Source organism: Aquipuribacter nitratireducens, assembly GCF_037860835.1.
Taxonomy (GTDB): domain Bacteria; phylum Actinomycetota; class Actinomycetes; order Actinomycetales; family JBBAYJ01; genus Aquipuribacter; species Aquipuribacter nitratireducens.
The window spans coordinates 1-57,671 of record NZ_JBBEOG010000001.1; the positions used below are offsets into that span (position 1 = coordinate 1).

51 protein-coding genes, 1 tRNA gene and 1 pseudogene (1 of these 53 running past the window's edge) are annotated in these 57,671 nt (G+C 75.7%); 40 read left to right on the forward strand and 13 right to left on the reverse strand.

What is annotated here, in order from left to right:
- The first annotated feature begins 997 nt into the window (after positions 1-997).
- The 10 genes from WAB14_RS00005 (at position 998) to WAB14_RS00050 (ending at position 12,003) form a co-directional block, all read left to right on the forward strand.
- Positions 998-1,576, forward strand: a complete 579-nt coding sequence (locus WAB14_RS00005; protein WP_340266143.1) for a hypothetical protein — start codon at positions 998-1,000, stop codon at positions 1,574-1,576.
- Positions 1,573-5,247: a transcription-repair coupling factor gene (gene mfd / locus WAB14_RS00010; RefSeq protein ID WP_340266145.1), complete on the forward strand. Its 3,675-nt coding sequence runs from the start codon at positions 1,573-1,575 to the stop codon at positions 5,245-5,247. The genes WAB14_RS00005 and mfd overlap by 4 nt, the downstream gene beginning before the upstream one ends.
- Positions 5,248-5,255: 8 nt before the next feature.
- Positions 5,256-5,816, forward strand: a complete 561-nt coding sequence (locus WAB14_RS00015) for a hypothetical protein (protein ID WP_340266147.1) — start codon at positions 5,256-5,258, stop codon at positions 5,814-5,816.
- Positions 5,817-5,890: 74 nt separating this feature from the next.
- Positions 5,891-6,622 (forward strand): MazG family protein, encoded by a 732-nt coding sequence (locus tag WAB14_RS00020; RefSeq protein ID WP_340266149.1) that lies wholly within the window; start codon positions 5,891-5,893, stop codon positions 6,620-6,622.
- A gap of 54 nt (positions 6,623-6,676) precedes the next feature.
- Entirely contained in the window at positions 6,677-8,890 is a 2,214-nt protein-coding gene (locus WAB14_RS00025) for a protein kinase domain-containing protein (RefSeq protein WP_340266151.1), read from the forward strand.
- 113 nt (positions 8,891-9,003) lie between these two features.
- The gene (gene eno / locus WAB14_RS00030; RefSeq protein WP_340266153.1) at positions 9,004-10,287 is read left to right on the forward strand and encodes a phosphopyruvate hydratase; all 1,284 of its coding nucleotides are present in this window, start codon (positions 9,004-9,006) and stop codon (positions 10,285-10,287) included.
- Between the two features lie 15 nt (positions 10,288-10,302).
- Positions 10,303-10,833: an FtsB family cell division protein gene (locus tag WAB14_RS00035; RefSeq protein ID WP_340266155.1), complete on the forward strand. Its 531-nt coding sequence runs from the start codon at positions 10,303-10,305 to the stop codon at positions 10,831-10,833.
- Positions 10,826-11,326, forward strand: coding sequence for a DUF501 domain-containing protein (locus WAB14_RS00040; RefSeq protein ID WP_340266157.1), 501 nt, complete (start codon positions 10,826-10,828; stop codon positions 11,324-11,326). Before WAB14_RS00035 ends, WAB14_RS00040 begins: the two co-directional genes overlap by 8 nt.
- Before the next feature lie 33 nt (positions 11,327-11,359).
- Positions 11,360-11,614: a type II toxin-antitoxin system VapB family antitoxin gene (locus tag WAB14_RS00045; RefSeq protein ID WP_340266159.1), complete on the forward strand. Its 255-nt coding sequence runs from the start codon at positions 11,360-11,362 to the stop codon at positions 11,612-11,614.
- Positions 11,614-12,003: a type II toxin-antitoxin system VapC family toxin gene (locus tag WAB14_RS00050; RefSeq protein WP_340266161.1), complete on the forward strand. Its 390-nt coding sequence runs from the start codon at positions 11,614-11,616 to the stop codon at positions 12,001-12,003. The genes WAB14_RS00045 and WAB14_RS00050 overlap by 1 nt, the downstream gene beginning before the upstream one ends.
- A 685-nt stretch (positions 12,004-12,688) precedes the next feature.
- On the opposite strand, the gene WAB14_RS00055 is transcribed toward WAB14_RS00050, so the two are convergent.
- Positions 12,689-14,194: a phytoene desaturase family protein gene (locus WAB14_RS00055; RefSeq protein WP_340266163.1), complete on the reverse strand. Its 1,506-nt coding sequence runs from the start codon at positions 14,192-14,194 to the stop codon at positions 12,689-12,691.
- A 38-nt stretch (positions 14,195-14,232) separates the two neighbouring features.
- Here WAB14_RS00055 and WAB14_RS00060 point away from each other — a divergent pair, with 38 nt between their 5' ends.
- From WAB14_RS00060 to WAB14_RS00100, 9 genes and pseudogenes are all read left to right on the forward strand, one after another.
- A complete protein-coding gene (locus tag WAB14_RS00060) occupies positions 14,233-15,174 on the forward strand; it encodes a Ppx/GppA phosphatase family protein (protein WP_340266165.1) in 942 nt (313 codons plus the stop codon).
- 57 nt (positions 15,175-15,231) lie between these two features.
- Positions 15,232-15,876 (forward strand): TetR/AcrR family transcriptional regulator, encoded by a 645-nt coding sequence (locus tag WAB14_RS00065; protein WP_340266167.1) that lies wholly within the window; start codon positions 15,232-15,234, stop codon positions 15,874-15,876.
- A complete protein-coding gene (locus tag WAB14_RS00070) occupies positions 15,873-16,868 on the forward strand; it encodes an ABC transporter ATP-binding protein (protein ID WP_340266169.1) in 996 nt (331 codons plus the stop codon). The genes WAB14_RS00065 and WAB14_RS00070 overlap by 4 nt, the downstream gene beginning before the upstream one ends.
- A complete protein-coding gene (locus WAB14_RS00075; RefSeq protein ID WP_340266171.1) occupies positions 16,865-17,740 on the forward strand; it encodes an ABC transporter permease subunit in 876 nt (291 codons plus the stop codon). The genes WAB14_RS00070 and WAB14_RS00075 overlap by 4 nt, the downstream gene beginning before the upstream one ends.
- A 35-nt stretch (positions 17,741-17,775) precedes the next feature.
- A complete protein-coding gene (locus tag WAB14_RS00080; RefSeq protein WP_340266173.1) occupies positions 17,776-18,534 on the forward strand; it encodes a uracil-DNA glycosylase in 759 nt (252 codons plus the stop codon).
- Between the two features lie 115 nt (positions 18,535-18,649).
- Positions 18,650-21,145: pseudogene (locus tag WAB14_RS18185) on the forward strand (putative bifunctional diguanylate cyclase/phosphodiesterase); the annotation flags it as partial.
- A 117-nt stretch (positions 21,146-21,262) separates the two neighbouring features.
- A tRNA-Leu gene (locus WAB14_RS00090) sits at positions 21,263-21,336 on the forward strand.
- A gap of 152 nt (positions 21,337-21,488) precedes the next feature.
- The gene (locus WAB14_RS00095; RefSeq protein ID WP_340266177.1) at positions 21,489-22,304 is read left to right on the forward strand and encodes a Bax inhibitor-1/YccA family protein; all 816 of its coding nucleotides are present in this window, start codon (positions 21,489-21,491) and stop codon (positions 22,302-22,304) included.
- Positions 22,305-22,340: 36 nt separating this feature from the next.
- Complete coding sequence (locus WAB14_RS00100) at positions 22,341-22,652, forward strand: hypothetical protein (protein WP_340266179.1); 312 nt, start codon at positions 22,341-22,343, stop codon at positions 22,650-22,652.
- On the opposite strand, the gene WAB14_RS00105 is transcribed toward WAB14_RS00100, so the two are convergent.
- The 3 genes from WAB14_RS00105 to WAB14_RS00115 all read right to left on the reverse strand — a co-directional run bounded on the left by WAB14_RS00105 (position 22,649) and on the right by WAB14_RS00115 (position 24,002).
- Positions 22,649-23,263 carry a GNAT family N-acetyltransferase gene (locus WAB14_RS00105; protein ID WP_340266181.1) on the reverse strand — a complete coding sequence of 205 codons (615 nt, stop codon included), beginning with the start codon at positions 23,261-23,263 and terminating at the stop codon, positions 22,649-22,651. The two genes, WAB14_RS00100 and WAB14_RS00105, sit on opposite strands and share 4 nt — an antisense overlap.
- Before the next feature lie 198 nt (positions 23,264-23,461).
- Positions 23,462-23,650, reverse strand: a complete 189-nt coding sequence (locus WAB14_RS00110; RefSeq protein ID WP_340266183.1) for a hypothetical protein — start codon at positions 23,648-23,650, stop codon at positions 23,462-23,464.
- A gap of 22 nt (positions 23,651-23,672) precedes the next feature.
- Complete coding sequence (locus WAB14_RS00115) at positions 23,673-24,002, reverse strand: hypothetical protein (RefSeq protein ID WP_340266185.1); 330 nt, start codon at positions 24,000-24,002, stop codon at positions 23,673-23,675.
- Between the two features lie 118 nt (positions 24,003-24,120).
- Here WAB14_RS00115 and WAB14_RS00120 point away from each other — a divergent pair, with 118 nt between their 5' ends.
- The gene (locus WAB14_RS00120) at positions 24,121-25,086 is read left to right on the forward strand and encodes a helix-turn-helix domain-containing protein (RefSeq protein ID WP_340266187.1); all 966 of its coding nucleotides are present in this window, start codon (positions 24,121-24,123) and stop codon (positions 25,084-25,086) included.
- A gap of 145 nt (positions 25,087-25,231) precedes the next feature.
- Here WAB14_RS00120 and WAB14_RS00125 read toward each other — a convergent pair whose 3' ends face one another.
- Genes WAB14_RS00125 through WAB14_RS00135 form a run of 3 tightly spaced genes read right to left on the reverse strand, consistent with a single transcriptional unit; the run spans position 25,232 to position 28,192 of the window.
- Positions 25,232-26,455, reverse strand: coding sequence for an acetyl-CoA C-acetyltransferase (locus WAB14_RS00125; protein ID WP_340266190.1), 1,224 nt, complete (start codon positions 26,453-26,455; stop codon positions 25,232-25,234).
- Between the two features lie 22 nt (positions 26,456-26,477).
- Positions 26,478-27,443 carry an SGNH/GDSL hydrolase family protein gene (locus WAB14_RS00130; protein WP_340266192.1) on the reverse strand — a complete coding sequence of 322 codons (966 nt, stop codon included), beginning with the start codon at positions 27,441-27,443 and terminating at the stop codon, positions 26,478-26,480.
- Positions 27,440-28,192, reverse strand: a complete 753-nt coding sequence (locus tag WAB14_RS00135) for an MBL fold metallo-hydrolase (protein ID WP_340266194.1) — start codon at positions 28,190-28,192, stop codon at positions 27,440-27,442. The genes WAB14_RS00130 and WAB14_RS00135 overlap by 4 nt, the downstream gene beginning before the upstream one ends.
- 120 nt (positions 28,193-28,312) lie before the next feature.
- Between WAB14_RS00135 and WAB14_RS00140 the strand changes: the two genes are divergently transcribed.
- From WAB14_RS00140 to WAB14_RS00165, 6 genes are all read left to right on the forward strand, one after another.
- Positions 28,313-29,716, forward strand: coding sequence for a cystathionine beta-synthase (locus WAB14_RS00140; RefSeq protein ID WP_340266196.1), 1,404 nt, complete (start codon positions 28,313-28,315; stop codon positions 29,714-29,716).
- Positions 29,713-30,984: a CehA/McbA family metallohydrolase gene (locus tag WAB14_RS00145; protein WP_340266198.1), complete on the forward strand. Its 1,272-nt coding sequence runs from the start codon at positions 29,713-29,715 to the stop codon at positions 30,982-30,984. The genes WAB14_RS00140 and WAB14_RS00145 overlap by 4 nt, the downstream gene beginning before the upstream one ends.
- A 71-nt stretch (positions 30,985-31,055) precedes the next feature.
- Complete coding sequence (gene heR, locus WAB14_RS00150; protein WP_340266201.1) at positions 31,056-31,874, forward strand: heliorhodopsin HeR; 819 nt, start codon at positions 31,056-31,058, stop codon at positions 31,872-31,874.
- 42 nt (positions 31,875-31,916) lie between these two features.
- The gene (locus WAB14_RS00155; protein WP_340266204.1) at positions 31,917-32,999 is read left to right on the forward strand and encodes an EamA family transporter; all 1,083 of its coding nucleotides are present in this window, start codon (positions 31,917-31,919) and stop codon (positions 32,997-32,999) included.
- The gene (locus tag WAB14_RS00160) at positions 32,980-33,228 is read left to right on the forward strand and encodes a hypothetical protein (protein WP_340266206.1); all 249 of its coding nucleotides are present in this window, start codon (positions 32,980-32,982) and stop codon (positions 33,226-33,228) included. The genes WAB14_RS00155 and WAB14_RS00160 overlap by 20 nt, the downstream gene beginning before the upstream one ends.
- Positions 33,229-33,585 carry a type II toxin-antitoxin system PemK/MazF family toxin gene (locus tag WAB14_RS00165; RefSeq protein WP_340266208.1) on the forward strand — a complete coding sequence of 119 codons (357 nt, stop codon included), beginning with the start codon at positions 33,229-33,231 and terminating at the stop codon, positions 33,583-33,585.
- A 32-nt stretch (positions 33,586-33,617) separates the two neighbouring features.
- Here WAB14_RS00165 and msrA read toward each other — a convergent pair whose 3' ends face one another.
- Complete coding sequence (gene msrA / locus WAB14_RS00170) at positions 33,618-34,310, reverse strand: peptide-methionine (S)-S-oxide reductase MsrA (protein ID WP_340266210.1); 693 nt, start codon at positions 34,308-34,310, stop codon at positions 33,618-33,620.
- 113 nt (positions 34,311-34,423) lie between these two features.
- Between msrA and WAB14_RS00175 the strand changes: the two genes are divergently transcribed.
- The 11 genes from WAB14_RS00175 (at position 34,424) to WAB14_RS00225 (ending at position 46,152) form a co-directional block, all read left to right on the forward strand.
- Positions 34,424-35,146: a DUF4129 domain-containing protein gene (locus WAB14_RS00175; protein ID WP_340266212.1), complete on the forward strand. Its 723-nt coding sequence runs from the start codon at positions 34,424-34,426 to the stop codon at positions 35,144-35,146.
- Positions 35,143-35,577 carry a hypothetical protein gene (locus tag WAB14_RS00180; protein WP_340266214.1) on the forward strand — a complete coding sequence of 145 codons (435 nt, stop codon included), beginning with the start codon at positions 35,143-35,145 and terminating at the stop codon, positions 35,575-35,577. The genes WAB14_RS00175 and WAB14_RS00180 overlap by 4 nt, the downstream gene beginning before the upstream one ends.
- Positions 35,574-36,578 (forward strand): AAA family ATPase, encoded by a 1,005-nt coding sequence (locus WAB14_RS00185; RefSeq protein ID WP_377002213.1) that lies wholly within the window; start codon positions 35,574-35,576, stop codon positions 36,576-36,578. The genes WAB14_RS00180 and WAB14_RS00185 overlap by 4 nt, the downstream gene beginning before the upstream one ends.
- Before the next feature lie 7 nt (positions 36,579-36,585).
- Complete coding sequence (locus tag WAB14_RS00190) at positions 36,586-37,917, forward strand: DUF58 domain-containing protein (protein ID WP_340266216.1); 1,332 nt, start codon at positions 36,586-36,588, stop codon at positions 37,915-37,917.
- Positions 37,914-38,396, forward strand: coding sequence for a hypothetical protein (locus WAB14_RS00195; protein ID WP_340266218.1), 483 nt, complete (start codon positions 37,914-37,916; stop codon positions 38,394-38,396). Before WAB14_RS00190 ends, WAB14_RS00195 begins: the two co-directional genes overlap by 4 nt.
- 71 nt (positions 38,397-38,467) lie before the next feature.
- Positions 38,468-39,691, forward strand: coding sequence for a cystathionine gamma-synthase (locus tag WAB14_RS00200; protein WP_340266220.1), 1,224 nt, complete (start codon positions 38,468-38,470; stop codon positions 39,689-39,691).
- A 16-nt stretch (positions 39,692-39,707) separates the two neighbouring features.
- Positions 39,708-41,108, forward strand: a complete 1,401-nt coding sequence (locus WAB14_RS00205; protein ID WP_340266222.1) for a glutamate mutase L — start codon at positions 39,708-39,710, stop codon at positions 41,106-41,108.
- Positions 41,109-41,159: 51 nt separating this feature from the next.
- Positions 41,160-43,019, forward strand: coding sequence for a polysaccharide biosynthesis protein (locus WAB14_RS00210; RefSeq protein WP_340266224.1), 1,860 nt, complete (start codon positions 41,160-41,162; stop codon positions 43,017-43,019).
- A complete protein-coding gene (locus tag WAB14_RS00215; protein WP_340266226.1) occupies positions 43,016-44,083 on the forward strand; it encodes an MraY family glycosyltransferase in 1,068 nt (355 codons plus the stop codon). The genes WAB14_RS00210 and WAB14_RS00215 overlap by 4 nt, the downstream gene beginning before the upstream one ends.
- An 18-nt stretch (positions 44,084-44,101) precedes the next feature.
- Positions 44,102-45,301, forward strand: coding sequence for a glycosyltransferase (locus WAB14_RS00220; protein WP_340266228.1), 1,200 nt, complete (start codon positions 44,102-44,104; stop codon positions 45,299-45,301).
- The gene (locus WAB14_RS00225) at positions 45,298-46,152 is read left to right on the forward strand and encodes an NAD-dependent epimerase/dehydratase family protein (RefSeq protein ID WP_340266230.1); all 855 of its coding nucleotides are present in this window, start codon (positions 45,298-45,300) and stop codon (positions 46,150-46,152) included. Before WAB14_RS00220 ends, WAB14_RS00225 begins: the two co-directional genes overlap by 4 nt.
- 19 nt (positions 46,153-46,171) lie before the next feature.
- Here the strand turns inward: WAB14_RS00225 and WAB14_RS00230 are convergent, their stop codons facing one another.
- A complete protein-coding gene (locus tag WAB14_RS00230; protein ID WP_340266232.1) occupies positions 46,172-46,900 on the reverse strand; it encodes a DUF6270 domain-containing protein in 729 nt (242 codons plus the stop codon).
- A gap of 10 nt (positions 46,901-46,910) precedes the next feature.
- The gene (locus WAB14_RS00235) at positions 46,911-51,014 is read right to left on the reverse strand and encodes a glycosyltransferase (protein WP_340266234.1); all 4,104 of its coding nucleotides are present in this window, start codon (positions 51,012-51,014) and stop codon (positions 46,911-46,913) included.
- Between the two features lie 324 nt (positions 51,015-51,338).
- On the opposite strand from WAB14_RS00235, the gene wecC reads away from it, so the two are divergent.
- On the forward strand, positions 51,339-52,610 hold the full coding sequence (wecC, locus tag WAB14_RS00240; RefSeq protein ID WP_340266236.1) for a UDP-N-acetyl-D-mannosamine dehydrogenase: 1,272 nt from the start codon (positions 51,339-51,341) through the stop codon (positions 52,608-52,610).
- Entirely contained in the window at positions 52,607-53,776 is a 1,170-nt protein-coding gene (gene wecB / locus WAB14_RS00245; RefSeq protein ID WP_340266238.1) for a non-hydrolyzing UDP-N-acetylglucosamine 2-epimerase, read from the forward strand. Before wecC ends, wecB begins: the two co-directional genes overlap by 4 nt.
- 18 nt (positions 53,777-53,794) lie before the next feature.
- On the opposite strand, the gene WAB14_RS00250 is transcribed toward wecB, so the two are convergent.
- Genes WAB14_RS00250 through WAB14_RS00260 form a run of 3 tightly spaced genes read right to left on the reverse strand, consistent with a single transcriptional unit; the run spans position 53,795 to position 57,072 of the window.
- Entirely contained in the window at positions 53,795-54,646 is an 852-nt protein-coding gene (locus WAB14_RS00250) for an ABC transporter ATP-binding protein (protein ID WP_340266240.1), read from the reverse strand.
- A complete protein-coding gene (locus WAB14_RS00255) occupies positions 54,639-55,523 on the reverse strand; it encodes an ABC transporter permease (protein WP_340266242.1) in 885 nt (294 codons plus the stop codon). The genes WAB14_RS00250 and WAB14_RS00255 overlap by 8 nt, the downstream gene beginning before the upstream one ends.
- Positions 55,507-57,072: a glycosyltransferase gene (locus WAB14_RS00260; protein ID WP_340266244.1), complete on the reverse strand. Its 1,566-nt coding sequence runs from the start codon at positions 57,070-57,072 to the stop codon at positions 55,507-55,509. The genes WAB14_RS00255 and WAB14_RS00260 overlap by 17 nt, the downstream gene beginning before the upstream one ends.
- Positions 57,073-57,213: 141 nt before the next feature.
- Between WAB14_RS00260 and WAB14_RS00265 the strand changes: the two genes are divergently transcribed.
- Positions 57,214-57,671, forward strand: the 5' portion of a protein-coding gene (locus tag WAB14_RS00265) for an FkbM family methyltransferase (protein ID WP_340266246.1). 2,143 nt of this gene lie beyond the right edge of the window; only the first 458 of its 2,601 coding nucleotides appear in the window; it begins with the start codon at positions 57,214-57,216; its stop codon lies beyond the right edge, outside the window.

Here is a 57,671-nt window from a genome sequence, read left to right on the forward strand (position 1 = left end):
TTCCCCGGCCTCAAGCGGCGCCTCGGCGCGTCACCTCCGCACCACACTCAATGGCGAAGAGCCGGTTTGCGCACCGGGAACTTCACTGCTTCCGGACCCTGACCGCGGGTCGCTCGCCCTGACCCGCAGTCACCGCTCACGAGCGGTGAGGATCGTGACTCACCTCGCGCGTGAACCTCGCGAGGTTGCTTGGGCAATTTGTCCCGCGACGTGAGTACCCGGCAGTACCGTCAGCACAACTGAGGGCCACAGCACCCTCTCGACAGGGGACGGGGTCCACGATGTCAGGACAAGACGACGGCATCGAGCGGCGTGGCGTGCTGAAGGGTGCCGTGGCAGTCGGCGGCGCCGCACTGTGGACCGTGCCCACGGCCCAGGTGATCGCCGTTAGCAGTGCCAGCGCCCAGGCGACCAGCGCTGTCCCGACCGACATCACGTCTCCGCCCGTCGGGGGCACACCTGAGCCGTCCGTGACGACGACGCAACCGCCCACGTCACACCCCCCCACCTCCACCGGGTCCACCACTGCTCCGTCTGCGTCGGGCACGACCAAGATTCCGGACGGGGGAGTGTCCGGGAGCATGACGTCCGCCGCCCCTCTCCCGACGTCGTCGACTGGGTCGCCGGCGAGCACGGTCGGCGGGTCGAGGTCTGACACCGGCGCTCTCGCTCGGACCGGTGTGTCGGTCGTCGGCGCGTCGGTGCTCGGAGCAGGCCTCGTCGCTGCTGGCAGCGCCGCAGTCAAGGCCAGCGGAACCGGGCGGCACGCTCGTGAGCCCGGTGCTCCCCAGGTCGACGACCCCGAGGTGTGAGGTCCGGCGGCGACGGCCGGCGATGGTCGTCCGAACGCGAGACTCGCGGTCTCCGATGATGACGCAGTGCAGGACATATCGCCCCAGCCCGCTCCTAACCACGTGCCGGGGTAAGGCTCTCGTCCGGTCCCAGTGGTCGTGCGTGGCTCCTGCCCGCGGCGGCGGCCGCCGCCGCCCTCGCCGTCGTGTTCGGGGTCCTCGCCCTCGATCTCGTCGCCGGCTACCCCTCCGGCGACCTCGTCCGCGACCCGGCGACGGTGACCGGCGCCCGGTGGTGGACCGGTGACGCGGCGATGCTCAACGCGACGGCGTGGGGGATCGCCGCCGCCCTCGGCACCTTCGTCGCCCACCTGCGGCCCGACCACCGTCGCGGCCTCCTGCTGTTCGCTGTGCTCTCGGCGGCGCTCATGGTCGACGACACACTCCAGACCAAGGAGCTCGTCGCCCGGGTCGAGATCCCCGAGGAGGTCGTGCTCGCCGGCTACGCGGTCGTGGCCCTCGTGACCGCGTGGCTGCTGCGCCCGGCCCGGACCGGCGCCGGAGGCTGGTGCCTGCTCGCGGCCGGCGGCCTCATCGGGCTCTCCGTCGTCGCTGACGTGCTGCGCGGGGAGAGCGCCCCGTCGCTCGTCCTCCTCGAGCTCGCCCCGCTGTTCGTCGGCACGGCCGTGTGGGCGTGCGTCCCGGTGCTCGTGCACGCGGCGCCGTCCGAGGGAGGACCTATCCTCGACGGGAACGTGTCGCCCCCCTCTCCGCAGGAGCCATGACCCTCACCGGCCTGCTGCCGGTCCTCACCGAGGACCCGGCCGTCACCGATCTGCTCGCCCTCGCCTCGCCCGACCGCGACGACGACGCGGGCGCCGTCGACCTCACGTGCGCCGAGGGCCTGCGCGCCCCGCTGCTCGCGGCCCTCACGCAGCACCGGCCGCTGCTCGTCGTCACCTCCACCGCTCGCGAGGCCGACGACGCCGTCCGCGCGCTGCGCAGCTTCCTCGAGCCGCGGATCCAGGACCAGGTCGTCGGCTTCCCCGCGTGGGAGACGCTGCCCCACGAGCGGCTCAGCCCCCGCAGCGACACCGTCGCCGAGCGCCTGCAGGTGCTGCGGCGCCTCGCCCACCCGGACGAGAACACGCCCGTCCGGGTCGTCGTCGCACCCGTCCGCTCGCTCATGCAGCCGTTCGCGGCCAACCTCGGCGACCTGCCCGAGACCCGCCTGCGGGTCGGGGACCGGGTCGACCTCGACGACCTCGTCCGCGGCCTCGTCGGCGCGGCCTACCACCGCGTCGACATGGTGGAGCGGCGCGGGGAGATGGCCGTCCGCGGCGGCATCGTCGACGTGTTCCCGCCCACCGCGCCGCACCCGGTCCGCGTCGAGCTGTGGGGCGACGAGGTCGAGGAGCTCCGCGAGTTCGCCGTCGCCGACCAGCGCAGCCTCGGGCCGGTCGAGGAGCTCGTCGCCCCGCCGTGCCGGGAGCTGCTCCTCACCGACGACGTCCGCGCCCGCGCCGCCGAGCTCGCCCAGCGCCTGCCCGGCGCGCAGGAGATGCTCGAGAAGCTCGCCGAGGGCGCCGCCGTCGAGGGCATGGAGGCGTTCGTCCCCGTCCTCGTCGAGCGCATGACGACGCTGCTCGACGCCGTCCCCCGCGGCACCCTCGTCGTCACCGTCGAGCCCGCCCGCGTCGAGGGCCGCGCCGCCGACCTCATCGCGACGGGGGAGGAGTTCCTCGACGCCGCCTGGTCGAACGCGAGCGCCGGCGGCGCCACCCCGCTCGACCTCCGCGACTCCGGCCTCGCCACCGGTGCGTTCCGCACCGTCGAGGAGCTCCACGAGCACGCGACGACCCTCGGCCTGCCGTGGTGGAGCGCGACGACGCTCGCTGCCGACGCCGAGGTCCGTGACGTCCGCGACAACCGCCTCGTCACCGTGCCCGGCCGCGACGTCCACGGCTACCGCGGCGACCTCGACGCCGCCGCCACCGACCTCGCCGCCCACGTGCGCGACGGCTGGCGCCTCGTCGCCGTCACCGAGGGCCACGGCCCCGCCGAGCACCTCGTGCAGGTCCTCGGCCGTGCGGACGTGCCCGCCCGCCTCGTCGACACGCTCACCGCGCCGCCCGAGCCCGGTGTCGTCCACGTGACGTGCGCGGAGGTCCTCCACGGCTTCGTCGGCGAGGAGCTCAAGGTCGCCCTCCTCACCGAGAGCGACCTCGCCGGGCAGCGCACGAGCACCCGCGACATGCGGAAGATGCCGTCGCGGCGCCGCAACGCCGTCGACCCCCTCACGCTGCAGCCCGGCGACTTCGTCGTCCACGAGCAGCACGGCATCGGCCGCTTCGTCGAGATGACGCAGCGCACCATCCAGGGCGCCACCCGCGAGTACCTCGTCCTGGAGTACGCGCCGAGCCGGCGCGGGCAGCCCGGCGACCGCGTCTTCGTCCCCACCGACGCCCTCGACCAGGTGAGCCGCTACGTCGGCGGCGAGACCCCGTCGCTGAACAAGATGGGCGGCGCGGACTGGCAGAAGGCGAAGGGCCGCGCCCGCAAGGCCGTCAAGCAGATCGCCGGGGAGCTCATCCAGCTGTACAGCGCCCGCATGGCGAGCGTCGGGCACGCCTTCGGCCCCGACACCGTGTGGCAGCGCGAGCTCGAGGACGCCTTCCCCTACACCGAGACCCCGGACCAGCTCGCGAGCATCGACGAGGTCAAGGCCGACATGGAGAAGAAGGTCCCGATGGACCGGCTCGTGTGCGGCGACGTCGGCTACGGCAAGACGGAGATCGCGCTCCGCGCGGCGTTCAAGGCCGTGATGGACGGCAAGCAGGTCGCCGTGCTCGTCCCCACGACGCTGCTCGTCCAGCAGCACCTGTCGACGTTCTCCGAGCGCTACGCCGGCTACCCGGTCGTCGTGCGTGCCCTGTCCCGCTTCAGCAGCGAGGCGGAGGCGAAGGCCGTCGTCGAGGGCGTCGCCGACGGCTCCGTCGACGTCGTCATCGGCACCCACCGCCTGCTGTCCGGGTCCGTCCGGTTCAAGGACCTCGGGCTCGTCGTCATCGACGAGGAGCAGCGCTTCGGCGTCGAGCACAAGGAGCAGCTGAAGACACTCCGCACGAACGTCGACGTCCTCGCGATGTCCGCGACCCCGATCCCGCGCACGCTGGAGATGGCGGTCACGGGCATCCGGGAGATGTCGACGCTCGCGACCCCGCCGGAGGAGCGGCACCCGATCCTCACGTACGTGGGCGCGCACGACGACCGGCAGGTCGGTGCCGCCATCCGCCGCGAGCTGCTCCGCGAGGGCCAGGTCTTCTACGTCCACAACCGCGTGCAGGACATCGACCGGGTCGCCGCGCACCTCGGCTCCCTCGTGCCCGACGCCCGCATCCGCGTCGCCCACGGGCAGATGGCGGAGAGCGAGCTCGAGCAGACCGTCGTCGACTTCTGGGAGCGCAAGTTCGACGTCCTCGTCTGCACGACGATCGTCGAGACCGGTCTCGACATCGCCAACGCCAACACCCTCATCGTCGACCGCGCCGAGCGCTTCGGCCTCAGCCAGCTCCACCAGCTGCGCGGACGCGTGGGGCGCGGTCGGGAGCGCGCGTACGCGTACTTCATGTGGAGCCCCGGCACCACCCTCACCGACACCGCCCACGACCGGCTGTCGACGATCGCGGCCAACACCGAGCTCGGTGCCGGCATGCAGGTGGCGATGAAGGACCTCGAGATCCGCGGTGCCGGCAACCTGCTCGGCGCGGAGCAGTCCGGGCACATCGAGGGCGTCGGGTTCGACCTCTACCTCCGCATGGTCGCCGAGGCCGTCACCGAGTACCGGCAGTCCCTGGACGGGGAGCAGGTCGAGGAGGCCGTCGACACGACCCTCGACCTCCCCGTCGACGCCTACCTGCCGCACGACTACGTGCCCGCGGAACGGCTCCGCCTCGACGCCTACCGGCGGCTCGCGACCGCGACGAGCGACGCGGAGGTCGACGAGGTCGCCGCCGACCTGCGCGACCGCTTCGGCGCCGACCCCGAGGGCCGGCTGCCGCAGCCGGTCGAGGCGCTGCTCGCCGTCGCGCGGCTGCGGGTGTTCCTGCGCGGCTACCGCCTCGGCGACGTCAGCGTCCAGGGCAAGTTCCTCCGCCTCGCGCCGGTCGACCTGCCGGAGTCGGCGCGCCTGCGCCTGGAGCGGCTGTACCCGCGCACCATCGTCAAGCAGCAGATCAGTACCATCCTCGTGCCCCTGCCGGGGTCGACGCCGGGGCGGCCCGCCGCAGGCGCCACCTCCGACGACGGCACGCACCTGCTCGGCTGGGTCCGCGACCTCGTGACCGCGGTCCTGCCGGAGCCGGTGCTCGACACGATCGACGTCACGAGCGACACCACGAGCGACCAGAGCAGCCAGAGCAGCCGGCCGGTGGCCACCGCCGCCGCGAAGGGATGACCCGCCCCATGACCCGTCGCCCCGCCTCCCGCGCCGCCCGTGCTGCCCTCGGCAGCGCCACCGTCGCCGGTCTCGTGCTCGCCCTGTCGGCGTGCTCGGCCGCCGGCCCGCCCGGGGCGGCCGCCGTCGTCGACGGCGAGGTCGTGCCCGAGGGCGACGTCCGCGCCGTCCAGCAGGAGCTGCCCCCGGAGATCACCGGCGGGGCGCCCGTGCCGGTGCAGGACATCCTCGCGTTCTTCCTCGTCGAGGACACGGTCCGCGACGTCGCCGCCGAGTACACCGGCGTCATCTCGACCGCCGACGTGCGCCCGCAGCTCGAGCAGGTCGTGGCGCAGTCCGGCGGGGAGCTCGGCGAGCTGTCCGAGCCCACCCTCGAGCTGTTCGCGACGAGCGCGATGCTCAACCAGATCCAGGCGACGGACGTCGCCCGCGAGGAGCTCGAGGCCCGCATCGAGGAGCTCGACGTCGAGGTGAACCCCCGCTACGGCAGCGTCGGCGACGGGCTGCAGGTGCTGCCGCCGGAGTACCCGTGGCTGCGCCCCGCCGGCGAGCTGCCCGTCGAGGGCTGAGCGCCCGGACCGGCACCGCACCACCGACCGCACCACCGACCGCACCACCGATCGCACCCGCCAGGAGCCCGCACGTGACGACGCCGTCCGGCCGTGCGCTGCTCGACGCCGTCGCGGTCATGGACCGGCTCCGCAGCCCCGGCGGCTGCCCGTGGGACCGCGAGCAGACCCACGAGTCGCTCCTGCGCTACCTCGTGGAGGAGGCGTACGAGACCGTCGACGCGGTCGCCGCGCTCACGGCCGCCTCGACCTCCGACGACCCCGCCGCGCGGGCCGACGCCGAGCACGAGCTCGCGGAGGAGCTGGGGGACGTGCTCCTCCAGGTGCTGTTCCACGCGCGCGTCGCGCAGGAGCGCGGCGCCTTCGACGTCGACGACGTCGCGCGTCTCCTCGTCGCCAAGCTCGTGCGTCGGCACCCCCACGTGTTCGCCGACGAGGAGCAGGCGACGGGCGACGGCGTCCAGGCCCGCTGGGACGAGCTGAAGGCGGCGGAGAAGCCCGCCCGCGGTCCCGTCGACGGCATCCCGCGGCACCTGCCGGCGCTCGCCCGCACCGACAAGCTCCTCGCCCGCCTCGAGCGGGCCGGGCTCGACCCGGACGCGCTCGTCGTCCCCGAGCCCGCGGCCGGCACCGCGGCGCGCGACGCCGACGCCGAGGTCGGTCGCGTCCTGTTCGAGGTGGTCCGCTCCGCCCGCACCGCGGGCGTCGACCCCGAGGCCGCGCTGCGCGCGCACACCGACCGGGTCGAGCGCGCCGCGCGGGCCGTCCACAGCAGCGCCTCCGCCAGCGACGCCCCCGATACCTGAGTACCGTTTCCGGATGGGGAGACCAGGAGCAGCGACGAGGAGGTCGGAGCGCACGTGATCGGTGCTCGCCCCGTCCTCGACGGGCGCTACGAGCTCGGGGAGCCGCTCGGCAGCGGCGGCATGGCGGTCGTCCGCCGCGCCCGGGACCTCCGGCTGGGGCGCGAGGTCGCCGTCAAGCTCCTCTACCCCGAGGTCGCGATCGACCCCGAGGCGATGGCGGCGTTCCGCGCCGAGGCGATGTCCGCGGCCCGGCTCAACCACCCCGGGGTCGTCGCCGTGCACGACGTCGGGGAGGCCGTCGTCGACGGCGCCGCCCGCCCCTACCTCGTCATGGAGATGATCGAGGGGCAGCCGCTGTCGCACCTGCTCGTCGACGGCACGCCCCTCACCGTCGAGAGGTCCCTCGAGATCGGCGTCGACGTCACGAGCGCACTCGCCCACGCCCACGAGCGCGGGCTCGTCCACCGCGACGTCACCCCCGGCAACCTCATGGTCCTGCGGGACGGCTCCGTGAAGGTCACCGACTTCGGCATCGCACGGGCCATGCCCGCCCTCGTCGTCGACGACAGCGAGGAGGAGTGGACGGAGGAGCTCGCCGAGGCCGGCTCCGGGTTCGGCAACGTCGCGTACCTCAGCCCGGAGCAGGCGCGACGCGGCTTCGTCGACGCCCGCTCCGACCTGTACTCCGTCGGCTGCCTCCTCATGACGATGCTCACCGGCTACCCGCCGTTCCGCGGGTCGGCGAAGGACGTCGTCCGCCACCACCTCCGTACGCTCCCCCCGACGCCGTCGTCGCGGCGGCCCGGGCTCGTGCCCGCGCTCGACGTCATCGTCGGGCGCGCCCTGGAGAAGGACCCGTGGCAGCGGCCCCAGTCGGCCGCCGAGATGCGCCGCGACCTCCTGCAGGTGCTGAGCGAGATCGACGCTCCTGCGGCGTGGGCCGCGGGAGCGCACGGGCTCGCCACCGCCGTCGGCCCGCACGAGCCGCAGCGGCTGTCGGAGATCGTCGACCTCGCCACCCAGCCGGTCGACGCCGCGACCGGGCCGCTGGAGCCGGAGGACCTCGACGACGCGAACGGCGACGGCTCCGCCGTCGAGGCCGGTGCGACCGGGGGACCACTCGGTCCCGGTGGCACCGAGCCGTCCGGACCGCACGGCCCGGACGGGCGGGACGGCCGCGACGCCGACCAGGCCCGTGCCGCGGTCGCCGCCGGCACGGCCGCCGGAGCCGGGGCCGCGGGTGGCGCCGCCACGGGCTCCGCCGCGTCCGCCCGCGGGTCACGCCGCCGGCGCGCCCGCGCCGCCGCGGACCGCGCCCTGCACTCCCGGCGCGGGGCCCTCGCCATCGCCGCGATGGTCGCCCTCGTCCTCGTGAGCGTCGCCCTCGGCGTCCGCGCGTTCCAGACCGGCGACGAGCTCACCGCGACCGGCATCGTCGGGGCGCCCGTCGACGTGCCCCGCACCGCCGGTCTCACCGTCGAGGCGGCGACGGAACGGCTCACCTCCGCGGGGCTCGCCGTCGGCAACACCGAGACGCTGCCGAGCTCGGAGGTGCCGCGCGGCGCCGTCCTCGGCACCGACCCGTCGGCGGGGGAGACCGCACCCACCGGCACCGAGGTGGTCCTCATCATCTCGAGCGGCCCGGACTCCACGTCGGTGCCGAACCTGCGCGGGGACACCCTCGCCCAGGCCCGGGACCGGCTCGCGCAGGCGCGGCTCGAGGTGGGGGAGGTCCTCGAGGTGCCGTCGACGTCCGCGCTCGGCACCGTCATAGAGTCCGACCCCGGCCTCGGCGAGCTGCAGCCGGAGGGCAGCGCCGTCAACCTCATCGTCGCGAGCGGCAGCAACCTCGTGCCGGCCGTCGTCGGGCTCGACCAGGGGGACGCCGTCGCGCAGGTGACGGGCGCCGGCTTCGAGGTGGAGGTCGTGGAGGAGCAGGCGCCGGACCGTCCGGGTCTCGTCATCGACATGCAGCCGGGTGCGGCGACCGACCAGCGGCTCGGCTCGACCGTCACCCTCGTCGTGTCCGCGAGCGCGAACAGCGCCCCGCTGCGGGTCACCGAGACCGCGCGCGCGACGACGACGCAGCGCGCGACCGCCACGGCCACCGCCACGACGACCGCGACGGCCACCGCGACGACGACGGCCACCGCGACGACCACGGCGCTGCGCACGCTCACGAGCACCGTCACCGCGACGAGCACCGTGACGACGACCGTCACCGAGCCGGGAGCGCCTGGTGACCCCGCCCCGCCCGCCGCGCCCTGAGCACGGTGCAGGACGGGCGCGGCGGCGTCGGTAGGCTCGGGTGCCGGTCGGGTACGCCCACCGCCGGAGCCCCCCGCTCACCGGCTCACGCCCCCTGACGAAGGAGCCCTCCCGTGGCCACCATCGAAGCCATCGGCGCCCGCGAGATCCTCGACTCCCGCGGCAACCCCACGGTCGAGGTCGAGGTCGAGCTCGACGACGGCACGCTCGAGCGCGCGGCCGTGCCGTCCGGTGCGAGCACCGGCGCGTTCGAGGCGGTCGAGCGCCGCGACGGCGACTCCTCCCGCTACCTCGGCAAGGGCGTCCAGAACGCCGTCGACGCGGTCCTCGACGAGATCGGTCCCGAGCTCGTCGGGTACGACGCCGACGAGCAGCGCCTCGTCGACCAGGCGATGCTCGACCTCGACGGCACCCCGAACAAGGGCACGATCGGCGCCAACGCGATCCTCGGCGTCTCCCTCGCCGTCGCGAAGGCCGCCGCCGCCTCCGCCGGTCTCCCGCTGTTCCGCTACGTCGGCGGGCCGAACGCGCACGTGCTGCCCGTGCCGATGATGAACATCCTCAACGGCGGCGCCCACGCCGACTCCGGCGTCGACATCCAGGAGTTCATGGTCGCCCCCATCAGCGCGCCGTCGTTCGCCGAGGCCCTGCGGATGGGCGCGGAGACGTACCACGCACTCAAGTCCGTCCTGAAGGCCAAGGGCCTGTCGACCGGGCTCGGCGACGAGGGCGGCTTCGCGCCGAGCGTCGGCAGCAGCCGCGAGGCGCTCGACCTCATCGGCGAGGCCGTCGCCAAGGCCGGCTTCCGGCTCGGCGACGACCTCGTCCTCGCCCTCGACGTCGCCGCGACCGAGCTGCACTCCGACGGCTCCTACCGCTTCGAGGGCGAGGGCCGCACGAGCGAGCAGATGGTCGACTTCTACGCCGACCTCGTCTCCTCCTACCCGCTGGTCTCCATCGAGGACCCGCTCGACGAGGAGGACTGGGAGGGCTGGGCCGCGCTGGTCGACCGCGTGGGCGACAAGGTGCAGATCGTCGGCGACGACCTGTTCGTCACCAACCCGACGCGCCTGCAGCGCGGCATCCAGGCGGGCGCCGCGAACGCGCTGCTCGTGAAGGTCAACCAGATCGGCACGCTGACGGAGACCCTCGACGCCGTCGACCTCGCCCACCGCAACGGCTTCCGCTGCATGATGAGCCACCGCTCCGGCGAGACCGAGGACACGACGATCGCCGACCTCGCCGTCGCGACGAACTGCGGGCAGATCAAGACCGGTGCGCCCGCGCGCACCGACCGCGTCGCGAAGTACAACCAGCTGCTGCGCATCGAGGAGCTCCTCGACGACGCGGCCGTCTACGCCGGTGCGGGCGCCTTCCCCCGTTTCCGGCGCGACTGAGGGCACCATCGGGGCATGACGAGGAGCACGACGGCGCGCGGACGGGGGTCCCGCGCCCCGGTCCGCGCGCCCGCCCGGCAACCCGCCCGGGAGCCGGGCGGGCGCACGCGGCGCGTCGTCGTCCTCCTCGCCCTGGGCGTCGTGTTCGCCCTCGTCCTCGCCCCGCCCATGCGGCTGTTCGTCGAGCAGCAGCGCGACATCCGCGGGCTCCGCGCCGAGATCGCGCAGGGCGAGGCCGACGTCGCGGCCCTGCAGGAGCAGGTCGACCTGTGGCACGACGACGCCTACGTGGCCGCCCAGGCGCGCGAGCGGCTCGGCATGGTGCGCCCCGGGGAGGTCGGCTACGTCGTGCCCGCCCCGCCGGAGACCTCCGACGCCGCGGCCTCGGAGGACGTGCTCGAGCGGCCCGACGCCGCGCCCGAGGGCACGTGGTACGGGCGGCTGTGGTCGAGCGTCGAGGCCGTCGGTGCCGGCGCCGCGGGCGACCCCGTGCTCGACGCCCCGGTCGTGTCCGACTCCTCGACCACGCCCGCGACCGGTGACTGAGCCGACCGGCGCCGCGGTCGACCCCGGCGACGTCGAGGCGGTGTCGGCGCAGCTCGGCCGGCCCGCCCGCGGTGTCGTCGCGGTCGCCCACCGCTGCCCGTGCGGGCGCCCCGACGTCGTGCGGACCGCCCCGCGCCTGCCCGACGGCACGCCCTTCCCGACCTCGTACTACCTCACGTGCCCGCGAGCGACGGGTGCCGTCAGCACGCTGGAGTCCCAGGGGCTCATGCGGGAGATGACGGAGCGCCTCGGCGACGACGAGGAGCTCGCCGCCCGGTACCGGGCGGCCCACGAGCACTACCTCGCGCAGCGCGCCGAGCTCGGGGACGTGCCGGAGATCGACGGGGTGAGCGCCGGCGGCATGCCGACGCGGGTGAAGTGCCTCCACGTGCTCGTCGCCCACGCCCTCGCGGCCGGGCCCGGCGTGAACCCGCTGGGCGACGAGGCCGTCGACGCGCTGCCGGAGTGGTGGGCCGACGGCCCCTGCGTCTAGGTAGACAGGAGGCTGCTCAGGTACCTTGGTGGAATGCCGCTGAGCATCAAGGATCCGGAGACGGACCGCCTCGTCCGCGAGCTGGCGGGCGTGACCGGTGAGAGCATCACGACTGCCGTGGCGAGGGCTGTCCAGGAGCGACTCGATCGCGTCAGAGCGTCTTCCCGCACCGCCGACCGGCGACGTGTGCTCACGGCCATCGCAGAGCGCGTCGCTGCGCTGCCCGTCGTCGATGACCGCCCGCAGGAGGAGCTCGTCCAGTACGACGAGCACGGGCTCCCCGTCTGATGGTCGTCGACACCTCCGCGCTCGCGGCGATCCTCTTCGACGAGCCGGAGCGTGAGGTCTTCATCGGAGCGCTCGCCGAGGCCCCACGAGTACTCGTCTCTACCGGGACGGTGCTGGAGGCGACGATGGTCGTCGAATCCAGGCTCGGGGAGCACGGTGGGCGCGAGCTCGATCTCTTCCTGCACCGCGCGGGCGCGGAGGTCGTCCCTCTGGACCACGAGCACGTCGAGCTCGCCCGGGAGGCCTGGCGACGTTTCGGCAAGGGCCGGCACCCCGCCGCCCTCAACATGGGGGACCTGTTCTCCTACGCGCTCGCTCGCACTACGGGCGAACCGCTGCTGTTCAAGGGCGAGGACTTCTCGAGGAGCGACATCGTCTCCGCACTGTGACGCGGCGGACGACTGTCGCGGGTGTCGACGCCGCTGTGTGGGTACTCCTCCCGTCGATGACCGAGCCCACGGACCCCGTGCCCCGCGACGTCGGCACCGCCGAGCGCCTCGCCGGCCGCCTCGACCGGCCCATGAGCGTGCTCGGGCTCGTCTTCCTGCTCGTCGTCCTCGCCCAGGTCGTCGCGGAGGACCCGGGGCTCCAGCAGGTCCTCACCGTCGTCGGGTGGCTGCTGTGGGGCGTCTTCGTCGGCGAGTTCGTGCTCCGCGCGTGGGTGGCGAAGGACCAGAGGCGGTTCTGGCGGCGCAACTGGTGGCAGGTCGTGTTCCTCGCCGTGCCGTTCCTCCGCTTCGCCCGCGCCCTCACCCTGCTCCGCGTCACGCGCGCCGCGCGAGCCGGTGCCGTGCTGTCCGCCGCCGTCCGAGGCTCGCGCTCCGGCGGGCGGCTGCTGTCCGGGCGGGTGACGTGGCTCGCGCTCGTCACCGCCGTCGTCGTGCTCGCCGTGAGCCAGCTGCTCTACGTGCTCGGGTACTACGACTCCTACGCCGTCGCCCTGCACGAGAGCGCGCTCGCGACCGTCACCGGCACCGCGCTCGACGCCGAGGGCGCGTTCCCCCGCTCGCTCGAGGTCGTGCTCGCCGTGTACTCGGTCGTCGTGTTCGCCACCCTCGCCGGTGCGCTCGGGGCCTACTTCCTCGACCGGCCGCGGGACCGGCCGCTCGACGGGCCCAGCGAGCGCAGCACCGACCGGGCCGCGTGGACCCCGCACATGCCGTGGACGCCCGGACCGGGCGGGGTCGCCGACGAGCAGAGCCAGACGCCCGGCAGCGGCGTGCGGTAGGGGTCCCAGCGGGGAACCGGCCGGGCGAGGACCTGCCACAGGCTCGTCGCGCCGACGGCGACGTCGCCGCCGACGTGCACGGGGTTGTCCCGCGCGAGCTGCGCGGCGGTCCGCACGTGCGTCGCCACGACTGTGTCGCGGAAGCCGGGCGCGTAGCGCTCGATGCGCCGCAGGATCGTCGCGGTGACGTCGACGTCGGACCCGGGCGGGACGTGGCAGTACGCCCACACCGGGTGCAGACCCGCCGGGGCGCGGCTGGCGTCGACGACGGACGGCTGCACGAGGAGGACGAACGGCTCGTCGGCGTGCCGGCCGTCGGCGACCTGCGCCTCGGCGTGCGCGACCTCCGCGGCGGGGCCGCCGAGGTGGACCGTGCCTGCCCGGCGGGCACGCGGGTCGGCCCAGGGGATGGGCTCGCTGGTGACGACGTGGAGGGTGCTCGCGCCCGGGCCGTACCGGTAGCGGCGCAGCGCCCGGCGGTACGACGCGGGGAGCCGGTCCCCGCCGAGGGTGTCGAGTTGGGCGGGGGAGAGGTCGAGGAGGACAGCGCGGGCGGGTGGCAGGTCCCGCAGGTCCCGCACCCACGCGCCGGTGCGGACGGTCGCGCCGCGCCGGCGGAGGTCGGCGACGACGGCGTCGGCGATGCCCTGGCTGCCGCCCTCGACGACCGGCCAGCCGACGGCCTGCCCGAGCACGGTGAGGAGCATCCCCGCCGCCGCGGGTGCCGTGGCGGCGACGGGGTGCTCGAGGCGCTGGGCGGTGTGGGCGGCGCTGCCGGTGAGGAGGGCAGCGGGGGCGCTGCCGCGGAACCGGGCGGCGAACACGCGCGGCCCGCCCGCGATCGCGAGGCCGAAGCGGGCGAGGGTGACGAGCGCCGCCGGGTCCGCCGGGACGCCCCGCAGCCGCGACGTGAGCGCGTCGGTGAGCGTGCGGGCGTCGTCGACGAGGGGCCCGACGACGCGCCGCCACCGCTGCCCGTCACCGGGGTGGAGGTCGTCGAGGTCGACGACGGTGTCGTCGACGCGGCGGTGCAGCACCGCGAACCGGTCGCCCGCCATGGCGTGCGCGAGCGGGATCTCGGGCTGCAGGAGCCGCACGCCGTGCGCCTGCAGGTCGAAGCCGGAGCCGTCCGGACCGCCGCCCGGCGCGAAGAAGGGGGCCGCGGCGGCGAGCGGGTGCGCCGCGGAGCACACGTCGTGGACGACGCCCGGCACGGTGAGCGCCGCGCTGCGGGTGCCCCCGCCGAGGGTGTCGGCCCCCTCGAGCACCTCGACGTCGAGACCCGCGCTCGCGAGCGTCCACGCGGCGGCGAGCCCGTTCGGTCCCGAGCCCACGACGACCGCGTCCCTCACCCGCCCAGCCTCGCAGCCGGGCTGGGAGGATGCGCACCGTGACCCGGGTAGCCGCCGTCGACTGCGGGACCAACTCGATCCGCCTCCTCGTCACCGACCTCGACTCGGCCTCCGGCCGGCAGGACGACGTCGATCGCCGCATGCGGATCGTGCGGCTCGGGGAGGGCGTCGACGCCACCGGCCGGCTGTCCGACGCCGCGCTCGCCCGGACGTTCGCCGCGGTCGAGGAGTACGCGGCGCTCGTGCGGGACCTCGGCGCGGAGGCGGTGCGGTTCGTCGCGACGAGCGCGTCCCGCGACGCGTCGAACGCGAGCGTCTTCGTCGACGGCGTCCGCGAGCGGCTCGGCGTCGAGCCGGAGGTCGCGACGGGCGCGGCGGAGGCGCGGTTGTCGTTCGTCGGCGCCGTCCGCGAGCTCGTCGGGACGGTGGCGGGCCCGTACTGCGTCGTCGACATCGGCGGCGGCTCCACCGAGGTGGTCGTCGGGTCCGGCGACCTCGCCGCACCGCTGCAGGGCCGCTCGGTCGACGTCGGCTGCGTCCGGCTCACCGAGCGGCACCTGCGCTCCGACCCGCCGACGCCGGAGGAGGTGGCGGCGGCCCGCGCCGACGTCGAGGCCGCCCTCGACGTCGTCGAGCGCGACGTCGACCTCACCGGCGTCCGGTGCCTCGTCGGGCTCGCCGGGTCGGTGACGACCGTCACCGCCGAGGCCCTCGGCCTCGCGACCTACGACAGCGACCGCATCCACGGCGCCGAGCTCACGGTCGACGACCTCGTCGGCGCCGGACGGCGGCTGCTGCACGCCGACCGGGCGACCCGGGCGGCCCGCGGCTTCATGCACCCGGGCCGCGTCGACGTCATCGGCGCCGGGGCGCTCGTGTGGGAGGCCGTGCTCGAGCGCGTCCGCGCGCGCAGCGGCGTCGTGACGGCGCGGGCGAGCGAGCACGACATCCTCGACGGGATCGCGTGGTCGTGCGTGTGACGCCCCCGAGGGCCACAACGCTAGACGCTGAACGATCGTTCGACTAGCATGCTGAACATGCGTTCAGCGTCGGCCCGGGCGACTCGCGACGACGACGTCACGACGCGGGCGCGGATCCGCGACGCCGCCCTCGTCCGCTTCGGTCGCGACGGTGTCGCCGCGACCGGCGTCCGCGCGGTCGCCGCCGACGCCGGGGTGTCGGCGGGCCTCGTGCTCCACCACTTCGGCAGCAAGGACGGCCTCCGTCGCGCCTGCGACGAGCACGTCGCCACGGTCATCCGGGAGATCAAGGAGGCGCAGGCCGAGGACCCGATGGGCAGCATGGACGGCTGGGTGCAGAAGGTGCACGAGCTGGACTGGCTGCGCGACTACCTCGCGCGCGAGCTCACCGAGGGCGGCGAGCTCGCGGCGACGCTGTTCGCCGACCTCTCCCGCGACGCCGAGGCCTACCTGGCCCGCTGGGAGCAGCACGGTCTCGTGCGGCCCAGCGACGACCCGGCGGTTCGCGCCGCCTACCTCACCGCCACCTCGCTCGGGATGCTCGTGCTCCGGCCCCTGCTCGCCCGACATCTCGGCGTGCCGGACGGCCCGGACGTGCTCGTGCACGTGAGCCGCTCGGCCATGGACCTCTACACCCACGGTCTGTTCGCAGACCCCGCCGTCGGCGAGCAGCTGGCGGCGAAGCTCCAGGAGGGCTCGTGAGCACCCACAGGACCACCGGCACCACCCCCGCGATCCGCACGCGGGCACTGACGAAGACCTACGGCACGCACCGCGGCCTCAGCGGACTCGACCTCGACGTCGAGCGGGGCGAGGTGCTCGGCTTCATCGGTCCCAACGGGGCCGGCAAGTCGACGACCATCCGCCTGCTCCTCGACCTCCTGCGGCCCACCAGCGGCACCGTCGAGGTGCTGGGGCAGGACCCGCGCACCGGCGGTGCCGGCCTGCGACGGCGCATCGGCTACCTCGCGGGCGACCTCGTGCTGCCCGAGCGGATGACGGGCGCCCGCGTCGTCGACCTGCTGACGACGCTGTCCGGCGCGCGCGGCGACGCGACCGTCCGGCGCCGGGTGCTCGACCTCGCCGAGCGGCTCGACCTCGACCTCTCCCGGCCGTCGCGCACCCTGTCGAAGGGCAACCGGCAGAAGATCGGCATCGTGCAGGCGTTCGTGCACGACCCGGAGCTGCTCGTGCTCGACGAGCCGACGAGCGGCCTCGACCCGCTCGTGCAGCAGACGTTCCACGCCCTCGTCCGCGAGGCGGCCGCCCGCGGCGCGACCGTCTTCATGAGCTCGCACATCATCAGCGAGGTCGAGCAGACCGCGGACCGGGTCGCGGTCCTCCGCGAGGGCCGCCTCATCGCGCTCGCGACCGTCCCCGAGCTGCGGGCCCGCTCCTCCCGTCACGTCGAGGTCGAGGTCGACGCCGGCGCGGGCGTCGGCCCCGACGCGCTCGCCGCCGACCTCGCGCTGCAGGGTGCGGCGGTCCGGCCCGCGGTCCACGGCGGCACCCGCGTCGCCGGGGAGTTCCCGGGCGAGCCCGCCGACCTCGTCGCCCGCCTCGCCGCCGCGCCGTGGCGGGAGTCCCTGCGCGACCTCGTCGCCGAGGCGCCGGACCTGGAGGCGGCCGTCCTCCGCTTCTACGCCCCGTCGAGCGCTGCCGACCGGCAGCCGGGAGAGCAGGTGCCCGCATGACCACCACGCCCGCCGGACCCACGACCCAGCCCGCGCCGCCCGCGCCCCGCACGCCGACGAGCCCCTGGCCGGCGCGGCCCCGCCCCCGCGGCCTGCCGCTGCTCGCGACGGGCCTGCGCCAGCGGGCGCGCGGCCTCCTGCTGTGGTCGCTCGGCCTCGCCGCCGTCGTCCTCATGTACCTGCCGCTGTACCCGTCGATCGCGACGACCCTGCAGGAGCAGGTGTCGGCGATGCCGGAGGGTGTCGTCGCCGCCTTCGGCATGGGCGAGACCGACCCCGCCGGCTACGCCCAGACGACGGTCTACGGGTTGCTCGGTGCCGTCCTCGTCATCGTCTTCGCCGTGACCGGGAGCAGCCGGCTCGTCGCCGCCGAGGAGGAGTCGGGTCTGCTCGAGCTCTACCTGTCCCACGGCGTCTCGCGTCAGCGGGTGCTCGCCGAGCGGGCGCTGCTGCTCCTGCTCGAGCTCGTCGTGCTCACCGCGGTCGTCGTCACCCTCACCCTCGTCCTCGGCCCCGGCGCCGACCTCGGCTTCGACGCTCCCCAGGTCCTCGCGGCCGGTGCGGGACTGCTCGGCATCGGGGTGCTCGTCGGCGGCGTCGGCCTGGGCGTGGGCGCCATGACCGGCAGCCGCGGCCTCGCGACGGGCGCCGCCGCGCTCGCCGGAGTCGGCGGCTACCTCGCCAACGTCGTCGCCGACATCGCCGACCTGCCGTGGCTCGAGCGGCTGTCCGCTTTCCACTGGGCCTACGGCCACGAGCCGCTGCGGGCCGGGTTCGACGGCGACGGCGCGGTCCTCCTGCTGTACGGCGTCGCGGCCCTCGCGTACGCGGTGGGTGCGGTGGTGCTCGCGCGGCGGGACGTGGGCGTCTGAACGACCTCGGCCCACCGCCACCGCGAGCCCGTGCGGTGGACCTCGAGGCGCTCGAGCGCGACATCGTCGGCTGCCGTGCGTGCCCGCGTCTGGTCGCCTGGCGCGAGCACGTCGCCGCCACCCGGCGCGCCGCCTTCGCCGACCAGGAGTACTGGGGCCGGCCCGTCCCCGGCTTCGGGGACCCGGCCGCGTCGCTGCTCGTCCTCGGGCTCGCGCCCGCGGCGCACGGCGCCAACCGCACCGGGCGGGTCTTCACCGGCGACCGCTCCGGCGACTTCCTCTTCGCGGCGCTGCACCGGACGGGCTGGGCGAACCAGCCGACGAGCGTGTCCGTCGACGACGGCCTGCGGCTGTCCGGGGCGTGGGTGACGGCGTCGGTGCGCTGCGCCCCGCCCGCCAACGCACCGACGCCCGCGGAGCGGGAGGCGTGCGCGCCGTGGCTCGACGCGGAGGTGCGGCTCCTCGCCCCGACGCTTCGCGCGGTCGTCGTGCTCGGGGCGTTCGGGTGGCAGCAGGGGCTCGGGACGTTCTCACGGCTCGGCTGGCAGGTGCCGCGACCGCGGCCCCGCTTCGCCCACGGGGCGCGGGTCAAGCTGCCGCCCGGACCGGCCGCGCCGCCGGAGGCGCGGCCGCTCACGCTCCTCGGCAGCTACCACGTGAGCCAGCAGAACACCTTCACCGGACGCCTCACGGAGCGGATGCTCGACGACGTCCTCCTCACCGCTCGTGTGGCGGGAGCGGGGACAGAACCGGACGGACCCGTCCCCACCGGGTCAGACCGCGGTGACGTGTGACGACACTGCGCAGGTAGTTGCGGCGTTTCCCGGGCGGTCACCCCCTGTGACCGTGTTGACTCCGAGCGTGGGATTCCCCTGGCCGGCACCGGCACTCCTCGTGCCCCCGTCCGGGATGGCCGTGGCGCTGCTGCCGCCGGGCCCGACCCGCACGACGCTGTGGGTGCTCCTCGCGCTCGTCTGCGTCGTCGCGGTGTGGGGCGGTCGCTGGCAGGGCCGGGTCCAGCCGTGGCGGTGGCTCGCCGCCGGTCTCCTCCTGCTCGTCGTGAGCGAGGTGCTCCGCGGGGCGGCGCTCCCCGAGGCCGCGTCGGGGACCTCGCTGGCGCTCCTCGTCCGCCTCACCGCCTACCTCCCGCTGCTGGTCGGGGCCCTCGCCGTCACCGAGGCCGCGCCGCGACGCTCCGGCGGCTGGGTCGTGCTCGACGCGACGATCGTCGTGTGCGCCGTCCTCGCGCTCACCGTCCTCGTCCTCGCCGACGGCCGCTCCGACGGCCTGCCGCTGCTCGTCCTGCCCGTCCTCGACGTCGTCGTGCTCGTGTGCGCGGTGCCCGTGCTCGCCCCGGCCGCCCGCGGCCCGTCCCAGCTGCTGCTCGTCGCCGGCCTGCTGGGGATCGTCGTCACCGACACGCTCGTCCTCCTCGGGGCGACCTTCGACCGGGTGACGGGCCCCGGCGCGGCCGGGACGCTGCTCGCCTCGCTCGTCCTCCTCGCCCTGGCCGCCCGGCACCCGAGCGCGGCGCTCCTGCACCGCCTCGCCGCGCAGCGCGCGGCCCGGCTGCTCGACGGTGGCGACCGCCCCGAGGGCGAGCGCCGCGTCAGCCCGCGCCGGCTGCTCCTGCTCGCCGTCGGTCTCGTCGCGGCGCCCCTGCTGCTGTTCGCGGGCATCCTCGACCTGTTGCCGCGCACCGCCCGCCCCGCGCTCGTGCTCGCCTTCGTCGTCTTCGCCCTCGCGGCGCTCCGCCTCGCGCACCTCGTCGCCGAGCTCGTCCGCCACGACGCCGAGCACGCCGCCCACCGTCGCTTCTCCGCCGCGTTCGACCGCTCGCCCGGCGGTCTCGGGCTCGTCGCGGTCTCGGGCCCGGACGCCGGGTGCCTCGTCGAGGTCAACGCGAGCCTGTGCCACGTGCTCGGGCGGGGGTCGTGGGAGCTCGTCGGCGTGCCGGTGACGGCCCTCGTGCACCCCGACGACGACGCCGGCGCCGAGTCGGTCCGGGCGGCGCTCGACGCGGTGTCGGGGCGTCGCGGGGAGCCGCCGGTCGACGACAGCGGTGCGGTGACCGTGCGGCTCGCCGCCGCCGGTCGGCCCCGCTGGGCGACCCTCGACCTCGCGCCGCTGTCGGGCGGGTCGCGGCGCAGTGGCCCGGACGGGCTCGCCGTCCTCCAGGTCGACGACGTCACCGAACGCGTCGACACCGAGGCGCAGCTCGCCCGGCAGGCCCGGCGCGACCCGCTCACCGGGCTGTCGAACCGCCTCGACCTCCTCGAGGTCCTCGCCGCGCACCTTCGGCAGCACGACGACGGCGGTCCGGCCGTCGCGGTCCTCCTGCTCGACCTCGACCGGTTCAAGCTCGTGAACGACGCCCACGGGCACGCCGTCGGCGACGAGCTGCTCGTCGAGGTCGCCGACCGGCTGCGCCGGCTGCGCGTCGACCTCGTCGCGCGGCTCGGCGGGGACGAGTTCGCCGTCGTCGTCCGCGTCGACCAGGAGGACCAGCTGCGGGGGCTGCTCCGGCGCGTCCACCGCCTCCTCGAGCCGGTCGTGCGGCTGAGCCGCGGGGACGTCGTCGTGTCCGCGAGCATCGGCGTGGTCGTGCGGGACGAGCGGGCCGACGCCCCCGGCGCTCCGGACGCCGAGGGCCTCCTGCGCCAGGCCGACATCGCGATGTACCGGGCGAAGGCCGACGGCGGGCAGCGGCACGTGACGTTCGGGCACCGGCTGCAGGCCGACGTCGAGACCCGTCACGAGGTGGAGAACGAGCTGCGCTCCGCCCTCACGCGCGGGGGTCTCCGGGTCGTCTACCAGCCGGTCGTCGACCTCACCGACGGGCGGGTCGTCGCGCACGAGGCCCTCGTCCGGCTGGTCCGTCGGGTGCAGGGCGTGACGGTCGGACCGAGCGAGTTCCTCGAGGTCGCCGAGGAGTCCGGCCTCGTCACCGGCATGGGCGGGTTCGTCATGGCGACGGCCGTCGGGACGGCCGCCCGCGACCACCTCGGCCGGCGGATGGCGGTCAACGTGAGCGGGCGCGAGCTCGCCGAGCCCGACTTCGCCGGGACGGTCCTGCGTCGCCTCGACCGGGCGGGGCTCGCACCGTCCCGGCTCACCGTCGAGGTGACGGAGTCCGCGGTCGTCCCGTGGCTCGACGGGGTCGTGCCGCAGCTGGAGACGCTGCGGCTGGAGGGCGTCGAGGTCGCGCTCGACGACTTCGGCACCGGCTACTCCAGCCTCACCCACCTGCGGGCGCTCCCCGTCGACGTCGTGAAGATCGACCGGTCGTTCGTCGACCGCGTCGTCGTCGACGGACCCGACCGGCGCATCGTCGCCGCCGTCGCCGAGCTCGTCCAGGGGCTCGGCCTGTCGACCGTCGCGGAGGGCATCGAGACACGCGCCCAGCACGAGGTCGTCCGGCTCCTCGGCTGCCGCTACGGGCAGGGCTACCTCTACGGTCGTCCTGCGCCCGGCCTGGCGGGCGCGACGACGGCACCCTGGGCCACGACCGGCCGGGGCGCCGCCCCCGTAGCCCAACCGGCAGAGGCAGGCGCCTTAAAAGCGCAGCAGTACGGGTTCGAGTCCCGTCGGGGGCACTGAGCCGTCCCGGTTCTCATCGTCGTCTCATCCGCGCGGCCCAGGCCGCCCGGGGGTCGGCCAGGTACGCTGATCACCTCGGGAACCCGCGGACACGCTGGGGTGTTACCGAGATGGTGGGCCGTCCCGGCCCGCGACCTGGAGGGAGACCATGCGCAGCAACAACCCCGCGTTCTCGCGGAACGAGGCGTTCACCCGCGGTGGGTACGCCACCTTCGACGTCCAGACGCCGTCGGCGGACCAGCTCGAGGACCAGTACTCGATGCCCTCGCCGGTGCGCGAGCGGGCGATGACGCTCGAGGACGTCGTCACCCGCACGGGCATCATGTTCGCGGTCCTCCTCGCCACGGCGGTGCCGACCTTCTGGGGTCTCGTCACCGGAGCGATCGGGCTCGGTACCGGCTTCCTCCTGACCTTCGGCGGCATGATCGCGGGACTCGTCCTCGGTCTCGTCATCTCCTTCTCGAAGAAGGTCCGCCCCGGCCTCATCGTCACCTACGCCGCCATCGAAGGTCTCTTCGTCGGCGGCATCAGCGCCATCTACACGCTGCGGTTCGGTGACGGGCTCGTCGGGCAGGCCGTGCTCGGCACGCTGGTCGCCTTCGGCGCGATGCTGGTCGCGTACCAGACCGGTCTCATCCGGGCGACGGGGCGCTTCCGGAAGATCCTCATCATCGCGACGATGGGGTACCTGGCCCTCGGCCTCATCAACCTCGTCAGCGTCTTCGTCTTCAACCAGCCCTCGATCTGGTTCGACACCGGCATCCTCGGTATCGGCCTCTCGCTGCTCGGGGTCACGCTCGCCTCGCTGTTCCTCGTCCTCGACTTCGACTTCGTCGAGCAGGGCATCCGGAACCAGCTCCCTCAGCGGTACGCCTGGAGCGCCGCGTTCGGTCTCGTCGTCACGCTCATCTGGCTGTACCTCGAGATCCTGCGCCTGCTCGCCATCCTCCGCGGCTCCGAGTGAGCCGTCGGGCCACAGCCTGACGCACCACCACGACCCGTGCTGCCCCAGCCCCGCTCCGCCGCCGAGGCGGTCGAGCGGGAGGCGGCACGGGTCGTGGCGCGTCTGGACGCCTTGTCGCCGACCCGCGTCCCCGTCGACGTCGTCCGGCCGTGGGTGCAGGATCTCGCCGACGTCGTCCGCGCCGCCGAGGGCCTGCCCCCGCACGCGGTGCCCGACCTCGCGCCGCACGGGTGGGCGGACCTCGTCCGCGTGGTCGTCGGCGACCTCGTGCTGCTGGACCCGGCGGACGAGGAGCCGTGGTGGCAGGTCCGTGAGCTGCTCGAGGGCCTGCGCCGGGCGCTCCCCTAGAAGTCGAGGCGCATGACGACGCGGCGCTTCGTCGGGTGGCTGACGCGCTCGAAGCCCGCGGCCGCGAACACGCCCGCCGTGCCGACGAACACCTCGCCCCACGTCACCTCCTGGCCCGGCTCGGTGAGCATGGGGTACGCCTCGACGGCGGTCGCGCCGTGGCGTCTCGCGTGCTCGGCGGCGGCCGAGGCGAGCGGGTACATGAGCCCGCGCCCGCGGTGGCCCGCGCGCACGGTGAAGCACGTGACCGCCCACACCGTGTCGTCGTCGCGGTCCTCGTGCCGGTCCTTCCACGGGATGCGGAACTGCGGCGAGAAGAGCTTCGGGTAGGCGGTCCGCGGCTCGACGGCCACCCACGCGACGGGCTCGTCGCCGAGGTAGGCGACGAGCCCGCTCGTCTGCGTCGCGTCGGGGTCGTCGCAGCCGGTGCCGACCCGGAGCATCTCCTCGCGCTCCTCCGGCTCGGTGTCGCGCCACAGCCAGCCCGGTACCTTGAACCGCTGGCACAGGCAGCGCGACGGGTACCCGCGCTCGCCGAACACGGCGAGCACGTCGTCGAAGGGCACGTCGTTCGCCGGCACCACCCGGACGTCGGGAACCGTGCGAGGCATGCAGGCGACGCTACGCGCGGGCACCGACGGTCGGGCCTGCGCCACCAACCACTGTCCCGCAGGGGTTGTAGCGCCGGATCGGCCGGATTCGCGTCGACAACCCCAGTCCCGCAGGGGTTGTAGCGCCGGATCGGCCGGATTCACGTCCACAATCCCTGTCCCGCAGGGCTTATGGCGCCGGATCGGCCGTCTCGGCGGCTACACCCGCTGCGCCGCAGGGGGTGTGGTCGCGGACTCCCGGGCGGGCGGCCCGCCGCGGAGGCGCTCCGAGTCCCTGTGCGCGAGGCGGTCGAGGACGGCGAGTCCGTCCACCGCCGCCCGGACGACGCCGTCACGGCGCGCGTCGGCCCCTCCGAGGGCGACGAGGACCGCGACGAAGGACGTCACGAGTACCAGCGTGGCGAGCACGTCACACCCCGCTCGCGGCGAGCGAGCGCGACCCACCGGGGACGGGCAGCCCACCTCGCCCGCGCAGCGTCGCGACGTGCGCCCGCACCGTCGTGTCGTCGAGGAGCGCGGGGCACAGGCCGCCGAGGATGCGGTGCGCCCGGGCGAACCGGCGCACGAGCACGACGCCGGGATCGCCCGTCGTCGGGCCGAGCGAGGCGCCGGCGGCGGCCTCGAGGTCGAGGACGACGGACTCGAGCCCGGGGGCGTGCGCTCCGTCGACCGCGAGGTCGAGCTCGCCGACGACGGTCGCGAGCTCGTCGAGCGCCAGGGAGATGGGGGTGGTGGTCATGGTCATCGCCTCCTGTCGTGCCACACGTGGGTGGCGTGGGACCAGGGTCCGCCGGTGGCGCCGCCCGGACGAGTGGCTGGACTGCCCATGCGCGCCAAGTTTCTGCCACACTGGCCGGATGCTGCGGAACGTGGTCGCGCTCGTCTACGACGGGGTGGGGTCCTTCGGCCTGGGGGTCGTCTCCGAGGTGTTCGGCTACGACCGGTCGGCCGACGGGCTGCCGGTCTACGACTTCGCCGTCGCCGCCGCGGAGCCCGGTCCCGTGCGGACCGACACCGGCCTGCGGATCGTGGTCGAGCACGGTCTCGAGCGGGTCGAGCAGGCCGACCTCGTGTGCGTGCTCGGGTGGGAGCGCGGCGACGCGGACCTGCCGGAGGCCCTGCTCCAAGCCCTGCGCGACACCGTCGCCCGCGGCGGCAAGATCATGAGCCACTGCAGCGGCGCGTTCGTCGTGGCGGCCTCGGGCCTGCTCGACGGCCGGCGCGTCGCGACGCACTGGATGCACGCCGACGAGCTCGCGCGCCGCTATCCGCAGGTGAGCGTGGACCGCGACGTCCTCTACGTCGACGACGACCCGATCTACAGCAGCGCCGGGACGGCTGCCGGCATCGACACGTGCCTGTACCTGCTGCGCCAGGAGCACGGGGCGGCGGTCGCGAACGACGTCGCCCGGCGGATGGTCGTCCCGCCGTACCGGGAGGGCGGGCAGGCGCAGTACGTCACCGCCGCCGTGCCCGAGGTCGACGACACGTCGTGCCTGCGCGAGACGCTCGTGTGGGCGCAGGAGCACCTCGAGGAGGACCTCAGCGTCGACCAGATGGCGGCGAGGTCCCTGATGTCGCCCCGCAGCTTCGCGCGCCACTTCCGCGCCGCGACGGGGTCGACACCCCACGCGTGGCTGCTCGGGCAGCGGATGTCGCGGGCGCAGCAGCTGCTCGAGACGACCGACCTGCCGGTGGAGGAGGTGGCGCGCCGCAGCGGGCTCGGCGCCGCGACGACACTGCGGCACCACTTCTCGCAGCGACTCGGCACGTCACCGCAGGCGTACCGGCGGACGTTCCGGGGGCTCGCCGCGGCCGGCTGAGGCGGGCTGCGTGCCGCGCCTACCCCAACCGCTGTTCCACAGGGGTTGTAGACGCGATTCGGCGATCTCGGCGCTACAACCCCTGCGGCGCAGGAGGGGTAGGCGGCAGGCGGCAGGCGGGTCGTGGGTGGCCCTGGTGGGCCTGTCAGCTGAGGCGCTCGTACACCACGGCCATGCCCTGACCGCCGCCGACGCACATCGTCTCCAGGCCGATGGTGCCGTCGGTGACCCGCAGGGCGTTGAGCAGCGTCGTCGTGATCCGAGCGCCCGTGGCACCGAACGGGTGGCCGTAGGCGATCGCGCCGCCGTGCACGTTGAGCCTCTCCTCGTCGACCCCGAGCTCGTCGGCGCTCGCGAGCACCTGGGAGGCGAAGGCCTCGTTGATCTCGACGAGGTCGACGTCGGACATCGTGAGGCCCGCCCGCTCCAGCGCCTGCCGGCTCGCCTCGACCGGGCCGAGGCCCATGATCTCCGGGCTCAGCGCCGACACGCCGGTCGACACGACCCGGGCGAGCGGCTGCAGGCCGTGGGCGTGGGCGAAGTCGGCGGACGTCACGACGAGCGCGGCGGCGCCGTCGTTGAGGGCGCAGCAGTTGCCGGCCGTCACCGTCCCCGTCGCCCGGAACACCGGCTGCAGGGACGCGACCTTCTCGTACGTCACGCCGGCGCGCGGTCCGTCGTCGGTGGAGACCACGCCACCCGAGGGGGTCGTCACGGGGGTGATCTCCGCGGCGACGTGGCCGGCGGCGATCGCGGCCTCGGCGCGGTTCTGGCTCGTGACGCCCCAGTGGTCCTGCCGCTCGCGGCTGATGCCCCGCAGGTGGGCGACGTTCTCCGCCGTCTGCCCCATCGCGATGTAGACGTCCGGCAGGGCGCCGTCCTCGCGCGGGTCGTGCCAGTCGGCGTCGAGCTCGGCGGTGCGGGCCGTGCGGTCCCGCGCCTCGGTGAAGCGGGGGTTCATGACGTCCGCGCCGAACAGGTCCGAGCCGGACACGCCCCGGTAGCGGGAGATGCACTCGACGCCCGCGGAGACGAAGGCGTGCCCCTCCCCGGCGCGGATCGCGTGCATCGCCATCCGCGTGGTCTGCACGCTGGAGGAGCAGAACCGGTTGACGGTCGTGCCGGGCAGGCCGTCGTGCCCGAGAAGCACCGCCACGACGCGGGCGAGGTTCGTGCCGTGCTCGCCCGACGGTTCCGCGCAGCCGAGCATGAGGTCGTCGAGCTCCGCCACCGACAGCCCGGGCACCGCCTCGAGCGCCGCGCCCACGACCTGCGCGGCGAGGTCGTCCGGGCGGACGTCGACGAGCGAGCCCTTGCGGGCCCGGCCGATGGGGGAGCGGGTCGCGGAGACGACGACGGCGTCGGTCATGCGGGCAGCCTAGCCCGCTCGGTTACCCACCGGTAACAACAGGGTGGAGCGTCACGGTGAGCGCCCCGACGGCGACGGGCACGACGTGTGCCATCACGCGCCGGTACCCCTCGGCGGAGGGGTGGAAGCGGTCCTCGCTGAAGAGCACGGACGGGTCGGCGCGCAGGTCGTCGGCGAGGACGGCCCGCAGGTCGACCGGGTGCCCGCCGGCGTTGAGCACCGCGGCGGCCTGCGCGGTGGCGAGCTGCCGGGACCAGCGCCCGCCGAGCGCGCGCAGGGGCTGGGCGACCTGCGTGATCGTCCCCAGGTCCGGGGTCGTGCCGACGACGACGTGCGTGCCGAGCGCGACGAGGCGGGCGACCGTCGCGCGCAGCAGGGCCGCCGCCTGGCCGGCGGGGACCCGGCGCTGGACGTCGTTGCCGCCGACGATGACGAGGACGACGTCCGGGCGGGCGACACGCTCGAGCAGCCGGTCGGTCTGTCCCTCGAGCTCCGCCGACACCGCGCCCGACCGCGTGGAGACCGTGAGCTCGACCTGCCGTCCGAGCGCGGCCGCGACCCCGGTGGCGAGCAGCACCCCGGGGGTGCCGGCGGGGGAGTCCGCTCCCACCCCGGCCGCCGCGGAGTCGCCGAGGACCCCGACGAGCACCGGGTCGTCCTCGAACAGGCCGTCGTCCGGGACGCGCCCGGCGAGGTCGTAGCGCCCGTCGAGCGCGTGGGCGGCGGGCATCCGCGGCTCGATCCACCGCTTCGCCATGCGCGCTTCTGCCACCAGCACGCCGACGCCGGTCACGCCGAGCAGGGTGAGGCCACCGCCGCCGAGGGCGACGGTCCGCGTGAGCCGGCGCAGGCCGGGCCGGGCGGTGCCCATGCCGGCCGGTATCGGCTCCACGAGCACCGGACGTGAGCGGACGGCGGGCAGGACCACTCGTGAGGACCAGCCGCTGACCAGCGCGTTCACGGCCTTCGCGGCCTCGTCGGCGTTCACGCGGCCGCCTCGCGTGCGGCGCGACGCTCGTGGCGGTGCAGGCGCCGCTCCTGGCGGCGGACCCTCGCGCGGACCCGCTCGCGGGCGCGGTCCCGGATCTCCGGACCGTGCGTGAAGGCCGCGACGGTGTAGTCGAGATCGGTGAGGGCGTGGACCGTGCGCAGCGACAGCGGGTAGTCGTGGCAGACGACGGGGGACAGCCCGGCGAGGCGGCCGGCGACGTGGACGAGGACGTCGCCGGTGATGAGCACCCCGGACGGTTCGTGCAGCAGCGAGACGTGGCCGGGGGTGTGGCCGGGGGTGTGGACGACGCGGAGGCCCCCGGCGACGTCGAGGACCTCGCCGTCGTGCAGCTCGACGTCGACCCGGACCGGGTCGTACGTCGCCTGCGTCCAGCGCTCCAACCAGCGCGCGAGCCGGTAGCGCCGGTCGCTTCCGGGGGAGCGGCCCGTCTCGAGCACACCCGCGTCGGCGGTGTGCGCATGCACCTGCGCGCCCTGCGCCGCCCAGCCCGCCGCGCCGCCGGCGTGGTCGGCGTGCGCGTGGGTGAGGAGGAGGCGGCGGACGTCCTGCGGGGCCTTCCGCATGGCCGCGAGACCCGCGGTGAGCGCGGGGACGCTCGTGGCGTAGCCGGCGTCGACGAGGGTGACCGAGCCGTCCGGCTCGGCGAAGGCGTAGGAGTTGACGAGGTCGAAGCGCGCCGTCGGCAGGCGCCACACGCCCTGCCCGACCTCGACCGCCCCGCTCACCGTCCCAGCGTAAGGAGCGCCCCGGACACGTGCCGCCGGAACGGCGCGGGAGCGGAGGGGCATCGGTGTCCGACCCGGTGGCGTCGGGGCGTGTCCGGGGCCTCTGCCACGATGGGGCCCGTGCGCTACGCCAGCTCGGTCGTCGACCTCGTCGGCGGGACCCCGCTCGTCCGTCTCAACCGCGTCACGCACGGGCTGTGGGAGGGGGCCGCGCACGGTGACGGCCCGCTCGTCCTCGCGAAGGTCGAGTACCTCAACCCCGGCGGCAGCGTGAAGGACCGGATCGCGCTCAAGATGGTCCTCGCCGCGGAGGAGTCCGGGGCCCTGCAGCCCGGCGGCACGATCGTCGAGCCGACGAGCGGCAACACGGGCGTCGGGCTCGCGCTCGTCGCCCAGCAGCGCGGCTACCGCTGCGTCTTCGTGTGCCCGGACAAGGTGAGCGAGGACAAGCGCAACGTCCTGCGCGCGTACGGCGCCGAGGTCGTCGTGTGCCCGACGGCGGTCGAGCCGAGCCACCCCGACTCCTACTACTCGGTCTCCGACCGGCTCGCGCGGGAGCTGCCCGGCGGCTGGAAGCCCGACCAGTACTCCAACCCGGCCGGTCCGGCGAGCCACTACGAGACGACGGGCCCGGAGATCTGGGACGACACCGAGGGGCGCATCACCCACTTCGTGTGCGGCGTCGGCACCGGTGGCACCATCACCGGCACCGGGCGCTACCTCAAGGAGCAGTCCGGCGGCGCGGTGCAGGTTGTCGGCGTCGACCCGGAGGGGTCGGTGTACTCCGGCGGGACGGGACGGCCGTACCTCGTCGAGGGCGTCGGTGAGGACTTCTGGCCGACGGCGTACGACCCGTCCGTGCCCGACGAGATCGTCGCGGTCTCCGACGGCGACTCCTTCCACATGACCCGGCGGCTGGCGCGCGAGGAGGGCCTGCTCGTCGGCGGCTCGTGCGGGATGGCGGCGGTCGGCGCGCTCCGCGTCGCCCAGCGCCTCGCCGAGGAGGGGCACCCGGACGCCGTCGTCGTCGTCCTGCTGCCCGACAGCGGCCGCGGCTACCTGTCCAAGATCTTCGACGACCGGTGGATGGCGTCCTACGGCTTCCTCGGCGGCGGGAACGGCGACCGGACCGCGGCCGACGTGCTGCGGGCGAAGGCCGGCGACCTGCCGGCGCTCGTCCACACCCACCCGAACGAGACGGTCCGCGACGCGATCGAGATCCTGCGGGAGTACGGCGTCTCGCAGATGCCCGTCGTCAAGGCCGAGCCGCCGGTCACCTCCGGCGAGGTCGCGGGCGCGGTCAGCGAGGAGCACCTGCTCGAGCGGGTCTTCACCGGTCGCGCGTCGCTCGCGGACCCCGTCGAGAAGCACATGGACTCCCCGCTCCCGCTCATCGGCGCCGGGGAGTCCCTCGACGCGCTGCGGGAGGCGCTCACCCTCGCCGACGCCGTCCTCGTCGTCGGCGACGGCAAGCCCGAGGGCGTGCTCACGCGCCTCGACCTGCTCGGCTTCCTCGCCCGGTGACGGACGGTCCGACCGCATCGGCGGGCGCGCTCCTCCTGCGGCCGGCCTCGCGCGGGGAGGAGCCGCGTGCCGGTGCCTCGCGCGCGAGCGGCCTCCTCGCGACGGCGCACGCCGACCTCGTGCGCGGCACGACCCTCCTGCACGCCGACCTCCACAACCACACCGACCTGTCCGACGGCGCCGGGCACGCCGACGACGCCTTCGCGTGCATGCGCGCCGCGGGCCTCGACGCGGCGGCGCTCACCGACCACGCCGGATTCGCGGACGCGGGCGCGCTCGCCCGCGTCCGCGAGGTCGTGCCGTGGGCGGGCATGCCCGTGAAGACGATCGAGCAGGCGGACTTCCTCCGCGCGACCGAGATCGCGGACGCCTTCGACGACCCGGGCGGCTTCACCGCCGTCCGCGGGTTCGAGTGGACGACCCCGCACCTGGGGCACGTCAACGTGTGGTTCTCCGAGGACTGGCTGCCCCCGGACGACCGCGTCGGGATCGCGGGGCTCCACGACTGGCTGCTCGGGTCGCGCTCCGGCGACGACGCCCTGTTCGGGCTCAACCACCCCGGTCGCGAGCCGCTGCGCTTCGACGGCTTCCGCCACGAGCCCCGACTCACCGACCGCATGGTGAGCATCGAGGTCTTCAACCGCGACGACGACTACCTGTTCGAGGGCTACCGGCTCGGGCAGGCGAGCCCGCTGCTGGAGTGCCTCGACGCCGGCTGGCGGCCCGGTCTGCTCGGGGTGTCCGACGAGCACGGCCGCCGCTGGGGCTTCGAGCCCGGCCGCGGCCGCGCCGGGCTGTGGGTGCGCTCGTGGGACCGCGGGGGGCTGCGGGAGGCGCTGCTCGCGCGGCGCTTCTTCGCCACGCGGGAGCCGGGGCTCCGGCTGGACTGCGTCGTCGCCGCCGGTGACGGTGCGGGGCGGGCGGCTCGCATGGGCGGCACGCTCGCGGTCCCGGCCGGTACCCGCGAGCTCGCGGTGACCATCGACTGCGAGGTGCCGCCGGACGTCGCGACCGACCGGCTCGAGGTCCAGGTCCTCACCCGCGGCATCACCGTCCCGACGGTGCTGGCGACCGCCCCGCTCCGCTCCGGTGAGGTGGGCGAGGTCACCGTCGGGCTCCAGGGCGACTGGGACGCCGAGGAGGTGCCGTGGCTCGTCGTCCGCGTCGCCGACCCCACGATGCGGAACCTGCAGCCCGGCCCCGCCGGCCACCCGGCGAACAACCGCGCGCTCGCCTACGCCAGCCCCGTGCAGCTCGTCGCCGCCTGACAGACCGCGCCGAGGTGCGGGTCATCCTCAGCAGGCTGATGATCGGGAGGTCGTCGACCTCGGGAGGACCCATGACCGCCGACCACGTCACCGAGAGCCCCGCGGGGGCGGAGGCGGGCCACGACCCGTCCGGCTCCACCGGCTCGCTGCGCGGGCTGCGGCGCGACAACCTCGTCGCGGCCGCGCTGCACGCCGTCCAGGCGGTCGTCGTGCTCGTGCTCGCCACCGACTTCACGCTGCCCGTCACGGCGTCCTACCTCGCGGGGCCGCCGGGGTCCGGGCGGTACGAGACCGTCACGCTCTTCGACTCGCCGCTCGCGCTCGGGGTGGCGCTGTTCCTCGTGCTGTCGGCGTTCTTCCACGTCCTCGTGTCCCTGCCGGGCGTGCACGAGCGGTACCTGCGCGGGCTCGTCGACCACCACAACTACTACCGGTGGGTCGAGTACTCCCTGTCGGCGTCGGTCATGGTCGTGCTCATCGCCCAGCTGACGGGGATCGCGGACGCCGCGGCGCTGATCGGGCTGTTCGCCGTCAACGCGTCGATGATCCTGTTCGGCTGGCTGCAGGAGCGCTACGAGGAGCCGGGGAACGGCCGCTGGCTGCCGTTCGTCATGGGCAGCGCCGTCGGGATCGTGCCGTGGCTCGCGATCCTGCTGTACGTCGTGGCGCCCGGCTCGGAGTCCGGCGCCGCACCTCCGGACTTCGTCTACGCGATCATCGTGTCGCTGTTCGTCTTCTTCAACGTCTTCGCCGTCGTCCAGGCCCTGCAGTACGCCCGCGTCGGCCCGTGGCGGCGCTACGTCGTGGGGGAGCGGACGTACATCGTCCTGAGTCTGACGGCGAAGTCGGCGCTCGCGTGGCAGGTGTTCGGCGGGACGCTCGCGGGCTGAGCCCGCGCGGCCGGGCCGCACGCGGCGCGGCAGACTCCGGTCGTGACCGAGCCCGTCGTCCAGGCCCCCGCCCGACCGGAGGCGCCGGGCGCGCACCCCGCGCAGGGGTGGACGCTGCTGATGCTCGGGATCACGCTGTTCGTCGTCAACGCCGGCGTGTCCCGGCTCGCGCTCACCAACGGCGCCGACCCCGTCCCGCTCGCCGCCGTCCGGATCGCGGGGACGGCGTTCGTGCTCCTCGTCGCGCTGCTCGTGACCGGGCGCGGCGCGCGGCTGCGGCTGTCGTGGCGGGAGCTGCCGCTGCTCGTCGGGTACGGCCTCGGCGGGGTCGCGCTCGTGCAGGTCAGCTACTTCGTCGCCATCCAGCGGCTGCCGATCGGGCTCGCGCTGCTCCTGGAGTACCTCGCGCCGCTGCTCGTCGCGCTCGCGGCCCGGTTCCTCCTCCGCGAGCGGGTGAGCGCGCTGCTGTGGCCGGCGCTCGCGCTGTCGCTCGGCGGGCTCGCCCTCGCCCTCGGGCTCGGCGGCGACGTGTCGCTCGACCCGGTCGGTGTGGGCGCCGGGCTCGTCGCGGCGGCGTCGTTCGCGACGTACTTCCTCCTCGGCGAGCGCATCGTCCGCACGCGCGACGCCCTGTCGACGACGTTCTGGGGCTTCGCGATCCCCGGCGTCCTCGTGCTCGCGGTCGTGCCGTGGACGAGCCTGCCCGGCTGGACGACGCACCCGGTCGAGCTGCCCGCGGCGATCGGCTCGGGCGAGGTCGCGCTCGCGCTCGTCGTCGCGTGGGTCGTCGTGCTCGGCACCCTGTCGCCGTTCGCGGCGGAGACCGCGGCGCTGCGGTGGATCCCGGCGACGGTCGTCACCGTCGTCGCGACCCTCGAGCCCGTCGGCGCCGCGGTCCTCGCGTGGTGGTGGTTCGACGAGTCGCTGACGACCCTGCAGGTCGTCGGCTTCGTCCTCGTGCTCGCGGGCGTCGTGCTCGCGCTGTTCTCGCGTGCGGCCCCAGCGCCGCGATCGCGGCGTCCCGTGTCCGAAGCAGCGTCTACGTTTTCGTCTACACCGCGCGTATCCTCGGCTCATGGAGACGAAGGGCGCGACGACGATCCGGGTGCGCCGCGACGTCCGTGATCGGCTCAACCACCTGAAGGACGCTCGTCAGATGTCGTTGAACGAGCTCCTCACCGCGGCCTTGGACAGACTCGAGGAGGCGGACTTCTGGCGTCGTCAACGGGAGGCCCATGCCGCCGTTCTCGCCGACCCCGAGCTGCGCGAGCGCGCCGAAGCGGAGCGGTCGATCTGGGACGGCGTCGTGACCGACGGTCTCGACCTGGTCGACGACGACGAGCGGACACCCTGAGTGCCACGAGCGGGGGTCGGGCTTCCGCGACGTGGCGACATCTGGCACCTCGACCTGGGCACGCCCATCGGTCACGAAGCAGGCGCCCGACGCTTCGCCCTCGTCGTCAGCGTCGACGCCCAGAACCGCTTCGGCCTGGCCGCAATCTGCCCGATCACGACGACGGCACTGGGCTACCCCAGTCACGTCGAGATCGACAAGGGCACCGCGGGCATGTCGGCGATCTGCTACGTGCAGGTCGAGCAGCTCCGCACGGTGTCGACCGACCGGTTCGAGACCTTCAAGGGCGTCCTGGACCCGGTGCGGATGAACGACGTGGAGCAGATCATGCGTTGGGTGCTGGGTCTCGGCCGCTGACAGCTGCCGACAGCTCGCCTCGCCCCTCGACCTCAGCCCTCCGGCAGCTGCGCCCGCGCGACCCCCTGACCGTGGGCGGCCATGTCGTAGCCGACCTGGCAGAACCCGTGGTTGCAGTACCCGTGCGGGTTCTTCTGGAGGTACTGCTGGTGGTAGTCCTCGGCGTAGAAGAACTCGCCCGCGTCGGTGGCCGGGAGGATCTCCGTCGAGATCTGCCCGTACCCCTCCGCCTGCAGCGCTCGCTGGTAGCGCTCGCGGGAGTCGCGGGCGGCGGCGAGCTGCGCGTCGGTCGTCGTGAAGATCGCCGACCGGTACTGCGTACCGACGTCGTTGCCCTGCCGGTTCGGGGTCGTCGGGTCGTGGTTCTCCCAGAACTCCTTGAGGAGCCGTTCGAGCGGGACGACGGCGGGGTCGAACACGACGAGGGCGGTCTCCGTGTGGCCGGTGCGCCCGGTCGTCGTCTCCTCGTACGTCGGGTTCGGCGTGTAGCCGCCCATGTAGCCGACGGCCGTCGTGTGGACGCCGTCGAGGCGCCAGAAGATCCGCTCCGCGCCCCAGAAGCAGCCCATCGCGACGTACAGGACCTCGTGACCCTCCGGCCACGGCGGGGTCATGGGCGTGCCCTTGACGAGGTGCCGGCCGGGCACCGTGACGGGCGTCGCCCGCCCGGGCAGGGCCTGGTCGCGCGTGACGGGGGTGGTGGTCTTCCGGGTGCCGAACAGCATGCGTCCTCCACGGTCGCGGTGCGGGTGTCTCGCTGCCACCGTGCACAACCGGTCGCGGGCCGCGGACGTTCCCGACCTCGGGTTCCGTCCCGCCCGTGTGGTGGGATGACGGGATGGCGGAGCCGAGGGGGCCGGGGGCGGCGTGGGTGGTCGTCCCGGCGCTCGCCTGCGCTGTCGTCGTCGCCCTCGCCGTCCTCGTCGGTCCGGTCCCGCTCTCGGGCGACAGCCCGCTCGACCGGCTCCGGCCGGCACCGGTCGCCGGTGAGGCGCCCGACGAGGAGCCCGCGGCGGACGCCGTCGGTGCCGACGCGCTCGAGGCGCCGCCGACGGACGGGATCCCCGTCGAGGTCGTCGTCGGGCTCCTCGTCACCATCGTCTGCCTCGCCCTGCTCGCGCGCGCCGTGCTGCGCGCCGCCCGCCGCCCCGCCGACGACGACGAGGAGGCGCCGGACGCCGCCGACGAGACCGTCGACGCGCTCGACGACGCGGCCGTCGCCGAGGCGGCCCGGCAGGGGCTCCTGCGCCTGCACGACGTGCCGCCGGACCGGGCGGCGGACGTCGTCGTCGCGTGCTGGGTGGAGCTCGAGCTCGCCGCCGGTGCCGCGGGCGCGGCCAGACGGTGGACCGACACCCCGACGGACTTCGCCGACCGGCTCGCCGCGGCCGCGCCCGGCCTCGACCGCCCGGCGCTCGACGGACTGCGACGCACGTACAGCCGGGTCCGCTTCGGCGGGCCGGGGTCACCGGAGCGGCACGTGACCCGCGAGGAGGTCGACGAGGCCCGGGTCGCTCTCTCGGGGCTCCTCGGGGCCCTCGGCACGGGACGACGCACGTGAGGGAGCCGCGCCCGTCCGCGGGTCCGCTGCGGTGGCTCGCCCCGTCCCCGGGACGCCTCGCCGGGGCGCTCGTCGCCGCCGCGGCCACCGCGGCGCTCTGCTGGTTCGTCGGGGTCGGACCGGCGCGGGCGGCGGGACTGTGCGCCGCGGTCGCGCTGCTCGTCCTCGTGACGCGGTTCGAGGACTCCGCCGACGACTCGTGGCCCGCGCCCCCGGCCCCCCGCACGCGTCCCGGCCGGCAGGAGGCCGCCCTCGCGCTCCGGCAGCTCGAGGGCGCCCGCACCGACACCGGGGACCGGGCGCTCGTCGGCGAGCGCCTCGAGCGCCTCGAGCGCCTCGAGCGCCTCGGTCCGTTCGCGACGAGCGACACCACGCTCGCCGCCGACGTCCGCTCGGCGGTCGGCAGCCGCGACAGGAGGACCACGCCGTGACCACCGACACCGGCTCCGCGGACGACCGGGCGCTGCCCGCGGCGGAGGTCACCCGGCTCGCGGGCGCGGTCCTCGACGCCGTCGGCACCGCCGTCGTCGGCATGCGGGACCCCCTGCGGCTCGCGCTCGCCGCGGTCCTCGCCGGCGGGCACGTGCTGTTCGAGGACGTGCCCGGTCTCGGCAAGACGCTCGCCGCGCGCAGCCTCGCCGCCGCGCTCGGTCTCCGCTTCGCACGGCTCCAGTGCACCCCGGACCTGCTGCCGTCCGACGTCACCGGCGCCTACGTCTACGACCCCGCGACCCACGAGTTCGTGTTCCGGCCCGGTCCCGTGTTCACGGGGCTCCTGCTCGCCGACGAGGTCAACCGGACGTCGCCGAAGACCCAGGCCGCGCTCCTCGAGGCGATGCAGGAGGGGCAGGTCACCGTCGAGGGCACGACCACCCCGCTGCCGCGCCCGTTCCACGTGCTCGCGACGGCGAACCCCGTCGAGTACGAAGGCACGTACCCGCTGCCGGAGGCGCAGCTCGACCGGTTCCTCGTCCGCCTCGCCGTCGGGTACCCCACGACCGCGCACGAGACCGACGTCCTCCTGCGCCGGGTCCGGCGCCGGCAGGAGGCCGTCGACGTCGCGCAGGTCGTCGACGCCGCCACCGTCCGCCGCATGCAGGCCGGCGTGGAGGCCGTCGACGTCGACCCCGACGTGGCGGCCTACTGCGTCGCCCTCGCCGCGGCGACCCGCGCCCACTCCGCCGTGGAGGTCGGCGCCTCCCCGCGCGGCAGCCTCGGGCTCCTGCTCGTCGCCCGCGCGCTCGCCGTGCTCGGCGGCCGCACCGTCGTGCTGCCGGAGGACGTGAAGACGGCCGCGCCCGCCGTCCTCGAGCACCGGCTCACCCTGGGCGTGCAGACGTGGAGCGGGACCGTGGGCCCCGCCGACGTCGTCCGGGACGTGCTCGCCGCCGTACCCGCCCCGGCGACGGTCCCTGCCGCGTCGCGGCGCTGAGTCCGACGTGACCGGGGCGGAGGCGACCTGGCGGGCGACGGCCGCACTGCGTCGTGCCCTCGTGCTCGGCGTCGGGGGCCTCGCCGGCGGACTCGCCCTCGGCCTGCCCGAGCTCGCCGTCCTCTCCGTCCCGTTCCTCCTCCACGGGGCGCTCGCCCTGCGACCACGGCCCCGGGTCGCGGCGGCCGTCGTCGTGCACGCGCCCCGGACCGCGGCGGTCGACGAACCCGTCGACGTCGCGCTCACGGTGCCCGCGGCGCCCGGTGGCGACCTCGCCGTCGTGCGGACCCCGGACGGGCCCCTCGCCCTCGCCCTGCCCGAGCGGGGCGCCCGGCGGCTCACGAGCAGCGTCGTCCCGACGACCTGGGGCCGTCGCACCCTCGCCCGGGCGGACACGCTGCTCGCCGCCGCCGACGCCCACCTGCTCGTGGGTCCGACCCAGGGGCAGGTCCGCGACGTCCTCGTCGTGCCCGCCGTGCCGCCCGCCGCGGCCGGTCCCCTCCCGCCGCACGCGACGACCGTCGTCGGGGCCCACCGCACCCGCCGCACCGGGGACGGCAGCGACCTCCACACCGTCGACGCGTTCCGGCCCGGGGACCGGCTGCGCCACGTCGACTGGAAGGCCACGGCTCGACGCGGCCAGCACCCGGGCGGCCTGCGCCTCCACGTGCGCCGGACCTCGGTCGACGCCGACGGGGACGTCGTCCTCCTCCTCGACACCCGCGGCGACCTCGGCACCGACGTCGCCACCTGGTCCGTGCCCGCGGTCCTCCAGGGCGGTGCCGTCGCACCGGGCAGCAGCCTCGACCTCACCGTGACGACCGCGGCAGGGCTGGCTGCGGCGCACCTCGAGGCGGGGGACCGCGTCGGCACCGTCGACCTCACCGTCCCCGCCGCGTCCGTCCGGCGGGGCGCCGGCCGGCGGCACCTGCGGCGACTGCGGGCCGCGCTCGCCGGCACGGCCGCGAGCGGCACCGCGGTCGGCGGACGGGCCGGGTACGCGGGCGGGCCGCTGCCGAGGCGGCTCCTCGAGCAGGCGCCGGCGCGCGCGCTCGTCGTGCTCCTCTCCCCGTTCCTCGACGACCGGGTCGCCGACCTGGCCCTCGCGCTCGCCCGGCACGGCCGAGCCGTGGTCGGCGTCGACTGCCTGCCCGGCGGGCTGCGACCGGACCGGTCGTCGGCGCTCGGGCCCCTCGCGCTGCGCCTCGTGCTCGCGGAACGCGAGGCCCGGCTCGCGGCGCTCCGGGCAGCCGGCGTACCGGTCCTGGCCGCCGACGCCGACCTGCCCGCCGCGACCCGCCGACTGGTGCGCGACCGGATCCGCGCGGCGGCGCGATGAGCGCCACCGGGTCCGAGCACACGACGCAGCGGGTGCCCGCGGGCACGGGGCCGCACGTGTCCGCGCTGCTCCCGCGCGGGGTGCTCGTCGCCGCCACGGTCCTCGCCGTGGCCGCTCAGGTCGTGGGTCGGGAGTGGCCGGGCGGCCCGCTGCCGGCGCTGGTCCCGGTCCTGCTCGCGCTCCTCCTCGCCGGCCGCCCCGGCCTGCCCCTCGGCACCCTCGTCGTCGGGGGTCCCGTCCTCCTGGCCCTCGTGGCGGGGGACGGCCTCACCGGCGGTGACGCCGCACGGGACAGCGTCACGCTGCTCGGCTGCCACCTCGCCCACCTCGCCGCCGCGCTCGCGGCGGTGCTCCCCGCGGGCACGCGCCTCGAGGTCGACGCCCTCGCGCCGACGTGGCGGCGGTTCCTCCTCGTGCAGGGAGTCGCCCAGGCGGTGCTCGTCCTGGCGGTGATCGTCGCGACCCTTCCCGTCGCCTGAATCGTCCGTCGTCGTGCTGCGTCGGGAAGGCCCGGGCCGGAGGTCCTCCTGTGCGTCGTTACGCTCCACCGGTGAGCAGGACCCCCGGCTTCTCGACCCGCGCGATCCACGTCGGCTCCGAGCCCGACCCGGCGACGGGCTCGGTGATCCCGCCGATCTACCAGACCTCCACCTACGCCCAGGACGGGGTGGGCGGGCTGCGCACCGGACTCGGCGTGGGCTACGAGTACAGCCGCTCGGGCAACCCCACCCGCACGGCCTTCGAGAGCGCGTTCGCGGCGGTCGAGACGGCCGGGGAGGAGCCGACCCGGGCCCTGTCCTTCGCGTCCGGTCTCGCCGCGGAGGACGCCGTCGTCCGCACCCTCACCCGGCCCGGGGACCACGTCGTGCTGCCCGGCGACGCCTACGGCGGCACGTACCGGCTCTTCGCCCGCGTCGCCGAGCCGTGGGGCGTCGCGTTCGACACCGCGCCGAGCAGCGACGTCGACGCCGTCCGCGCCGCCGTGCAGCCCGGCCGCACCCGGTTCGTGTGGGTCGAGACCCCGACGAACCCGCTGCTCGGGATCACCGACATCGCCGCCGTCGCCGCGGTCGCCCACGAGGCGGGCGCGCTGCTCGTCGTCGACAACACCTTCGCGACGCCGTACCTGCAGAACCCCCTCGAGCTCGGCGCCGACGTCGTCGTCCACTCGACGACGAAGTACGTCGGCGGGCACAGCGACGTCGTCGGCGGCGCCCTCGTCGTCCGCGCCGCCGGCGCCGCCGGGGCGGTCACCGACCCGCACACGAGCGAGCCGCTCGCGGACCGGCTCGCGTGGCACCAGAACGCGATGGGCGCGGTGTCGGGGCCGTTCGACGCGTGGCTCACGCTGCGCGGCCTCAAGACCCTCGCGGTGCGGATGGAGCGGCACAGCGCCTCCGCCGCACAGGTCGCGCAGTTCCTCGTCGACCACCCGGCGGTGTCCGACGTGCTGTACCCGGGCCTGCCCGGCCACCCGGGCCACGACGTCGCCGCGCGGCAGATGCGCCTGCCGGGCGGGATGGTGAGCTTCCGGCTGCGCCGCGGCCGCGACGCCGCCCTCAAGACGTGCGCCTCCACGGGCGTCTTCACCCTCGCCGAGAGCCTCGGTGGCATCGAGTCGCTCATCGAGCACCCGGGCGCCATGACGCACGCCTCCGTCGCGGGCTCGCCGCTGGAGGTGCCGGACGACCTCGTCCGGCTGTCGGTCGGGCTCGAGGACGTCGACGACCTCCTCGCCGACCTCGACGCGGCGCTCGCCGCCGCGTCGGCGTGAGCGACCCGCGCCCCACGTGACGTCCCTGCGGGTCTGCGTCGACGTCGGCTCGACGTGGACGAAGGGCCTCCTCGTGGACGTCGGCGACGGCAGCGGCGGCGACGGCGACGGCGACGGTAGCCACGGCCCGGACCGGCTCCTGCCGACGCTCGACGCGGCCGACGGCGTGCTGCGGTCCCCGGGCGTCGTCGCGACCGCGCAGCACCGCACGACCCTCGACACCGACGTCATGGACGGCGTCGCCGGTGTCGTCGCGCAGCTCGGGCACGCCGTCGGCGCGCACCCGGTGGCCTTCGGCCAGCCGCTCGTCTGCTCCTCCGCCGGGGGCGGGCTGCGGCTCGGGGTCGTCGGCTACGAGCGCGTGGTCACCGCCGAGGCCGCGCGCCGGGCCGCGGTGTCCGCCGGCGGCCGGGTCGTCCACCTCGCGTCGGGCCGGCTGCAGCCCGACGACGTCGCGGCGCTCGTCGCCGCACGGCCGGACGTCGTCGTCCTCACGGGAGGCACCGACGGCGGCGACGGCGAGGTGCTGCTCGCGAACGCGACCGCACTCGCCCCGGCGCTCGCGGCCGCCGGGCTCCCCGTCGTGCTCGCCGGCAACGCCGACGTCGCTCCCGAGGCCGAGGGGGCCCTCGCCGCGACCGGCGTGCGGGTCACCCGGGTGGGCAACGTGCTGCCCCGCATCGGCGACCTGCGGCCGGGACCCGCTCGGGCCGCCGTCCGGGAGGCGTTCCTCCGGCACGTCATCGGCGGTGAACGGCTGTCGCGCGGGCGGGGCTTCGACCGGCTCGTCCTCGCCGCCACCCCGGACGCCGTCCTCGCCGGCGTCGAGCAGCTCGCCCGCCGCTTCCCCGGCGGGGTCCTCGTCGTCGACGTCGGCGGCGCGACGACGGACGTGTACTCCGTGCTGTCCCAGCCCGCGGTCGACGCGGCCGACGACGACGTCGCCGGCACCGAGGGCGCGGCCCGGACCGTCGAGGGCGACCTCGGCATGCGGTGGTCCGCGCCCGGCGTCCTCGACGCCGCCGCCACGGAGCGGCTCGACGTGCCGCGCCTGCGGGACGACGCGGTCGTCGACGCCGTCGGGGCGCTCGCCGCGCGACCGGACCACGTGCCCGTCGACCCGGCCGGCGAGCACCTCGACACCGCCGTCGCCACTGGCGCCGCCGTCACCGCCGTCCGCCGGCACGCGCGCCCCGGCGCGCCCGGCGGGCCGGGCCGGCCGCTGCGCGACGTCGAGCTCCTCGTCGGCTCCGGCGGGGTGCTGCGCCACGGCGACGCCGCACGGGCGCGGGCCGTGCTCGGGGCGGTCCTCGACGACCACGCCGGCGCGTGGCACGTGCCCGACGCCGCGGTGCCCGTCGTCGACCGGGACTACGTCCTGTGCGCGCTCGGGCTGCTCGCCCTCGCCCGCGCCTGACCGGCCCGGGCAGCCCGCCGGTCTATCGTGGCCGGTCGTGAGGAGGGCGGAGTGACCAGCGAGCAGCAGGTCCGCCGCGGCAGCACGTTCGTGCGGTGGTGGACCGGGCCGACCAAGGCCGTCCTCGACGCCGTCGTCCTCGTGGGGTCGGTGCTCCTCACCATCACGGCCCGCCTCGACCTCACGATCGCGTCGACGATCGACCCGGTCGGGCTCACGTGGTACCTCGTCGCGGTCGTCGGCACCCTGCTGGCGGTCGGCACCGCCGTCGTCTACCGCGGGCAGTACCGGTACGGCTCGTTCGAGGAGATCAGCGTCCTCGCCGTCGTCGTCGGCATGACCTCGGTCGTCGGGCTCGCCTTCGCCGTCCTCGGTCCGCAGCCGCGCGTCGTCCCACTGTCGGTGCCGGTCGTGTCGTCCGCCATCGCCCTCATCGGCATGGCGGGCCTGCGCTGGATCGGCCGGCGGGCCATCGACGCCCAGTCGGCGCCCGGCCGCGATACCGAGCGCGTCCTCGTGCTGGGCGCGGGCGAGAGCGGCTACCAGGTGATCCGGGCGATGCTCAAGGACCCGACGAGCCCGTTCCGGCCCGTCGGGCTCATCGACGACGACCCGGGCAAGCGGAACCTCCGCATCGAGGGCGTCCGCGTGCTCGGCACCACGGCACAGCTCGCGGACCTCGCCCGGCGCACGAGCGCCACCACCGTCGTGCTCGCGGTCCGCACCGCCTCCGCGGCCGACGTCCGCCACCTCACGGCCACCAGCCGCGCGGCCGGCCTCCGGCTGCTGAGCGTGCCGTCGACCGAGCGGATGCTCGGCAGCCAGATCGAGCTCGGCGACATCCGCGCGCTCACGGTCGAGGACCTCCTCGGCCGGCACCAGATCTCCACCGACGTCCACGAGATCGCCATGTACCTGACGGGCCGCCGGGTCCTCGTCACCGGCGCGGGCGGGTCCATCGGCTCCGAGCTGTGCCGGCAGATCCACGCCTTCCACCCCGCGGCGCTCGTCATGCTCGAGCGGGACGAGTCCGCGCTCCACGCCGTCCAGCTGAGCATCGAGGGGCACGCCCTGCTCGACGACGGCAACCTCGTGCTCGCCGACATCCGCGACCCCGACCGCCTCCGCGAGGTCTTCGCCGAGCACCGTCCGGACGTCGTCTTCCACGCCGCCGCGCTCAAGCACCTGCCGCTCGTCGAGGCCCACCCCGGCGAGGCCGTGCAGAGCAACGTGTGGGGCACCCTCAACGTGCTGCGGGCGGCGAAGGAGAGCGGCGTCGAGCGGTTCATCAACATCTCGACCGACAAGGCCGCCGACCCCACGAGCGTCCTCGGGTGGTCGAAGCGGATCGCGGAGCGCCTCACGGCCGAGTTCGCCCGCGACGGCTCCCGCTACATGAGCGTGCGCTTCGGCAACGTGCTCGGCAGTCGCGGCTCCGTGCTCCACACGTTCGCCGACCAGGTCGCCCGCGGCGGGCCCGTCACCATCACCGACCGCCGCGTCACCCGCTACTTCATGACCGTCCCCGAGGCGGTCGAGCTCGTCATCCAGTGCGGGGCCATCGGCGGCGCCGGGGAGAGCCTCGTCCTCGACATGGGCGAGCCGGTCCTCATCGCCGAGATCGCCGCCCGCATCGCCGACCTCGCGGGCGCCACGGTCGAGGTCGTCGAGACGGGGCTGCGGCCGGGCGAGAAGCTCCACGAGGACTTGATCGGCGCCGAGGAGGTCGGGACCCGCCGGTCCCACCCCCTCATCACGCACGTGCCGGTGCCCCCCCTGCCGCCCGGCACGGTGACCGGGCTCGACCCGCACCGGCCCCGCGAGGAGGTGGTCGCCGCGCTTCGGTCGGTGTCGGAGCACGGCCTGCCCGGTGCCGCGGGCTCGCCCGGGCTGGAGGTCAGCGCGACGTGAGCGGGCTCGTCCCCTCGCTCGGTCTCGGCCTGCTCGCGGCCGTCGTCACCGCCGCCCTGTGCCCGCTGCTGCCGGGGCTGCTGCGCCGCGCCCACCTCCTCGACGCCCCCGGCGACCGGTCGTCGCACACGGTCCCGACCCCGCGAGGCGGCGGGCTCGCCGTGCTCGCCGGCGCCGTGGTGGCAGCGGTGGCGGCGCTCGCCCTCGGTCCGGCCGTGCCGGTCCTCGCGGGCGGCTGGGTCCCGGCGCTCGCCGCGGTCGGGGTCGCCGCCGGCCTCATCGGCCTCGTCGACGACGCCCGCGGCCTGCCGCCGGGGCTCCGCGCGGTCCTCCAGCTCCTCGTCGGCACGGGTGCGGGGCTGCTCGTCGTCGCGCTCGACGGCGTCAGCTGGGTGTGGGTGCCGGTCGCGGCCGTCGCGCTCGCCGCGTACGTCAACGCCGTCAACTTCATGGACGGCCTCAACACGGTGACGGGCCTCCACGCCGTCGTCACGGGCGTCGCCTTCGCCGTCATGGGCGTGGTCGCGGACGCCACCGGCCCGGCGGACACCGAGTGGCTGCTGCCGGCGGGGCTCGTCGTCGCCGGTGTCGGGCTCGGGTTCCTGCCGTTCAACGGGCTCTCGGGCGGGCCCGCCCGGCTGTTCCTCGGCGACGTCGGCTCCTACGGCCTCGGCGCGATGATCGCGTTCCTCGCGGGCGCCGGCTTCCTCACCGGCCTGCCGCTGGAGATGGCGCTGGCCCCGCTCGTCGTGTGGCTCGCCGACACCGCGCACACCCTGGTCCTGCGCATGGCCGCGGGGGAGCGGTGGTACCTGCCGCACCGCACGCACGCCTACCAGCGCCTCACCGACGCCGGCTGGTCCCACCGCCAGGTCGGGGTCGCCGCCGCGGGGGCCACGGCGCTCGCCGCGGTCGTCGCCACGCTCGTCGCGCAGGACGCTCTCGTGTGGCGGCTCGTCGGCGCCGTCGCCCTCGTCCTGCTCGGCTGGGCGTGGGTCAAGCTGCCCGCGTGGCTCGGTCACCCCTCGCCCTGGGGCGCGGTCGCCCGCGCCCGGCGCGGCTGAGGGGTCGGGCCCGCCGCCGTGCGCGTCACGCTGCTCACCCACTACTACGAGCCCGAGGTCGGGGCGCCGCAACGGCGCTGGGCGGCGTTCGTGCCGCGGCTGGTCGCCGCCGGGCTCGACGTCACGGTCGTCACGACCGTTCCGCACTACCCCGTCGGCCGGGCCGCGCCCGGCGCGCCGGGCCCGGGGCGCGGCGTCGGCCGCCACGGCGAGACGGTCGTCCGCGTGCGCTACCTGCCGTACGACGGGGCCCGGGGGCGACGGGCGCTCGACCAGCTGCGCGTCGCGCTCGCGTCGGTGGCGCCCGCGGTGCGGTCACGGCCCGACGTCGTCGTCGCGACCGTGCCGGGCCTGCCGACGCTCGCCGCCGGCCGCCTCGTCGCGACGCTCGCCCGCGCCCGGCTCGTCGTCGAGATGCGCGACGCGTGGCCGGACCTCCTCGACGACGCCGGCACCGGCCCGGCCGCCGTCCGCGGGGTCGTCCGTCGCGTCGTGACCGCGCTGCAGCGCTCCGCCGACGCCGTCGTCGCCGTCAGCGAGCGCTTCGCCGCCCGGCTCGCCGCGCGCGGCGTCCGGCGGGCCGTCCACGTCGCGAACGGCACCGACCTCGCCCTCGTCCCGCCGCTGCCGCGCCCCGACCCGCCCGCCGCCGGCGAGCCGCTGCGGGTCCTGTACGCCGGGACGGTGGGGGAGAGCCAGGCCGTCCACCTCGCCGTGCGGGCCGTCGGGCTGTGCCCGCCCGGCACGGTGACGCTGACCGTCGTCGGGCACGGCGCCGCGCTGCCGCTCGTCCACGCCGAGCGCGACCGGCTGCCCGACCCCGCGGCCGTCACCGTCCTGCCGCCGACGGACCCGGACGGGGTGCGGTCGCTCCTCGCCACCCACCACACGGCCCTCGTCACGCTGCGGGACTGGCCCTCGTTCACCGCCACCGTGCCGTCGAAGCTCTACGAGCTGCTCGCCGTCGGCCGGCACGTGAGCGCGGTCGTCGCGGGGGAGGCCGCCGACGTCGCCGTGGCGGCCGGCGGCGCCGACGTCGTCGCGCCCGAGGACCCCGCGGCGCTCGCGGCGCTGTGGCAGGCGCTGCACGACGACCCCACCCGGCTGGTCGTCGGGGAGGCGCCGCGCCGCTGGGTGGCGGCGCACGCGGACGACCCCGTCCTCGCCGACCGCTACCGCGACCTGCTCCGGTCCCTCGCGGGGGAGCGGTCGGCGTGAGCGGCTGGGTCGTGCTCGGGGGCAGCGGCTTCGTCGGCGCCGCGGTGCTGGCCGCCGCCCGGGCCGCCGGGCACGACGCCCGGGCGCTGCCGGCGCCCCGGCTCGTCGCCCCGGTCGGGTCGGCGCCGCAGGACCTCCTCGCCCTCGCGCGCGGCCCCGCGGCGACGCTCGCGCCGCAGGTGGCGGGAGCCGACGTCGTCGTCAACGCCGCGGGCCTCGCGACCCCGGGCGCGCCCGCGTCACCGGAGCTCACCGGCGCCGACGCGCTGCTGCCGGGCGTCGTCGTCCTCGCGGCCGGCGCGGCCGGGGTGCCGCGGGTCGTCCACCTGTCCTCGGCCGCCGTGCAGGGCGAGCGCGCCGTCCTCGACGCCTCCGACGTGCTCGACCCGCGCACGCCCTACGCACGGGCCAAGGCCGACGGCGAGCGGGTCGTCGCGCTCGCACGCGCCCACGTCGCGTCGCGGGTGGTGCTCGCCCGGGCGACCAGCGTGCAGGGCACGGGCCGGGGGACGACCGAGCAGCTCGCCCGGCTCGCGCGCTCGCCCCTGTCGAGCGTCGCCGGAGCCGGCGACGACCCCGTACCCGTGACGAGCGCCGAGGGCCTCGGTCGCTGGGTCGTGGGGCTCGCGACGGCCGACGACCCGCCGGCGGTCGCGCTGCAGCCCGGCGAGGGCTGGACCACGGCCTCGCTCCTGCGCCACCTCGGCGGGCGGGAGCCGCACCACCTGCCGGTGCCCCTCGCCCGCGCCCTGGTGCGGGTCGGCTACGCCACGAGCCGGCTGCTCGGCGGCCGGGGTCGCGCGGCCGTGCGGCGCGTCGAGCTCGTGTGGTTCGGCCAGCGGCAGGTGTGAACCGACGCGCGCCGACCCGTCAGCTCCGCGCGAGGGACATCGCTTCGAGGTGCTGCAGGAGCGCCTCGTAGTAGCCGCCCACGTAGTGGTAGTGGTCGAGGCCCCACTTGTGGTCGGGGTCGGCGACGACGACGTCGTCGGGCGCCTGCCACTGCTCGCCGCCGAAGGCCGTCGCGAGGGCGTCGTACATGACGGCGAGGCGGCCGTTGACCCGCTCCGCGCGCTCCAGGGCCTCGTCGTCGAAGCGGGCGTCGCCCACGGCCCGCGTCGCGAACAGCGCCCGGTGGACCACGACGCGCACGTCGGGCATCCGGGCCCGCAGCCGCGGCGCCGCCCGCGACACGGCGTCGGTGAACAGCTCGACGCGCTCGTCGGAGTCGACGTCCGCGCCGGGAGTGGCGGTGAGCCGGCTCCGCAGCGACGTCTCCGCGAGGTGCGTGGAGTACGTGACGACCGTGCCGTCGAGCCGCGCGAGGCGGAAGCGCTCGTCGATGAGGTCGACGAGGAGGACGTCCGGTCCCGTCGCGGCCGCGCGCTGGAGCACGGTCTTGTCGAGGTCGGACTGCACCATGCGCGCCCGCCACCCCTCGAGCGGGCGCAGGGCCTCGAGGCTCGGCACCGCCTTCACCGGGGGTCGCACCTGCGACACCCACGACGTCCGCGCCCAGTACCCGGCGAGGTCGAGGGCGTGCGGGCGGTGCTCGAACGTGTCCCGCGACACGCACGAGCCGATGACGGCGACCTTCACGGGGCCCGCCTCAGCCCTCGGGCCCGAACAGGCTCCGGCAGAACGCGGTCATGGTCTCCTCCGGGTCGAACAGCTGCGCAGCCGTCCGACGGTAGCCCTCCCGCGCCCTCGCCGCCGCCGTGTCGTCCTCGAGCACCCCGACGGCCCTGTCGACGAGCGCGTCTACGGACGCCGACACCCACGACGGCGGGTACACGCGGTCCGCGCCGGGCCACGCGAGCAGGAGCGGGACGGCGCCACTGGCGGCGCCGTCGGCGACCGTGAGGTGGAAGGACTCGTGGTCGCTCGTCGACAGGACGAAGCCGACCTGCCGGTACCACTGCGGCATCTCGCCGAAGCCGTCGAGGTGGACCGCCCCCGCGAGCCGCGGGTCCTCGGTGAGGCGGGCGAGCTGTCCCTCGTACCAGGCGAGCTCGTCGGGCCGGTCCTTCATCCACGGGTAGTCCTCGGGTCGCTTGCCCCGCACCCGCAGGACGACGTCGTGGCCGCGCTCGCGGATCCCGGCGACGACGTCGAGGGCGAGGTCGAGCCGCTTCGCGCGTGGCGTCATGCCGACGAAGCCGATCGTGCGGGCCGCCTCCGGGGTCTTGTCGAGCCGGAGCGCGGCGACGTCGACGTAGTTCGGCACGACGCTCGTGCGGGCGGCGTCGAGACCGAGCCGCAGCGTCACGACGTCCCGCACGTGCGGGCCGACGAACATGACGTCGTCGAAGCGGTCGAGCCGCACGGCCGCGAGGAGGTTCGAGCGCAGCTCCTGCGCGTGGAGCCGGCCGACGAGCCGCTGCCCGGGCCGCACCCGGCGGCTGTACCAGGCGGCGTTGCCGAGCAGCCACTCGCACAGCACGACGTCGGCCTGCCCGAGGAGCTCCTCGCTGCGGGCGGCGTCGTGCTGGTTGTGGCCCTGCCAGCGGTCCTCGAGCACCTCGTGGCCCTCGGCGCGCAGGCGGGCGAGGAGCGGCTCCGCGAACTTGAGGTCGTGGCCGGCGACGAGCACCCGGTGCGGGCGGGGCCGCACCTCGAGCCGGTCGCGCGGGGCGGGCGTGGCGTGGTGCAGCACGACGGGGGACCGCTCGTCGCCGGGGACGAGCAGGCGCGGGCCGGTGGGCGCGGCCAGGGCGTCCGCCCCGTCGGGACCGAGGCCGAGGCCCTCGCCCGCGGGCGAGGCGGGGTCGACGACGAGGGGCGTCGTGCGGGTGACGGGCCGTCGGTCGACGACGACGTCGCGACCCACGGCGCGTGCGACGTGGAGGACGTCCTCCACGAGCGTCTCCGGCCAGGTGAGGACGTCGTCGGCGCCGGCCTCGAGCCGGGCGGCGTCGGCCGGGGCCTCGTCGGGGGCGACCAGCCGGATCCCCGACATCGCCGCGACCTGCGCCACCGTCGGGTCGGGCGCGGGTGTGGCGAGCGCGGTCGGGTGCACCGTCTGCCGGAGCACGGCCTCGACGACCGCGGTGTCGACCCGGTCGACGACGAGGGTGCACGGCGGGGCCGCCGGCCCCTCGACGGCGAGGCCGACCGTCCGGGCGACGTGGGCGAGGCGGTGGCCCACGAGGTGCGCGCGGTGGACGGCGCGGAACATCGCGAGGGCGTCGACGAGCCGCTCGTGCGGCTCGTCGTGCCAGCGATGCAGGACCGCGGCGGCCTCGGTCCGGTCGGCGACGACGGGGAAGTCGTCGCCGAGGGTCTCGACGACCCCGCGGCCTCGCCCGCTCAGCACCGCCGCGCCGCTCGCGGCGATCTCGACGACCCGGCGGCTGAACATCGTGGGGGAGTCGGTGACGGAGTTGACGTTGAGGTGGACGGGGTGGTGCCGGTACGCCTCGACCATCGCGTCGTACGGCAGCCCGCCCCGCACGGCGCCCGAGAAGCGCTCGGGGAAGTGGTACGGGCTGTCGGGGTGCAGCAGCTGCCGGTCGTAGACCGTGAGCCCGACCTCGGCGGCGGCGTCGAGGAGGTCGTCGAGCTCGGCCGACCGGTCGGGGTAGCGGTCGCCGTAGTACGTGCCGGCGTACGCGACGAAGGAGTCGAGCGGCTGCGTGGCGACGGGCCGGTGGAGGAGCGGCTGCGCGGCGAACGGCAGCGACGACACCGTCCGGTTGAGGGTGCCCGGCTCGCGCATGTACCGACGGATCATCGTCGCGTCGGTGGTGAGGACGTGGTCGAACAGGGCGGCGGCCGGCGCGAAGCGCCGGTAGTGGACGGGGTCCTCCTTGTTCCAGAACACCGTGGGGACACCCCGCTCCCGGCACGCCTCGACGAGCTCGGCGAGCCGGTCGAGGCCGGTGTCCTCGTAGCAGCCGACGAGCTTCGTCCACGCGCCGCCGTTGCCCTCCCACGCCGACTCGACGAGCAGCAGGTCGAGGCCGTCGAGCACGTCGCCGGTGTCGCCGGGCACGAGGCGGACCGGCTGCACCTCCGCGCCGAAGGTGTCGGTGGTGAAGCGGTCGGCGACGAGCCCGACCCGCAGGTCCGCGAGCGGTCGACCCGGCTGTGCACCGGTGCCGACGGTGACGAGCGCGTCGTGGACCGCCGCGACCCGCGCCGCGGTGCTCTGCCACGAGCGGTGCTCGACGACCCACGCCCGGCCCCGCCGGCCGGTCTCCGCCCGCAGCGTCCCGTCGCGCAGGTACGGCTCGAGCGCGTCGGCGAGCGAGCCGGCGTCGTCGGGAGCCGCGAGGCTGCCCGTCGTGCCGTCCTGCGTGTAGACGACGTGCGGCGCGACGGACGTCACGACGAGCGGGCGGGCCGTCGCGAGCGCCTCGAGCGGCTTGAGCGCGGACACGAGCTCGGTGACGGCGAGCGAGCGGCGGGGCACCGCGACGACGTCGAACAGGTGCATGAGCCGGCGCGCCTGGACGTGGTCGACGCGGCCGGTGAACGTCACGTGACCCTGCAGCCCGAGCGCGGCGGTCCGCTCCCGCAGCCGCGGGCCCTCCTTGCCGTCGCCGACGAGGAGCAGGTGGAGGGGCACGCCCCGCTCACGCAGGAGCGCCACGGCGTCGAGCAGCACGTCGAGGCCCTCGTACTGGACGAAGCTGCCCGCGTAGCCGACGACCGGCACACCCGGGGGCAGGTCGACCCCGGTCGGGCCGAGGTCGACCCGGTCGAGCGGGGCGTAGTCGTCGACGTCGACGCTGTTGGGGGCGAGCGAGATCCGATCCGCGTCGACGCCGCGGCGGACGAGCTCGTCCTTCACCTGCTCGGTGATCGCGAGGACGTGGTCGGCCTCGCGGGCGCACAGCGCCTCGAGGTCCCGCTGGAGGCGGAACATCTCGCTGTCGGCGTAGCCGGGGTTCGCCGACGCGCCCGTCACCTCCCACAGGCCGCGGACCTCGTAGACGAACGGCACACCGAGCCGGCGCGCGGCGATGAGGCCGGCGAGGCCCGTCGTGTAGTTGGACGCCGCGTGCACGACGCCGGCGCGGTGCGCCCGGGCCTCGCGTGCCACGAGGTCGGCGCTGACGGCGAGGTACTCGAGGAACTGGTCCCGCTGCCGGTCGGCGCCGGGGGTGAGGACGAGGGTGGCGCCGTCGAGCGGCACGACGCGGCGCTCCGCCCGCCCCACGCCCTCGACCTCGTCCCACGGGAAGCCGGGCCGCGTGACGACGCGGACGTCCCGCCCGAGCCCGGCGAGGGCGCTCGTGAGCCCGCCGGTGCGCTGGGCGTAGCCGTTGCTGAGGTGCGGCGGCGCGGAGTACGCGACGTAGACGACGGCGTCGCGGCGCGGGGAGTACAGCGCGGCGTGCTGGCGCGGCGGCACCGGGACGGCCTCCGGGCGCAGCCCGTGCAGGCCCCGCACGTGCGCGAGGAGGGCCTCGGCGGGCCGGTTGTCCCGGACGTCGGCGTACGTGACGTCGGCGAGGACGGTCGCCGCCCCGGTGAGGTCGCCGTGCTCGGTGAGGACGGCGCGGGCGGCCGCCAGGGTCGCGCGGAGCTCCGGCGGCAGGGGTCGGTCGACGCGCCGGCGCCGGACCACCGGGGCGGGGCGCGCGCCGAGCAGCCGCGTCCGCAGCCGCTCCCGCACGCGCCACAGCCGGCGGCGCAGCGGGTACGAGCGGCGGACCGCCTCCCGGAGCAGGTCGGTGGCGCCGGATCGGCGGGCGACGTCCCGCACCCCCGCGGGGGTGCGGGCGGCGAGGCGCGCGAGACCGCTGCCGGCCGGGCGCGGGGACGGCGTGGGGCGGGGCGCGGTGTCGATCGTCGTGCTCCTCGGGCTCCGGGCGGCGCCGGGACTGCGCCCGGCCGGTGCCGGGGGGCCGCGTCCTGTGCCGTCACGGGTCGTGGTGCGTCCTCCCGGGTGCCCAGTATGGGCGCCTCGTGGCGTCCCGGACGCCTCCGCGCACGCGTGTAGCCTCGCCACGGCACGGCCGGGCAGGTGCCGCGCGCCCGCGCGCGGCCCGCCGAGGCCTCCCCCGCGCACTGAGAGGACGACCCTGACATGCAGGAACTCGGGACCATCGCGGTCATCGGGCTCGGCTACATCGGCCTGCCGACGGCCGCCGCCATCGCCGCGCGCGGCCACCGCGTCGTGGGCGTGGACGTCAACGAGAGCACCGTCTCGGCGGTCTCGGAGGGTCGTGTCCCGTTCGTCGAGCCCGACCTCGGGGGAGTCGTCGAGAAGGCGGTCGCCGACGGCCTGCTGACGGCGACCACCGAGATGCCGGAGGCCGACGCGTACGTCGTCGCCGTCCCGACGCCGTTCCTCGACGACAAGTCCGCCGACCTGTCGTACATCAAGGCCGCGAGCGAGGCCATCGCCCCCCGCCTGCGGGGCGGGGAGATCGTCATCCTCGAGTCGACGTCGCCGCCCGGCGCCACCGAGCAGATGGGGGAGTGGCTGCTCGCCGCCCGCCCCGACCTCGCCGTCGCCGGCACCGGCGACGGCCGCCCGGAGGTGTTCCTCGCCCACTGCCCCGAGCGGGTCCTGCCCGGCCGGATCATGGTGGAGATCGTCGAGAACGACCGGGTCATCGGGGGCGTGACGCCGGCGTGCGCCGAGCGCGCCGCCGACGTCTACCGCATCTTCTGCCGCGGCGAGCTCCTCACGACCGACGCCCGCACCGCCGAGCTGTGCAAGCTCGTCGAGAACAGCTTCCGCGACGTCAACATCGCCTTCGCCAACGAGCTCGCGGGCATCTGCGACGAGCTCGGCATCGACGTGTGGCGCCTCATCGAGCTCGCGAACCGCCACCCGCGCGTCAACATCCTCAAGCCCGGTCCCGGCGTCGGCGGGCACTGCATCGCCGTCGACCCGTGGTTCATCGTCGCCGCGGCCCCGGGGCGCTCCGCCCTCATCCGCCAGGCCCGCGAGACGAACGACGCGCGCCCGGCGCAGGTCGTCGACAAGGTCCGCGCCGCCCTGCCCGAGGGTCGCAGCGCGACCGTCGCGGCGCTCGGGCTCGCGTTCAAGGCCGACGTCGACGACCTGCGGGAGTCCCCGGCGCTCCACGTCGCCGGGGAGATCGCCGACATGCTGGGCGAGGAGGGCACGCTGGTCGCCGTCGAGCCGCACGTCGAGGCGCTGCCCCGCTCGCTCGCCAACCGCCGCAACGTCGAGCTCGCCGACCTGTCCACCGCCCTCGAGCGCGCGGACGTCCTCGTGCTCCTCGTCGACCACAAGGAGTTCGCGGGCGTCGACGCCGGGCAGATCGGCGGCAAGGCCGTCGTCGACACCCGGGGGCAGTGGCGCCACGTGGTGGCAGCGCGATGAGCGAGCCGGGGGGCGCGCCGAAGCGGGTCATGCTCGTCTACGGCACGCGGCCGGAGGCCATCAAGATGGCCCCGCTCGTGCCGGCGCTCCGCGAGGCGCCCGGCCTCGAGCCGGTCGTCGCGGTCACGGGCCAGCACCGGGAGATGCTCGACCAGGTCAACGACCTGTTCGGGATCGTCCCCGACCACGATCTCAACATCATCCAGCCGCGGCAGACCCTCGTCGACGTCACCGTCAAGGCCCTCACCGGCCTCTCGGACGTGCTGAGGGCCGACCGCCCGGACCTCGTCGTCGTCCAGGGCGACACCACGACGAGCACCGTGGCGGCGCTCGCCGCCGCGTACGAGCAGGTCCCCGTCGCGCACGTCGAGGCCGGGCTGCGGACGCACAACCGGTACTCGCCGTTCCCCGAGGAGATCAACCGGCGGGTGACGGGCCAGCTCGCCAACCTCCACCTCGCCCCCACCGCGACGAGCCGGGCGAACCTGCTCCGCGAGGGCGTCGACCCCGCCGACGTCGCCGTCACCGGTAACACCGTCATCGACGCCCTCCTCGGGGTGGTCGGCCGCGGCGCCGACCTCACCGACCCCGCCCTCACGTGGCTCAACGACGACCCGCGGCGCGTTCTCCTCGTCACCACGCACCGCCGGGAGTCGTGGGGCGAGCCGATGGCGGCGGTCGCCCGCGGCCTCGCGCGGATCGCGCGGGACTTCCCCGACCTCGCCGTCGTCATCCCCCTGCACCGCAACCCGGTCGTCCGCGAGGTCGTCATGCCCGCGGTCGAGGGGCTGCCGAACGTCACCGTCCTCGAGCCGCTGGAGTACGCGGAGTTCGCGCGGGTCATGAACCGGGCCCACGTCGTCCTCACCGACTCCGGCGGCGTCCAGGAGGAGGCCCCGAGCCTCGGCAAGCCCGTGCTCGTCATGCGCGAGAACACGGAGCGGCCCGAGGCCGTCGAGGCGGGCACGGTCCGGCTCATCGGCACGGACGAGGACCGGGTGGTCGACGAGGTGTCGCTCCTGCTGCGCGACGAGGGCGCCTACGCCGCCATGGCGAACGCCGTCAACCCCTACGGCGACGGGCACGCGGCCGAGCGCTCCGTGGCCGCGATGGCGCAGCTGCTCGGCACGGGCTCGCGGGTCGCGGACTTCGCCCCCGAGTCCTGACGCCCCGGGGCGCCGGAGTCAGGATCGCTCGACGACGGCGCTGAAGCTGCGGTCGAGGCCGACGACGGGCCCCGGCAGGCGCGGGGCCTCGCGACGGGTGCCGGCGCGGAAGTGGCGCCAGCCGGCGTTGTAGTCCTTGTACGCCCCGAGGACCTCCTCGGTGGGCCCGTCGAGGCGCAGCTCCCCGTCGTGGATCCACATCGTGCGGGTGCACGTGTCCTCGACCGCCGCGAGGGTGTGGCTCACGAGGAACACCGTGCCGGCCTCGGCCTGCAGCTGGCGGATGCGCTCCTGGCTGCGTTCGCGGAACTCGGCGTCGCCGGTGTTGAGGGCCTCGTCGATGAGGAGCACCTCCGGGACCTTCGCCGTCGCGATGGCGAACTTGAGGCGGGACCCCATGCCCGCGCTGTACGTGCGCATGGGCCGGTAGATCGCGTCGCCGATGCCGGAGAACTCGGCGATCTCGTCCTTGCGCTCGCGGATCTCCTTCGGCGTCATGCCGATGGCGAGGCAGCCGAGCTCGATGTTCCGCTCGCCCGACAGGTTGGGGAGCAGGGCGGCGTTGACCCCGAGCAGGGTGGGGGTGGCGCTCGCCCACACCGCGCCACCGCTCACGGGGCTGAGCCCGGCGATGGCACGGAGGAACGTGCTCTTGCCGGAGCCGTTGCGCCCGACGATGCCGACGGCCTCGCCGCGGTGGACGACGGCGGAGATGCCCTTGAGCGCCTCGACCCGCTGCCGGGTGGTGCCGCGGCGCCGCCTGCCGTCGCCGCCGTGGCGGCCGACCTGGACCTCGAACGTCACCCGGAGGTCGTCGACGACGACGGTGGGCGGGGAGCCGCCGGTGCGGCGGGAGGTGCGCTCACTCACGGGAGTACACCTCCTCCGCGCGCCAGAACGCGAGGAAGCCGAGGACGGTGAGGACGAGGGCCCAGGCGGTGCCGAGCAGCCAGTACCGGGCGTCGCTGACGGTCTGGTAGAGGACGGCGTCCCGGGCCAGCGTGAGGTAGATGTGCACCGGGTTGAGCTCGAGCACCGCGAGCAGACCGGGCTGGTCGGCGGCGAGGCGGCGGATGTCGAAGAAGACGCCGGAGGCGTACAGCCACAGCCGCAGGAGGAACGGGATCAGCTGCCCGACGTCGTTGACCTGCGCGGTCAGGCGCGCGGCGAAGAACGCGACCCCGAGGTTGAACAGCGTGACGAGCACGAGCACCGGCACGAGCAGCAGCCAGTGCCACGTGACGGGCGACACGGGCGGGGAGATGAGGACGACGACGAGCATGACGCCGACCGCGGGCAGGAAGCCCAGCGCCTGCCGGACGACGAGGCCGATGGGCAGCGCGGCCCGGGGGAAGGCGAGGACCTGGATCATCCGCCGGTTGCCCGTCACCGCGCGGGCGCCCTCCGACACCGCGCGCGCCGTGTACTGGTAGAGGAAGATCCCGATGACGAGGAAGCCGATGAAGTCCTCGACCTGGTCCGACGTCCCGAGCAGCAGCCCGAAGATCAGGTAGTACGCCAGCCCGAGCAGCAGCGGGTTGAGCACGAGCCACAGCGGCCCCAGCCGGTCCTGGGCGGTGTTCGACGCGAGGCCGGAGCGTGCCGTCGACAGGATGAAGTGCCGCCGGTCCCACAGCTGCGCGAGGTACACCCCGAGGGAGGGCCGCCGGCCCACGGGACGCAGGCCGTGCTCGCGGCCGAGCGCGGCGAGCTCCTCGCTCGTCACGCGGTCACCGGCGGACGCCATGGGCCCAGACCTCCTCGTACACCTGCCGGTAGACCGCGGCGTTGGCGGTCCACGTCCTGTCGCGACCCACCCGTTCCCGCGCGTGCGCCCCGAGCCTACGGCGTGTCGCGGGGTCGGTGAGGCGCGCGAGGGCGTCGGCGAGGGCGGCCGGGTCCTCCGGGGCGACGACGAGCCCCTCGACGCCGTCGTCGGCGAACTCCCGCAGCGCCGGCAGGTCGCTGAGCACGAGCGGCAGGCCCGCCGCCATCGCCTCGGCGGGCTTGAGGGGGGTGACGAGGCGGCAGACGGGCGTGTCGGTGCGGGGCACGACGAAGACGTCGAGGGCGGCGAGGTGCGCCGGCACCTGCTCCTTCGGCACCCGCCCGGGCAGGACGAGCCTCGCCCCGGCCGGCAGCTCGCGGCCGAGCCGGGCGAGGCGCGGGGCGTCGTCGCCGGCGCCGACGAGGAGGACCGTGACCGCGGTGCCCGAGCCGGCGAGCCGGGCCGCGGCGGCGAGGAGCACGTCGAAGCCCTCGTAGTCGACGAGGCTCGACACGCTGCCGACGACGTAGTCGTCCGGGCCGATGCCGAGCGCCCGCCGGGTGGCGTCCCGGTCGGCACGCCGCGCGGCCTCGTCGGCCCCGCGCGCGAGGAGGTCGTCGTCGACGGCGTTCGGCACGAGGCGGATGTCCCCACGGCCCGTCCGCGCGGCGAGGTCGTCGCGCATCCCCGCCCCGATCGTGAGGGCGGCGTCGGCGTGCTGGACGGCGAACTCCTCCTGCGCACGGAACAGCGCGTACCGGTCGCTGTCGCGGGCACCGGGACCCGTCCGCTGCGCCCACGTCTCCTCCAGCACCCCGCGGACCTCGTAGACGACCGGCAGGCCGAGCCGGCGCCCGACGTGGAGCGCGGCGAGGGCGTTCGGCCAGTGGCTGTGGGCGTGGAGCAGGTCGGCGCCGGTGTCGCGCGCGAGCCGCTCGAGCGCGTCGAGCCAGCGCCGCAGCCGGGCCTCGGCGTCGAACGGGAGGGTCCGGGGCAGGAGCCGGTGGTAGGGGATCCCGTCGACGACGTCAAGGGCGGGGCCCGGGAGGCGTCCCACCGTCGCGGGGTAGCCGAGCGGGGTGGCGGCGGCGACCTCGACGTCGGCCTGCGCGCGCTGCACGCGCAGGACTGCCTGCGTGCGCTGGGTGTACCCGCTGCGGGTGTGCGGCAGGGAGTTCGTCACGACGTGGAGGACGCGCCGGCCCCCGCCGCTCGCGGGGGACGCGGGCGTGGTGTCGGGGCGCCACCGCGCCGCTGCCAGCTCCGCGGCGAGGCGCCGGCGCAGCCGCGAGGCCGCCGGTGCCAGCGCCACGGCCTCCTCCCAGCGGCCGGCGTGCCAGGCGGCGCGGGCGGCGGCCAGGGCCGGTGCCCCGGCGCTGCCGTCGCTCAGCCGCGGTGCGAGCCGGTCCGCGACGGCGGCGAGGGGACCGGCCCGGCGCAGCGCCCGGAGCACCACCTCGGGCTCCTGGGTCGCGCGGGAGAGCACGGCGCTGCCCCACAGCAGCAGCCGGTCGGGGGCGGCTGGCACCGGGCAAGGAAACCACAGCGGGCGCGTGCTCCCGGGCGGAGCCGGAGGCGCTGGTACGTTGCCCGGGACCGCGGGCGGCGCACGGTGGCCTGGAGGGCGCGGGTGGACACGCGACGAGGCAGTCGGCCTGGAGGTCCGGTGGTGGAGCAGGGGACCGGAGCGGTCGCCGCGGGTCTGACGACCGTCCGCGCCGACGGCGTCGAGTACCTCATGGCGCTGCCGGACCGCGGCACGGACTACATCCAGCGCTCCATCGCCGACACCGGCGCCCCCTACGAGGCGCGCATGCTCCGGGCGATGGCGCAGTGGGCGGGTGAGGGCGACCTCGTCGTCGACGCCGGGGCGAACGTCGGCAACCACACGGTGTTCCTCGCGGCGGTCCGCGGCTGCCGGGTCCTCGCGATCGAGCCGGACCCGCACCTGTGCGCCGCGGTCGAGCGGTCCGTCGCGGCGAACGACCTCGCCCACCTCGTCCGCGTCGAGTGCGCCGGGCTCGGCGCCGAGGCCGGGCTGGGGCGCCTCGTCGTCGGGTCCGGTGCGAACGTCGGCGCGCAGCGGCTCGAGGTGGGCGACGGCGGCGTGCCCGTGACGACGCTCGA

Coding starts and splice junctions, on each gene's coding strand:
- mfd (WP_340266145.1), top strand. CDS start 1,573: ATGACCCTCACCGGCCTGCTGCCGGTCCTCACCGAGGACCCGGCCGTC.
- WAB14_RS00015 (WP_340266147.1), top strand. CDS start 5,256: ATGACCCGTCGCCCCGCCTCCCGCGCCGCCCGTGCTGCCCTCGGCAGC.
- WAB14_RS00035 (WP_340266155.1), top strand. CDS start 10,303: ATGACGAGGAGCACGACGGCGCGCGGACGGGGGTCCCGCGCCCCGGTC.
- WAB14_RS00045 (WP_340266159.1), top strand. CDS start 11,360: ATGCCGCTGAGCATCAAGGATCCGGAGACGGACCGCCTCGTCCGCGAG.
- WAB14_RS00050 (WP_340266161.1), top strand. CDS start 11,614: ATGGTCGTCGACACCTCCGCGCTCGCGGCGATCCTCTTCGACGAGCCG.
- WAB14_RS00065 (WP_340266167.1), top strand. CDS start 15,232: ATGCGTTCAGCGTCGGCCCGGGCGACTCGCGACGACGACGTCACGACG.
- WAB14_RS00075 (WP_340266171.1), top strand. CDS start 16,865: ATGACCACCACGCCCGCCGGACCCACGACCCAGCCCGCGCCGCCCGCG.
- WAB14_RS00095 (WP_340266177.1), top strand. CDS start 21,489: ATGCGCAGCAACAACCCCGCGTTCTCGCGGAACGAGGCGTTCACCCGC.
- WAB14_RS00105 (WP_340266181.1), bottom strand. CDS start 23,263: ATGCCTCGCACGGTTCCCGACGTCCGGGTGGTGCCGGCGAACGACGTG.
- WAB14_RS00115 (WP_340266185.1), bottom strand. CDS start 24,002: ATGACCACCACCCCCATCTCCCTGGCGCTCGACGAGCTCGCGACCGTC.
- WAB14_RS00120 (WP_340266187.1), top strand. CDS start 24,121: ATGCTGCGGAACGTGGTCGCGCTCGTCTACGACGGGGTGGGGTCCTTC.
- WAB14_RS00125 (WP_340266190.1), bottom strand. CDS start 26,455: ATGACCGACGCCGTCGTCGTCTCCGCGACCCGCTCCCCCATCGGCCGG.
- heR (WP_340266201.1), top strand. CDS start 31,056: ATGACCGCCGACCACGTCACCGAGAGCCCCGCGGGGGCGGAGGCGGGC.
- msrA (WP_340266210.1), bottom strand. CDS start 34,310: ATGCTGTTCGGCACCCGGAAGACCACCACCCCCGTCACGCGCGACCAG.
- WAB14_RS00175 (WP_340266212.1), top strand. CDS start 34,424: ATGGCGGAGCCGAGGGGGCCGGGGGCGGCGTGGGTGGTCGTCCCGGCG.
- WAB14_RS00195 (WP_340266218.1), top strand. CDS start 37,914: ATGAGCGCCACCGGGTCCGAGCACACGACGCAGCGGGTGCCCGCGGGC.
- wecC (WP_340266236.1), top strand. CDS start 51,339: ATGCAGGAACTCGGGACCATCGCGGTCATCGGGCTCGGCTACATCGGC.
- wecB (WP_340266238.1), top strand. CDS start 52,607: ATGAGCGAGCCGGGGGGCGCGCCGAAGCGGGTCATGCTCGTCTACGGC.
- WAB14_RS00255 (WP_340266242.1), bottom strand. CDS start 55,523: ATGGCGTCCGCCGGTGACCGCGTGACGAGCGAGGAGCTCGCCGCGCTC.